This is a genomic window from Nocardia jiangxiensis NBRC 101359 (assembly GCF_000308615.1).
Taxonomy (GTDB): Bacteria; Actinomycetota; Actinomycetes; order Mycobacteriales; family Mycobacteriaceae; genus Nocardia; species Nocardia jiangxiensis.
In genome coordinates, this window is the sequence record NZ_BAGB01000076.1 from 51,070 (window position 1) to 101,253 (window position 50,184).

The following is a 50,184-nucleotide window of genomic DNA, read 5'->3' on the forward strand; positions in this document are numbered from 1 at the left end:
GGAGTGCGGCCGGTGATGTTATTTAGATGGCGTCCCCCTCGTTATTCGTTGTTTCCAGCGCAGGCGAAAGGCCCACGCCCAGCTGTGGAGAACCACGGGCACCATTGGCAGTCGTCGTCCGGCACGATCGGTATCTGCTTGAAGCCGCGCGGGTCGTGCATGACGTCCAGGTCCAGCATCTGCTGTTCGGTTTCGTCGATCCTGTCGAGGATTTCGTCTACCGCCGCGTCGCTGTATGGTTCCCGGTCGAGATGCGTTTGCCGCAGGCTGCCGGTGCGGGAGATGATGATGTTGCCGACGAATTTGACCGGGAACCCCTCATTTTTGTATCCCCGGCCGTACAATTGGCGCTGACCCTTATATCCCGCCGACGGACCGAATTTCACGATCTTGTCGTAGCTGGTCTTCCCGAGCACCTTCCAGTCGAGCACGCTGTGTGTATCCACGTCGTAGAGGTCGCAGGTGCCGGACAAACCCGGGCGCACTGTCACCTTCGTCTCCGGGATCCACCGCACCCGCCCGAGGCGATCATTCGCGGCCCGCACAGCCTCTTCCAGCCACGCGTGCATCGCGGTACCCATGATCGACGGTAGGGGGTCGCTGAATTTGTTCAGGCCGCGTGATTCCGGCGTCTCGTCTTCCCGACGTGAGGATGCCAGCGAATACGCCAACCGCCGCTTGCAGAGATAACCGACACCCGAAGGTCCGAGTTCTCGCTGCACTGATCGCGGTCTGGACTTTTCGGCGTCGACGATCAGGTCTCGAATACTACCCAAGAGGTCCGCGTCCGGAATTCCATCGATCTCTTCGGCGAGGATGTCATCGAAGATCATTTCGACTCCACCCTGCGCACACGCTGCTCGCCATAGATGTCGAGGTTCTTGCGATAGAAGTCGAACTTGTCCGGTGGATTTTCGACGGTCACCGAAGGCCACTCAGGATTCAGCACGTCGATGTATAAATCCCAGTCGTCATACGAAATCCTCAGCAGCTGATCGTCGTCGAACGAAATCGCAAAGCCGTTGATTTCCACGCTTTTCAGTTGTGCCATACAATCCCTTCGTGTCGCGGGGAGGAAGCATGGTCATCGGCACTTCGACGAACGAGAGAAATGAAATGAAAGATCGCTCATTCGAATCAGCTGCGCGTTGTTGCGCCGATAGTTCTCAACTTGATCGACCATGCTGTTGTTGGTCCTGAAATCCGCTGCTCACCCCGGCAATGCGTCACTCAACAGGCAGTGATGGTTTGAGTGTGATTTTGCATGAGTAGGTGCCCAGCAGCCCTGCACCATTCGGATTTTCAGCGTTACCGCGCTGCGGCGACCATTCCCCGTACTCAGAGCCTAACGGCGGTTGTCGGTTCCCGCATTCAGGTCGCAGTGCGGGCACCCCGGCTCGTCCGATCCGATCACATGACCGCACCACGAGCAGTACATCCCTAGCACTGATGCCGTCGATGAAACCCAGCTTTGTCGACAAGCACCAACGCGGCAGCCGCCCCGATCTGCTCCGGCGTCATGACCTCGCCCACCTTGCCGAGCGTCAGCGCCGTGAAGATCATCGTGGCCACCCCTACCGCCAGCACGTCGTGGTCGGACAGGTCATCGGTGCGGATCGCCGTCGCCAGCGCCTCGAGCATAGGACTCTCTGAGGGCAGCGGGCCGTAGTCGTAGGTGTCGATGGTGGTCAATCTTTCTGCCTCGCAGTCTTTTTCACGTGCTTCCGGTAGTCGGTGTTCGTCATCTCGACTTCCTCGCCGTCGATCTCCGCGTCCACCGTCGACAACGCGCCCCACTTGGCTTCGCCGATGCTCGAATTGGCTCGGCCGACGTGGTTCTCGAACGGCGCGTCGTCGAGCCGCTTGCCGAGGTCGAGCCCGTGCAGTTTGATGAACGGCAGCCGGGACTTGCGCGCTTCTTCCGCCTTCGCGAGGATGCCGACCGCCCAGTCATGGTCCGGGTGATGCGGCACCGCGCCCAGCGGAGAGAACACCTTGCACACCTCGCGGTACCGGTCGACGATCTCCTGCGCCAGTTGTTCGATCTCGTGCGGGACCGGCGGAATGTATTGCGGGGCTTCGTATTCCACTTCGACGGGGTTCGCGACATTCACCTTCACGACCGCGAACGTCCTGTCCGGCCGCTGAAGCCACACCGTTTGATGCAGCGGGCCCGGCGAGACGACATCACCCTCTGCGGGCAGCCCGTCGAGAGTCCTGTACTTCACCGGATCGCCTTCGGGTTGAACTCGACTTCGCGGATCGTCCATCGCCCGTTATTGCCGGAGAGTCCGGCGTCTTGCAGCTCCCACGTCACTCGCGGACGGCCATTGCAGGTCAGTAGGTGGTCCAGGTAATGGATGGCCGCGAATACCGACTCATACGCGCCAACCGCCTCGTCCAGCCGACCGTCCACCCACCCCTCGAGGACGTACACGAACTCCACTACTCGGCTCCCGCGACGAACGCAGCGCCGGACAGCACCACGAGCCACCACCCGAACCGCAGCACGCGCCCGCCGATCGGCTCCAAGCACTCCTCCACCGCCAGACCCGCCAGCACGAGCAGCGCACCCGCGACGGCACCGACGAATCCCGCTGTGACACATGCGGTGTGCATCAGTCGTCCCTCCACGAATCGGGAATGCGGTCGAGATACGTCACGGTGACAGCGAACGAGTCGGTCGTGACGTCGAGCCATACGCTCAGCAGGTCGATCGCCATGCCCGCGACGGTGTCCTTGTCGATGGCCTGGGTGTACTGCCGCTCGAAGGATCCGACGCTGACCCGGATGAGCCAGTATCCGCGCACAAAGCCGTGTTCGTCCGGGGAGCAATCCGGCGCGGCGGCTACTTCGTAGATGTTCATTCGCAGTCCTTCTCGGTGTCGCCGAGGCTGTACGGGTTGCTGGTGTATTCGCGACCTGGTGTGCCGTCCGCCCCCTGCCTGTGATTGGCGACAGCTGCGGCGTATCCCATCTCCCACGCGATGTACGGATGGGTCGGCAATTCCTGCTCACTCATTCAGAGTCCTCGAATCTAGGGTCGGCCTCGATCGGCGGCCACGTAAACTGCGCAAACGTCCACGCCGGGTCTTCGGTGTCGGCGTATTCGGCGGTGAACTCGTGCCGCATCGCGATCCGGTCGATTTCTTCGAGGTTGGCGGTGCGGATGGTGTGGCGCAGTATGAGGCGTGTCCGAAGGCCCCTCGCTGCGCCGAGGAGGTGTTCGATGTACCCGCATTCCCAGCCCTGCGAGAAAGTTCCCCCGCCGCTCGGGCTCACGAGTTCGAATTCGTTCACTCGCAATCCTTTTCTTCGATGTCGAAGTCGTCACCGGCTTGATCGGCGAGGAATTCGTAGAGTTCGTCCACCGGTTTCATCGTCGGCGATTCTTTTCTTCGCGTTGTTTCTCTGCTCCGGCGGCGTGAGATTCCATCTCTTTCCAGCTTTTGTAGGCGAAGGCTCTCGCCAGCATGTCCGCTTCGACAGGGCCGAGGGGAGTGCCGTCTTTATATCGCGGCATCATGGTCGCAGTCCTTCAATATCGTTGGCTCTGAAATACCTCTTCTTCCAGAAACGACTCCCGGACGGGCTCAGATTGAATGCACGGACCTTTTCACGCCTCACCAAGCGATAAACAGTCGACTGTACAACGCGGAGTCGGTACGCCGCTTCTTGGGCGTCGATATATTCAACACCTTCGTAGTGGCAAACCATGGGCCCGGCATTCAAATCGTCGAGCATTACGCTTTCCTGCCGCCGTCGACGCGCTCGTAGGTCAGGACGGTCTTCTCCACGGCCTTCAGCTCGAAGAAGCTGCCGCCGTCGTAGCTGACATCGCCGTCGTAGGAGCCGTAGGTGCCGTCTTTCTGATAGAAGCGAATCGAACCGTCGAGATACGTAACCTTGAAGACCAGACCGGCCGGAGCGGTAGACCCCTGTGCGTATTCGTCGCCGTAGTAATCGTCGCGATGTGCCTTGCGGCAGTCTTCGATGGTGCTGACGACCTCGACATTGCCGAACACCGGGATATTCGCCGTCTTATGGTATGCCCAGTCGCTCCACGGCCGAGCGTGCGCCAGCTGATAGAACGCACGGTACAGATCGTAGTTGTAGTATTTGTGGTCTTCGATGTTCATTACACTTCCTCGTATCGGGTGATGTTCTGCTTTACGGGCTTGACCTCGTGAAGATCCCCGTCCCAGCTCGTGCCGTCGTAGCTCGAGTAGTAGCCGCTTTTCTTGTAGTACCGGACGCGGTAATCAGAGAATTCCACTTCGAACACCAGGTGGCGGTGACTTCCCTCGTCCATTCCGCCGACAGATTCGACGAGCTTGACGTACCTGAATGGCGCAGACCGTTCTTCGCCTACGGTGTACCAGCTGCCCCACCCCGCTTCGCCGTATTCGTCCGCCAGGGATTTGATCGCCTTTTCGATGTCGTCGATATTCATTACTTCACCTTCTTGTATTTCGTCACGACTTCCTGCACCGGCTGCACTTCGAAGAAATCGCCGTACTCCCAATACGCGCCGTTGTAGCTGACCCACCGGCCGTTTTTCTTGTACAGCTTTTCGGTGCCGTCCGGGAATGTGATGCGGAGGATGAGATGCATGTGGTCACCCTCGCCTTCACCGCCGACAGATTCGATGGTTTCGACGGAGCCCAAACCTTCGAATTCGCGAGGCTTCCCGTTCTCCAGTAGTTCAATGACGCCCGGCCAACCCCGGTAGGTGTGCACACCCCGCTCGGTTATGCCGGTCTTCCAATGCGTGTATTCGTACGGCTCCCCGAGGGTGAAGTCTTCGAAGTAGTCTCGGATCTGATCGACGTTCATTTCGCGGGCATCTTTTCGTAGAACCGGACTACGCGATCGACCGGAAAGACTTCGAACAGATCGCCGTCCCAGTCGCCGCCATGGAACGAGGCGTAATACCCTTCCTTGCGGAAGACCTGTTCGGCACCATCCGGAGCGGTGATTCCGAATACCATCTCGGTGTATTCACCATGACCTTCGCCGCCGCCGTCGACGACCAGAGCGGTGAGCATGCCCAGGTCGGGAATCTCGAAGCTGCAGAGCTTGGTGCGGTAAGTCCCGTCCTCCCAGCCCCAATCTGTCAGCTTTTCCTCGAACGCATCCCAGTTGACGTATTCGCCATCATGGTCGTAATCCTCGTCATCCTCGGCGGCCTGCCACTTCGCGATAGCGTCTTCGACCTGCTTTGCGGTATAGGTCATGCGGTAATCTCCAATGGAATCAATAGATGTTTCTTCGACAAATGGTGTTGCACGTAATCGATATCCGGCGTGCGGAAGGTTTTGTAGTTCTCGGCGATGAACTGCGCGGACCGGCCTTTCGTCAGTGACGTGATCGTTCGGCGCAGCGCCCACGCGTATGCACCTCGAGCCGATCCGGTGTAGTCGTCCGGGATGACGATCCGCTCCAGCGCCGTGACGTACACCTCTTCGCGGAACAGCTGGACCTGTTTTTCGAACGGCATCGCCCAGACCTTTTGCATGTCCATCTGGACCGTCTTGCCGTCTTTCAAGCAGGATTCGTAGATCGGCCGGTCGCCGTAGGCCACACTGAGGTGAAGCGAATCGTGGTCGTATTTGCGTCGCACAGCATCGGAGAAGAACTCGTCGGACTCCTGGGTCAGATCGACCTTCTTCGTGCCGTGGCGGCGCTCCCAGGCCCCGTACAACATGTCGTGCAGCGGCTGGATTATCCGGCCTCCAGAGCCCTGCAGCCACACCAGATCCGACATGTGCTTGCCCCAGCTGCCGTTGCGCAACTCCCAATAGCTGTGGCTGAGCTTGATGGTGTACATCTCGTCGAGCGTCGCGACCCGGATCTCGCCGTCTACCAGCCAATCGGCGAACGCCGGATCCCAGAACGCATCCTCGCCGTCGCCGGGGTGGTCGGTGAACACGTCGACGTCTTTCGGCTCCCGCCGGTCGAACCCCAGCAGTCCCAGCGCGGTCGAGCCGATGATCAGTTTGTAAACCACCACGGTCCCCACGGGATATTGATGATGATCATGCCGCGCCACCTCCATCCGTTGTCGTTGAGGAAAGTCATCGCCTGCCCCTTTCCAGTTCGTACACTTGCTGTTCCAGCTTTTCGATCCGCTTCAGCAGCAATGACGAAATCTTCAGCATGTTGATATGGTCCTGCGCTGTCACTTCACAGCCGAAAAGGTTCATCGCTCATCCATTTCTAGGTACAGCTTCGCCCGTTCGAGCATCGCGCCTTTATCCGTTCCGAGGCGAGCATCCAGCTTGGCCCACTGCTGTTCGGGTGTCGGCCGCGATTCATCTCGGTCTTGTGTTTTCTCTGCCATGTCGATTCCTTCTACAACGACCGGATTGTGACCCAGTCCGAATAAACCCGGAAGCGATTCCTGCACTGAGCACATCTGATGTCGCGGGAAACGATCACCATGTCGAAACTGGTTTTATGCAATGCTTCGCAGTCTCGACAGATCAACACATGGTTGCAGCCATGGAAGTTCCCACGAAGGTGTGCCGGTTCTCCGCACCGATGACATTCAGGAACCTTGTCGAGATCCACATCCAGTTCGACGGGAGCCTCTACTGCTGCGGCCATCGCGACTCCACCCATTCCATCAGGTAGTAGGTTCCGTATCCGGCGGCGATTGCTAGGAAGATCAGCCCCGCAGCCGCCGCGACCCACGCTGCGATCATCGTTGTTGCCTTTCGTAGATCCAGTAGTCGACGCCGTTCGGGTAATCGACGTTTGGTGCGAGCCGGGCATCAGCGATGATTTCGTTGCGAAACAGCTGCCGCGACCAGGCGAGTTCGGATTCGGCGTCCTGCTCGGCTATGCGCTCGGCTTCGAATTCACTGGGGTACCAGCCGAGGATGCCTTCGTGATCGCCTTCGACCCTCTGCAGTTCGTAGATCAAGCGACCCCCGCTTCGACGTCGGCGACAAGCTTTTTAATTCCCTCCAGCGCCTGCGACGGAATCGGGTGCAGCCACGACATCGACGGATAATCCGGGCAGACGCCGACCCATTCCTGATCTTCAGCCGACCAGAATGCGTAGAACAATTTCATACGATGACCTCGTAGTGCTCGATGCCGGTTTTCTTCGGCCGATATTCGATGATCTTCTCGTTGGCCCACTGCGTGAACGGATACGTCAGGTTGTCGAACGCGGACTCTTTGTGGTCGTCGCGATAATCCGCATACGTCTTTTTCCACGTCTGCCGAATCGAACCATATTGCATCCACAAGTTCTGCTCGATTGAATCCTCCACGACCTCGGTCGCAATATTCAGCAGCCGGAGTTTGAGATATGGATCGCTATCCCATTCAATCAGAACCTCCCACGCATACCCATCCGGAGGTGGCTTCAGCTTCTTCGCCAATTCCTGAGCGGGGTGGTAGGGGTGGCCGTAGGTATCGCCGTTCGGATCCTTGTCCCACACCGCCGTGGCTTTTCGCGACTTCCGTTTGTCCAGCCAGTCCTGGATTTGATAGACGCCGAACCCGGCAAGCCATCCGACGAAGATGCCGATACTGAGTGCGATTGCCCAGGTCATCGGCTAGTCTTACTGCGCGCCAGCTGCTGCCTTCGAGTCATTTTTCTTTCTCCGATTCCTCAGCACGGCTTCCGTATTGGCGGCAGTGCAGGATATGCATCGACAGCCGAAGTTGGTGTATCCGTTGCACGTTCCGTGGATTTTCAATGTCGTGGACACCAGTCGGCCGTGGATCAGAACCCGGCTTTCCAGGTGGCGCTGTCGCCAGGTTTCCGCGTACTCGCGACCAGCTTCCACACACGGATCGCACTTGCAGCCTTTTTTGTTGTAGCCGTAATAGCTGCCGTGCTGCCATTGCTTTTTCGTCATTACCTCTCCGGGATCAGAGGTACCGAGCGGGATCCGGGTTGACGGGGAAGAGAAGCAGGCCGTGACCGTCTCGGGTCCACCATTCCTTTTCCATTCCCTCGCCTTCCAGAGTCCACTCGTCCTCGCCGACCGCTTGCTTCACTTCTTTGGGGTGGGTGACGATCGCGAGGGTTTCCTCGTCCTTGACCCACAGCCAGAGCTGGTTGACGCGGCGGATGTACCGGTATGGCCGGTTGTATCTGTACAAAGCGTTGTGCGGCGGCTCGTCATCCGGAAAGTCGTCGAAACGCTTCAGCACCGCGTCGGAGAGGTTCACTTGCCACCGTCGAGTTGGCGGATCATCGCGTTGACCAGACCGGCGGACACCATCGCTTCTCGGGCTTCGTCGTGATGCCCATCGATATGCAGGTCCGCGACGACGTCGAGAAGTGTGTTGCGCGCGGTGATCAGCGTGTTTTTATCGCGATTCGATTTGAACATCAGAGGTCATCCTTTTCGGCAGCCGAGCCGCATGCACCAATCGCGGGTGTGACTGAAGGTGTATTCGCATTTGAAGTCGTTCAGCAGGTCTATTCGCTTGCCGATCTTGCGACGCTTGGGTTCGTCGTTCATTGATTCGGCGATGTCGTGCAGTGCGTGCAGCTGATCTAAGGTCATTTTCGACAGATCGAAGTCCATCGGCTACGACCAGAGTTGAGGCATGATGTCGACAAAGTCGTGCCGCGCCTGCTGGATTCGCCGATGGTGTTCGGTCTCGCGCTCGCGGTAGGCGGCAAACACGGCTTTCTTTTCCGGAGGAGACGGTTTCAGTAATGCACCACCGCCAGGCAGCGGCTCGAGTTCGTCTTCCAGCGTCCACCCCGGCGGATGCAGGATCGCCATCTCTTCGTCGGTAAATCGGGGTCCGGGCTCACCCAGCCGGTCGATCAGGTCTTGGTATTTCGCGAATCGCTCGGGGTCGCAGTAGCACACCGAATATGATTGGTGGTATTTGAGTGATGCAATCGCGATGTCGTTGAAACTGGAATCGAACTCGTCGAGAATCCAACCCAGCGAATAGTCCGGGCAGCCGGTCAGTTCGACATACGACTTGCCGGGTGTGTCGATGTCGACGCTGAACTTCCAGATCCTGATCCGGAGGGAATGTCCTTCGATGCGGTTACGCGAGTATTTCCACCATTTGTCGAGCGTCCTGCCGTACTTGTCGATGCTGATCGAACCGAACCGGGTGTAGGCCGCGATGTAGTCCGAGCGCTTCTCGACGCTGATCCACTTCTTCATCCGGAATTTTTCCCCTGTCATGTGACGGAAAGGTAGGCGTCGAACAATTCGAAGGCGACATTCCTGGCGACCTCCGGCGTGAACCACAGCTCTGTAATCTCGCCCTGCTCGTCCGGCATGCTCACCGAAATCAACGTCTCGCTGGCACCGTCTGCCGACTTGAAGGTTTCGACATACTTGCTCATCAGATGTCCGCCTTGGTCTTGACGCTGAAGGTGATCACCGCGTCGAGAATCAGCGCGTACTGCGCCAGCTCGGTCAGCGACGGGTTGTAGTCGATGCTCTCGATCTGGCGGATGTACCACTCGCTGACACCCATCAACTCCGCCGCGTCCTGCTGAGACAACCCTCGCTGTTCGCGGACGCTGATGAGCCGAGCGCGGAGGTTGATCTGCTCTCCGGCGGAACGCTTCGCCAGCGCGGACTTGCGGCTGAACGCTTCCTGGACCTTCGACAGCATCACGCACCCACGCCTTCGTATGGATCCGCCATCTTGACCGCGCGGCCCCACGGGTAGCAGTCGTCCTGAAGGTTCTGCACCGTCTGGAACCACTCGATCTGCGGGGTTTTCTCGAAGCCGTGGTCCGCCAGCAGCGCGGTAATCGATGTGTCGCTGCCGACGTCCAGCTGTTCCGGATCGACGCCGAGGTTGATCAACGCGACGCCGAACAAGCACGACCCGCACAGGCCGCCGGACAATTTGCGTTTGACGTACACGCAACTGGCGTCCGGATAGACGTACTCCGGAGTTTCAGCGGCGAGCCGCCGGATTTCATCTTCCAGGTCGTCGAGATCGATGTCGGAGATGTTAGTGCTCATCGCAGATTGCCTCGTCGTCGCAGTTGTAGCAGAGTTGGACGTTTTTGATTCGGGCCACCGACAGGAAAGAGTGGTTGGCGCTGGTGGCGTGGATGCCGAGGTCGATTTCGGCGGCTTCGCGGGTTCGATGGGTGCTGAGGATCGCGGCGACTTCGATATCGGGGTTGTCGGCTACCACGGCCCACTCCGGGAACATCAACATGCTTCGGCCTGCACCTTCTTGTATTCTTCGCGGAATTCGCGCTTGCTGACGATGGTGAAATCGCGGTAGCCCTTGATGACGATGTAGTGGCCGACCCGGACTTCGATTTCATCCCAGAGTTCGGTGAAGATGAAAAGCCTCGGCAGGCCATACTCCTCTTTGCGATCGAATTCTTGCTCGTCGTCATTCCACCTGAAGCTGATTCCGTTCGCGGCGAGCCAGAGCGCGGTTTTCCTCATTCGCTCCCAGGTCGGTCCCCACATCTCCGCTTTGACGACCATTTCTCCGCGCAGGTAATCTTCCATCATTCGAAAACCTCCGGCATCCTCTTCGACTTCTTCTGCTCCAGCTTGGCGGCGATTTCCGGATAACCTTTGCGCAGCTCCGCGACCGATATCCGGCTCTCCTCGCGGGTCGTCCAGGACATGACCGGCTTACCGTCGATCACCAGCGCGTCCGCGTCATCGAAGCTCTGGCCGACGCGATCCTGGATCTCCTGCCAGTAGTCGTCCTTGATCCCTTTCCACTTCTTTTCCTGCGCCGCCGCGTGCTTCCACTCTTCGTAGGGGTGTTTCGCGTCGGAGATGTCGATGTGTTTCATGCTGCCCCCTTCGACAGTTCTTTCTGAGCGTCGGCGATTCCAGCTCGGGCCGCGATTCCGAGGAGTTGCGCGCGGTGTTGTTCGTTCCTCTGGAGCTTCACCGGGATTCCCGCCATTACCCATCCGACGATCCGGTATCGGTATGCATACCAAGCACATTCGGCGAACACCGGGCATTTCTGGCAGAGTTGTGCAGCGGCTTGCCGTCGATTGGCTACCAGGAGTGGTGACGGCAGATTGTCGATGTCGTAATCCTCGGTCGGCCGACCTTTGCATTTCGCTCGGTCCATCCATGGTTCGAGACCGATGCGGAATTCGTCGTCGAGTGGGATCATCCTGCGGCACCGGCGATTGCTCCCCCGGCTGTTGTTGTTCTGCGCCGTGTAAGAGGCATGCGGGTACCCACTTTCGTATTGCTGATTGTGTTGAAGTGGCTCGAGGTCGCTACGCCGCGCTGGCCTTCGACCCCGGCTTGTATGCGTCGATCAGATGTTCGATCGCGGTCACCAGGTTGGTGGTGGGCTTCCGCTTGAAACTTTCGAGCAAACGTTCGAGGGCCGCGACCAGATCGGCGACCGGCCGCTGCTCGAACGTGTCGATCAAATGTTCAATCGCGGCAGTGAGTTCAGGGCTCGGCTTCCGCTTCCCGTTTTCGATCATGGAAAGGTGTTCAGGCGTCCAAGTCCGACTGGCCGGTCCGAAAATTTGCTGTGAAAACTCTTCGAGGCTCAGCCCCATCCAGTTCTTGCGGATCTTCGTCAGCCTGACCCCGAGAGTGAGGGGGGCGGTGACCGGCCTGGCTGCGTCGCGTCGTGCCTGGCTGAGGTCCGGTGTGGTAGCCATGCGGTAAAATCTAGCAGGCTTCCCTTTACCGGTCAAAGCAAACGCGTGGTAAAGATTTTACCGGTAGCTGGACGTGCGCCAAGTTGATGTTGATCCTGGTCAGCGGCCTAAATGTGCCAGATTTGACGTCTCGACTGGTCAAGCGGTAGTTAACCAGGGTAGTCTGATTTTTATGACACCCGTTTACCACCCGAGAGCAACCGAGTTGGCTGCCCTTCTTGTGCGCCAGCGGGACGTGTTGGGCATCAGCGCGTCGTCGATCGTGGGTCGAGGTGGGCCCACGAAGCCGACCTGCTTGGCGTATGAGGCTGGAAGGATCCCCGTACGAATCAACGACGAAACGCTGGACAAGATCGACGTCGGCTACAGTCTCGATCCCGGAACGGCCCGCGCCATCCTGGAACCGGACACCTCCTTCCTGGCCGACCTCGAAACCATCGTCAGGAACCACCTCGAAGCGGGCGAGAGGGCGATCCAGCGTCTCAGCGAGACGAGCGAGAACGGCGAAGGCAAGGAGCGTGCGGACGACTGGCTCAGAGCCAACGCGATACTTCAGATGCTTCTCGACAGCAGGCGACATCAGACCGAACATCGAGAAACCCCCGCCGCGACCTCGCTACCGGGGGTTTCTCTCGTTAAGGGGAATAAACAGGATTAAGAGGAAGTTTCCGCCAGCGCCTGCAAGCACTCCCGCATCTCGAGCCGATCTATGCGCAGCCTTCGCACCAGTTCCGCGACTAGCGATTCGTTCGAAGCCGTGCACAGCGCCTCCTCCTCGCTTCCCCGGGGATAGAACAGATGTTCGATTGAGTACGAACCTACCAGGATCGAGTCGATGATGCCAGGGGGCCATTCGAGCGTGGATTCTAACGATCCGGAGACGGTACACGAAAGCCCCCCAAGACCTCGAAAGATCTTGGGGGGCTTGGTGTTTCGGTTAGGCGGGCCTGCGGATCTCCCCGTCTCGGACACCGGCCTCGAATGCATCCCACTCTTTCGGGGTGAAGACGAGAGCCGGGCCACCGGGGTTCTTGGAGTCGCGGACTCCGACATGGCCTTCGGCCAGCCACGCGACCTCGACGCACGCGCTTGTCTCGCGGCTCCTGCTAGATTTGAACCACTGCGCATCGGTCACGCTGATGCTCACCGGGCATACTCCTTCGCTACTTTCGCGACCAAGTCTCTGGTCTCTGATGGTGCCAACGCTACACGGGAGATGCGTTCGACGGCATTCCGGTACTGCGCCAGTTCCACTTCCCGCTCCAGGAAGAGATCGCCTGTGTACTCCTCCACGTAGACGACCGGCGGAACGCCCAACCGGGATTCGGCGAGCGTGGGGAACGTCAGGAGAACGAAGGGACCGCTCAGTAAGCCGACAGGGTTGGGCGTTCCGAATGGTACGACACGGATGCAGTTTCCAGGCAGTTCAGAGATCTCCGCGAGCCTGACGAGCTGTTTCTCCATGACAGCACCGCCTCCGAGTTGATTACGGAGAACCGCCTCGCCGATGATCACATCGAGCTGGAATTCAGGCTCCTCAAGGCGCTTCTGCCGTTGCTCGGCCAGACTTACTCGTTGTTCGACCTCTTCGTGGGTCCAGGTCGGGTTTTCTGCCCACGCGATCTCACGCCGATAGTCCCGCGTTTGGAGCAATCCAGGGACCAGGCTTGTGGCCCACATCGTCACCGAATCTGCTGCGTCCTCCAGGCTGATGTAGTGACTGAAGTCTCCTGAGATCGCATCCGCGTACGCACGCCACCAACTCCCGCCGGACTTCGAAGCCTCCAGTGACTCGGCCGTGAGTGCGAGCAGCATTCGACGCTCCTGGTCACTGCATTCGTATGCGTCTGCCAGCGCGTTGATCACCAGGTTTGTGACCTTGGTCTTCACGCCGTCTTCGAGACGCCTCATCGTCGGCGGTGAGTACTCAGCCACCTTCGCTGCAGCGGAGATTGTCATCTTTGCCCGTTTCCGCAGCTCTGCAAGCTCCCGGCCGAGCGTCCTGCTTGCCGATGTCGGTCCAGCCATGATCCTTAGCCTCGCTATCGAAGGGCCTGAAATTTGAAAGCGTTCACCATGAAAGTCTGACACATTCTAGGCGGATAGGCCAGTTTGACTCTTTCAAAATTCTCCAATCGGGTGTCTACTTAGAGCCACAACCACACACACCCCAATCCACTGGGAGTCACCATGACAGCCGCCGCGATGCTCGACCACCACGCCAGACGCTGGATGACGGATCCGCTGGCAAGGACCATCCTGACGGATCATGCCGACTGCCTGATGATCCCGGATTTGTGTGCTTGCACGCGCCAGGCGATCGACTACCTGAAGCGGCACGGCGTCGCGATCCCTGCCGTGAAGGGCTGAGATGACAACCGCGACGCTCGAACTCGACCACACGAACATTCCGAACATGACGACGGCGACCGCGTTCCGAGTCAGGCGGGAGCACGTCTACTGCTCTCGGTCGTGGTGCGCGCGGAAGCAGCAGGCGATGTCGCTCCTCGCAGACGAAGGGCGCATGAAATTCGACTTCGACCGGCGGTGGCGCTGACCATGACCGAGGATGTCGATCTTCTTCATCAGATGCCGACGCGCGAGATGTCTGCACACGACATGCACGTCGAACTCCACAAGAAGTGTCACCGGCAGTGCTTCCTGACGACGTGCCGCATGAAACAGCACTGCTGGCAGGGCCTTCGGGAGATGAAGCACAACCCGGACAACCCCAAGAAGTGCGAGGCGTGCTTGGTTGGCGACTACGGCCGTCACGACTACCTCGCAGCGGTGAGGATCGGCAAATGACCGCGCAAGAAAATCCCGTCTACTGCCAACTCCCCAAGCGGTACATGTCCCCGGCGGAGATGCACAAAGAGCTGACCTACCGTCACGGGAGCTGCACAACCCTCGTCTGCGAGATGAAGCTGCACTGCTGGGAGGAATTGAAGAGACAGGGTCACGCGCCAGGGCCTGTTCGTCATTGCATGAAGTGCCGGAACAACAGCGAAGGGGAGGAATGACTCCGGAACGACCTTGGTCTCAACACGTCGAGGGTATGATCAGCCGCGCGAGTAAAGCCGGTTACCTGCTGGAATACCGTGGTGAACCGGACTTCGGCTGGAACTTCAAGCGCGACGGCAAAATGATCCTCGCAAACGTCGATACGACAACTGTCGAGATCGAAATGCAAAAGCTCGGCATCTAAGCCACACCGAATTCGAAACACACCACAACTCTGCCCTTTTCACGGGGCACCAACAAAGGAACACGAGTGAAGAACAAGATTGTCGCCGGATCGCTGGCGCTGGGCATCATCGGCCTCGGCGCGGGGACGGCTCACGCTGGCACTCCCGAGCAGAACACCCAGGCCATGAATACTTTCAGTGCCACTGTCGGCGTAGCGACCACCACCGGAGCGCTCGTCGGGACCGGCCTCGGGGCAGTCGCTGGATGCATCATCGGCGGCGTAGTCACCAGTCCCACAGTCGTTTTCGTTCCGCTGGGGTGCCTGACCACCGGTGCCCTCGGAGCCAGCATCGGCGGCGTCGCCGGAACTCTGATCGTCGGCGGTCCGACTGCGGTGATCGCTGGCGTTCAGATGGTCGAGGTTTTGATCGCTCCTGCAACCCCGGCCCCGCCGATGAAGGCGGTCGGAGCCCCGCTCACCTAACCGCGAAAGGCTGAGGCGAATGCCGTTCATGGCAACCGAGGCGAAACTTCTTGCCGCACTGCTTCACGCGGGGATCGGGCAGACCATCCCTCAGCTCAGAACCAAGACCGGCATCTCTGCGAGCACGATCGGATTGAAACTTCGGCAACTCGCGTATCAGGACATGGTCTACAAAGACCTCGCAGGCTGGCAGCTCAGTTTGCGAGGACGGCGGGCTATTTCGGCCCCCCGGTATCACGACATCGTCGCCGGACTTCGGCCTGAGCGGCACAACCTCGAAAGGAATTGATCGAATGCTTGGAATCGCAGCGCCTGGGGAATCCGGTAACGCCGAGGACAACATCAACTACAACACCGACCCCCGGCTGGATAAAGGCGGCGACGACGGCCCCCGGCAGGGACTCCGCGTCGGCGTGAAGCTCTGACACTTCATTGAAAATCTTCCCTGGCCTACCCCTCATCGGGCCGGGGAACGCGACAGGGCTCCGAGGTATTTCTCCTTTCGGAAGTCGAGGAGCAAAAGAGTACCGGGGACAATCGGAGCCCTGTCGCACCCAATCGAAAAGCACACGAAATGGATTACGCTGATATGGAAGCCTGGCTGATTGTATTAGGCATTGGGTTCGTTGTTGCGACCGTGGGATGGATGTTGTTCTGGCTGGATGCCCGATATGAAGCTGAACTCGAACACGAATTCGAACTCGGGCTGTACTACTCCTCGAATGCCGCAGAACTGATGGACCTCGCCAAGGAGCTGCCGCAGGTCCCCGTCGAGCCCACCTACACAGATCAGTACGGCGATGTGCGATACGCGGGCGTGCTGCGGTGAGTACGGCTGAGCAAACCGAACCGCCCGCCGCGCTCCAGGCGTCAAATCCGTCGCAGTTCGTGGCAGCCGTCAGGCGCGATCCGTCATGGTATCTCGTTCACGGGGGTTCGACGGGTTCCAAGCTTCGCCCGCGCGTGATCGTTGCGTTCTGCGGGCTCAGGGGCGGTCCGTGCAGCGCGGCGATATTCGAAGGCGGCAAGGTCGAAGTCCGGGATTTCGAAGGCGACTGGCTCGGCCGTCTGAATTACGTCGATCACCGGATGAGACACGCAAAACTCTGACGCGTGCGACCGATCAGAGTTTTGCGTGTCTGGGTACCGCCCGGCATAAATCGCAGCTCGTTGCATACCTTGCCGAACATCCGCATCCTACCAAAGGTTGACCGAATTGAACAACGACCTCGTTCTCAGGCTGGCCCACTCCTACGACGGCAGCTCGCCTGAATTCACCCGTCTCGCAAACCTTTTCGCGACGAGCGCGTTAACCGCCGAAGAACTCCGCGCCGCTGAAGAACAAGGTTGCCGCGTGAACGCGTACTGGCGCGGGCAGTATATCGGCCAGTTCCCCCCGACCCAATCCCGGCAGAGTATCTGCAAGGAAGTCGCGGTCGCGCACGCTGGATGAAGACTTCCCGGCCGGTTGACAGGCGATTACCGGACCGGGAGACGAAAACCCTTGGGACCAGTTACCTCCCCCTGTACGAGGTCCCAAGGGTTTTCTTTCGTGTTCACATCTACAGGAATGGAATATGAGTTCTCGTCTCCTCTGCAACAAGCTCGAACGCGCGTGGATTTCCCAGACGATACAGCTGTACGTTTCCGGGACCGTCGCGTTCATCGCATGGCTGTTCTACACGTGGGCGTGCTTGGTTCAATCTCCGGCGTGGGCGGTATGGCGCTCCGTGCTGGGATGCCTTTTCGGACTGGGGACGCTGTGGCTCACCTTCGCCGTGCTGCGCCGGAAGCGTACAGAGCGCAAGATCCGGGGTTGGTGACGGCGTGGCACGGATGACTATCGAAATCAACGACCCTCGCCTGGATTTCGTCGACGGCGTTCAGCGGCTTCAGCAACTGGCGTCCACCTCGGGGCTGGATAAGCTGTCCGGCTGCCACATCTACGGCAGCGTCGACGGCCACGAGGTGTTCGAAAAGCACCCCACCGGACTCGCGCCGGTCATCCCCTTCCCGACCTATCTCTGCCCATAGAAACACGTCAAGGCCCGCTCTGGTCTAAGTTTTCGACACTTAGATAGAGCGGGCCTTGACGGTTTCCCGGAGAGCGATACGTCACGTGATGAAGGTCAGCTTTTGGGTTCGAACGCGCAGCCGCAGATGTCGCAGGTGATGCCGCCTTCGGTGAAGCGACCTGCCGCGATCCGGACCGGCCGGGAGGGCTTGCACTTACACCAGATCGTGATGTTGTTCTTGTCCGGCCTGGGCGGCTCGATGACCGGCTCCGCGTCCGGGTCGACGTCGGCACTGGCGCGCTTCAGGTAGTCGATGTACATCCTGCCCGCGTGACGCCACGCATACTCCACGTCTTTCACGATCTTGTCGACGCCGTCGATCTTGGCGAGGTCGGTTCTCAGCGCCTGGGCGTGCTTGTTCGGCAGGTCCGGAAAGTCGAATCTACGGTCGTAAATGCGATGCATCCGGTACACCAGCTCGCGATACAGCGGCTCCGGCAGTGTGTACGTCCACGCGAAGCCCCGGCCGGTGGATCTGCCGACAGGCGCTGGGAACCGCACACCCGTGGTCTCCTTACGGTGCGCGATCTCCAGCGCCTCTTTGGATTTCCCGCTGATCACCAGCTCGGGCATCAATCCTCCGGCTCCTCGAAGTCCGACTCCTCGAGATCTCGCACGCCGTCGCGCCTGCTCTGAGCGTCATCGATCACGCCGTCGTAGTGACCCATGACTTGGGCCTTGGCCTCGTCGAGTGTCAGCGGCTCGCCGTCGTGCTTGCCCCACCACGGCACGATCTCCGGCCCGGACCAATCGATGTAGAACTTCACTTTTCCTCCTTGTCGACCGCTGCCATGATCTCTTCCGCCAGCGAGTCCAATGCGGGTATGACGTCCCGGCGCTCCAGTCCATGCGTGGAATAGATTTCGAACAGCCGGGCGGCCTGGGTCAGAACAACGGCATCGCGGCGGGCGGCATCGCGGGCTTTTTTGCTGCGCAGACTGACCTTGATCACTTCGCGTCCTCGGCGTGGACCGGGCAGAAATCCTGACGGTCGGTGGGGAAGATTCCGACCTCGGCCTGCGACGGCGACGGGGGCCGCGTTCGGCTTGTCCACTCCTTCATCGCCTTGCTTCTGCGCATCTGACTCGGACTCTGGTTGACCTCGCCCATGATGTAGTTGGCGCACGGCGGCCGATGATCGCAGTGGATGAAGTAGTGCTTCGTCTCGCTCATGCTGTTCAGGTTAGGGCATTGACTCTTAAGAAGCAATGCCCTAACCTCGGTATCATGACCGACACACCCCGCAAGCTCAGCGAGACAATGCGGACCACTCTCGAAGCGCTGCACGGCTGGGAGAATATCCTGGGACGCGGCACATCGGCCGGGGAAATCGACGCTGCTGGCGGTTCGCGGAGTTGCCTTCGGCGCGCGATCGAAAACGGGTGGGCGATCAGCTACGGTAGCAACGAACTCAGGGATGCTCCCGTTTATCGCCGCACCAAAGCCGGGACCGAGCGCCTGCGGCAAGACGGCTGGGAAGAGGTTGATCCGGAGCCTACCGTGTATGTACGGATTCGCGTCGACGGCGAGTATGTTCGCGAAACGTTGCAGCTCGCGGAGGCATGCACGTCGGTGGAATTCTGCGTCAGGTCGGACCAGCACGAGGTGACCGTCGACGGCCGGAATGTGCACGTCCTCGACAAACAAAACGGCGCTGATTGTGACTACGAATTCCCGACCGAGGTGTACGTGCCCGAAATCGCGAAGGCAGTCGAATGAGGAACGTTGTTCATAAACGCAGCACGGTAGTGCATCTCCCCGTCGAGTCGAACGTCCATTATCCGTGGTGTAAGCGGGAGGCGTTGAAGACAGGGGTGAACCTCGGGCAGAGGCTGGCGCAATACGAGTGGACGAACAGCATGTGGATCCACTGCCCGATCTGCCGCAAAGAGAGCAACAAATAAATACATGCGCAGTATTGCATATCAAAGGAAACAGCGATGAACGCCGGGGAACTCAACGCCACGCACATCGGCCGGACCATTTCTTTCGGAGAGGTCTCCGAAGAACTGAGACAGATATATCATGAGGGCGACTACCCGCACGGGCTGACTTATGTGTGCGTCGGAGAGGCCGTCCGCGAGTTTCAGCTGTACCAAAACGATCCGATCAGAATGGAAGACGCGGTATGACGAACGTCGCCGACATGGCCGAATTCCATTACATCCTCACCTGGCAGTCCCCGGACGGCCGCTTCAACACAAAGGTGGGTACCGCGACCGCGACCGGCAGTACACGCGAGGAGATATTTCAATATATCGTAGACAGTGTCGGTATCGCACAAGGGGATCGGATTGCCATTATGTTCTTCAGTCTCGAGCCGAACGACCTTGGCGCGATAATGCACACAAAGGAGTAGTAATGGCGAATTCGGAAGCACGCTACGACGCGGACGGCAACCGGCTGGTGTGGTCGATCATGGACAATGCGTGGATAAAGCTCACGGACTGGAACGAGATAGAACGTGAACGGCTCGCGCTACGAGAAAAGGATGGCAAGCGATGAGGCGGCAAAAACTTTTTCCGGTGACGCTGTCGTGCAAGCATGAGATCCTGCTTATGGATGCACCTCGGCTCGGCGCAGTCGTTGCATGTTACGAGTGCAGTCGCGGAAGCAAGGTGGTGTTCGTCCGCAAATACACCGGCGATTGCCGCGACTGCACGTACCGCAACCACGAAGGCGACCTTACTCTAGCCAGCGGCAGGGCGCGGCAACACTGCGAGAAGCGCGGTCATCGTGTGCGGATGTGGTACCCGACGTTGGACGTACCGATCACTCTCATACCCGATCGAGAATTTGCGGCATTTCGCAACATTGACACCCGGTGGCGGGCGAGTTCGTGCTCAACGCCTCCAACTGAGCAACTGGGCGAACAGGACGAAAGCACCTCTAACCCCTGATCGGGTTGCCTTGGGCGCGGATGGCGGCGTCTTGTACGCCTGGGACGGCGCTGCCTGCATATCGCGGATGTATTTGCCCCACATGATCTTTCTCCCCTCAGTGGAGGTTTCAACCTCCGGAACCCTGGGTACGCTAAAGCTCCTCTTCAGGCAGCGTCAAGGGGTCTTTAGTCCCTACATGGAGAGATAACGCTTCGATGAAGATCCAGACAACCGTCAGCAACGGACGTAACGTCACGACACATCAGGCCGCTACGTCCGTAGACATCAGTACCGAGTCGAGAGATAGCGAACCGTGAAGCACATCATCGCCGCAGCCGCAGTCGCCGCAATCCCCCTGGTTCTCGCCGGTTGTGGCAGCAGCGGCTCCTCCCAGACCGTCACCATCAAACCGGCCGACGCCACCGCCGCACCGCTCAGCGACATCGCCGTCAGCCCTATCGGCGGCACGCTTACCGTCACTGTTCCGCAGGGCGCGGCCGAGTACACCGTCTCCAATCCCCGCGTCGTCGACGGCAAGACCCGGATCGACGTCACGGTGACGGATCGGCAAGGAGGACTGTCCCCCGGCGAGTTCGACGGCATGGACGGATCCGGCACCAAGGTCCAGCAATCCGACGACTACGGCTCCGGCGCGCTCGACGAATCCGGGTTCATGGTGCCACGCGAGGTGCGCAAAGGGTGGGTGGACATCCCGCTCACCGGAATCAAATCGCTATATCTGACGAACAACGAAGTCGCAAAGGTTGCAGCGCAATGGAATATCCCGTAGCCAAGAGGACGACCGCACTACACCGCGACCGCACCCCCGGCATTCTCCTGGACATCGTCTGGACCGCGTACGACAAAGTCAGGGCCGTGGATCCCAAGACCGGCGCGGTGGTCGCTATCGCGGGGGTCGTGAAGGAAGAGGGCTGGGGCGAGGATCGCGTCGTGACGTGGGGGTTGATGCTTCCGGACTACCGCAGAACCTACACCGAAGTCGATGGTGAGGACTTGATTCAATCCCTGCGCAAACTGGTGGGAACCTACGAGCGGGCGGCAGCCTAACTGAATGAAGAGTTAGCGATAGGAAATAGCAATGGCTAGCGTTACTGTAGGAATGAATGAAAAATGGGTTGCTGACCTGGCGAAGGCTGCTTGGGAGTGCGGCGCTGATTTCGATGGAATAGCCGACCCGATGTTCAGCTGGGATAGGCTGCCCGGCGACGTCAAGCTCGGGATGGTTACAGAAGTTTGCGCGGTATTGAAAGAGCTGGCGCGGCAGGGGCGTCTTCGAGAGCCGGTGGAAGCGTGAGTAGCCCCGACTTTCCGGGCGTCGCGTGGACGTTGCAAGACCGAATGGACGAGGGCGACTTCGAATTGTTCGCCGTCGAGTATCAAGGACAGACCCACATCTTCGACGACCCTGGTGCCAGGAAGTTATGGATCGACGAAGAGATCGAGAAGGGCGCAAAGCGAGAGGACTTCGAATCGTGGGAGGAGTAGTCGGCCTCCTGTAGCAAATCCATCTAAGTTTCGAAGACTTAGACCAAAAAGTGAACACCGAGTTAGGAGTTAGCAGTGAGCAAGGTATTTCCCGAGCGGTACCCGGACGAGGTCAGGCAGAAGGCCGTGGACCTGATGAAGAAGTCCGCCAAGGAGGGCATGACTATCACCGAAGCGTCGCAAACTGTGTCGGGAAAGTTCCCGGACGGCCCGGATTCGACAACGATACTCGGATGGGCGAAAAAGGCTGGCATCGGATTCGTGAGCGGGCAGCGCCGTTACTCCGAAGAGGATCGGGCGAAGTTCGTTGCCCGCGTGGATGAACTCCTCGCAGAAGGGGTGTCGGTCCGTTCGGCGTGTCGGCAAGCGGCGGAGTCCTCTGACGGCCCATCCACCGAATCGATCCACAATTGGTACAAGGAAGCGAAGGCTGTCGAGGCCGAGGACATCCCGGAGCCGCCGAAGAAGGTCGTCGACAAGCAGCCGAAGCGGCGGGATGATGGTCTCGAGCAGCGGGTCGCTGACCTTGAAATCAAGAACCTGGAGTCCATTCAGCGGATCGCCGACCTCGAAGCGGAGAACGCGGCAACTCTCCGAAAGTACGACGACGCGACGCACCAGATCGCCGACCTCGAAGCGAAGCACAAGCGCCTGAAAGAAAAGTACGACCTGCTCAAACCGATCGCCGCTCACATGTTCCTCGAAGAGAACTAGCTCGTCCACCACTACCGAAAGGATTGCCGATGGCTACGCAGTTCGAGATCGATCAGAAGAACGACAAGTGGCGGGCGTGGCTAGCGGACATGGATGCTGAGATCGACGTGCTGCTGCGGGAGGTGCCCGGCATGCCGGAGAATCCGTGGTCGCTGGAGGGGTTGCGGCACGTCGAACAATTCATCCTCAGGCGGTTCCCGTCGCTGGACGACGTCAGTAAGAACCCCGAGAACTGGCCGCTGGCGGATCGGCTGGCGCGGTTCATCGGCGAGGTATTCCACAGGCTGTTCGAAGGCAAGTGGGAAAACCATCCCGAGGAGTACACCACGATCGAGCGGTATCCAGATTTCGGACCGGCGATAACCAACGAGTGGACCGACGTGCCGCTAGATGTAGGAAATGACATCACGATAATCATTCACCGGCAACGCGGCGAGCATTTGTCGCTGATTTATCGCCATCGGGTTGAGGATTACGCTAAATGGGTGGAATCGGGTCGGCCACCTCGCATCGAATACCTGCTCACATAACAGAAAAATTCAGCCCCGGGGAAGACGATGGAATGGAACAACGAACTCGAAGCGCAGTATCAACGCTACGCTGACGGTAAGTGGCGCAAAGATGGTCATGCTCGCGCGATGTGGAGGCGGCGTGCGGATTGGCTCGAAGCGCGCCAAAGGTGGCAGAAATCCAAAGATGTCGGAGATCGGTTCCGCGATGGAATGTTGGCGATTCGCGGTCACACACCTGAACGGGGATACCGGAAAGAGCAGCACCTCCGGACCAACGAAGGTTCTCGATTTCACGACGTTAGACATGCCGAGACCGGTGACGCTTTCGAGTACAAGTCGGGTGCTCTCGATTCTCGAAAATCCATGCCGCAGCTGCAAAAAGATGAACGGCACCTGGCGGCCGATAGGTCGGTCGAGTGGGTCATCGTCGAAGGCGCTCGGATCGACAAAGATGTCAAGGCGAAAATCAAAGAGCTGAAAGAGCGTTACCCGGAGAATTTCCGCGTCGTGCAGGTCACGAAGGAACAGCTCCGAATGGCGCTCACCGTTGCAAAGCATCTGGAAAAGGCGAAGGAAAAGGCGGCACGGGCAGCACAGAAGGAGGCGCGGGAAGCCGCCGAGCGGGAACGCAAACGCCTTGCACCGAAGCGATTGGTCGAGAAGACGAAAGATCTGACGCGTGTAGTGGAGGTCAATCGCCAGGCAATCAAGCAGGCCGAGAAGGACGGAAAGGTCTTTCCGGCTCGCGAGCTGACCGAGTCGCACAAGGATGTTCGCCGGTCGCTGCGCAAGGTCAACAAAGAGGGGCGGAGGCAGGCGCACGAGCTTGTTGCCGGACTGGGGTTGAGCGAGAAGCAATCGCGGGAGATGGAGGCGTATCTCGCCGAACGCCGCGCCGCGAAGCTGGAGCCGACCGCCCAGGGTGTTCGGGAGATCGGCGCGGCAGCTCGCGCCCGTGAGGCGGAGGAACGAGAGATCGCGGCGGCGCAGAAGGAGGCTCGAGAGAAGGAGGCTCGGGATCGTCAATGGCGGGAGGAGCAGGCACGGGCGAAAGAGGCGCGAGAGCGGGCAGGGATCAATATCCCGGGGATGGAAGCCGTCCTGGGGGGTGGGAGCGTGGCACCATCGCAGGAACTAGCCCGAGGGTCGACCGAATTGCGCCCTCAGAGCCGGAGTCCGGAACGGGACAGTCGCGGCCTGAGCAGAGAACGGGACTGAAACGCAAAAAGACCCCCAGCTCCAGTTGGTAACTGAAACCGGGGGTCTTGCAGGGAAGGGCCCGTAGCAGCGGACCGGCTTCTTTCTGCGGTTTGCTTCGACCATCGCCAAGCTATCAAAGATGTTGCGGCGCGGTCAAATCAGCCGATTGACGCTTCGACGCTGTAGGTGAAGCTGGGCGTGGTGCCGCCGATGACGCTGCGGGTGCGGATGAACTCCGGGGTGACGAACGCGGCGCGGCTGGTGCCGGTGGTCGTGATGTTCGTCGGAGCGGTTGCCGTGGTGCCGACCGAGTAGCCGCCGGAGCCGATCACCCCGAGCTGGAACCAGTTGGTCTCGTCGTCCGAGCCTTCGACAACGATGGTCATGGTCGGGGTAGTGCCGGACGCGGCGGTGACCTTAACGACGATGCTCGTCATGCCGGGGCCGCCCGGGTGGGCAACGTTGTGGGTCGTGGAAGCGGTCTCGGCCGCCGACGCCTTGAATTCGAAGTGGTCGCCGCGCTGGACGCCGGTAGAGCCTGCAAAGGCCATGATTACCTCTTGTGGTTGAGAATGTGTTGGTGTGTGGCGTCCAGGCGCGAGCGCGCTTCAGCGGCCACGTACGGGTTCCGGACGACGGTGAGTGAGTTGTCCTGGGTCGTCTCGCCGGATGTGCTCCAGTTGGTCGAGCCGCCGATCACGTCCAGGCCGTCGACGACCACCATCTTGAGATGGACGATGTTGCCTCGCTCGCTTTTGCCGATCGCAATTGAGCTGGCGGGGAACACATCTCGCGCCAGGATGGTTTGTTCGTGCTTCCCGGCGGCTTGGCGGGAGTCGAGAGTCAGCTGAACGAACACGTGCTCGTCGTTGATCTTCTCGAGCAGCAGGTCCGCCAGCTCGTCGTCGTCGAACCCGAACATGCTGACCACCAGCGAATGACTCGCGGATTTGATCATCGATACCAGGACGCCGTGGATGTTGTCGACGGGCGCGTAGAAGGTCCGCTGGTCGGCGGGATAGCCTGCCGGGATCGGAGTCCGTTTGAAGCTGTCCAGCGCCGACAAGTCAGTCAGTGCCATTGGTTTTCTTTCGGTCAGGGGTGAAATCCGTTCCGTGCCAGCGGTATAGCGCGCGGATGTAGATGCAGGTGAGGGCCACCGACAAGGCGATCGTTCCGGGCTGGCCGGTGACAATCCCGTCGATGACCCACACCGATTGCGCGGCGATGCCGAACAGCCATCCTTTACGCGGGTTGTGCGACGATATCCAGCATTGAATGATGCTGACCGCAGCGGTGATCCACGACCAGGCGGCCAATGCGGTCATCCGATGAACAGTTCCGGCGGCGCGGGGAAATTCGGATCGACTTCGAGTGCGGCTTTGTGCGCCTTCAAATCCCACGACTGGTGGGGATACAGCGCCTTTTTGAATTCTCGGACGTCACTTTCGAGCTGGTCGCACCGCGCGGTCACACTCGATACCTGTGCCAGCGCATTTCGAGCCAGCTCGCTTGCCGTGTCGGCTTTGGTCTTTTTCCGATTAGCCCACGCCATGACGAGTGCTTGCAGCAAAGACCCTCCGGCGACAAGCGACAGAATAAGGTTTTCCAGGCCGACGCTCATGATTACTTCCTCGCGGTCAGCTTCGCGACAGGGGTAACCTGCGAACGAATCAGCTCGGTAGCCGGGACACCCAGCACGATAGCGATCAGAGCGTCGATAGCGGCGGTGTCGGAGATTCCGAACTTCGCGAATACCACCGCGACAATACCGACGATAATGGTGTACAGCACCGAACGAACCGGGTTCATCGCCCAGAGGTTCTTCAGGTAGCTGCCTATTGCTTTGAGCATTGCTGCCCTTTCTATTCAGTTGTTACAGCGCGGCGAGGTCACGCAGGAGGGCGGCCTTGTCGAAGTGCTCGGGGCTCTCGCCGTTGTGCAGGTATTCGTCACTGACGTAAGCGATTGCACGCATCGACTGCTGCACGTAGAACGCCCAGGTCATCTTCTGCAGCTTGCCCCACGTCACGACCACGAAATAACCGTTGCGCCGAGCGACGACCGGGACGTAATGGCCGCCCATGACATCGCCGCCGAGGCGGAAACTCCACGGCTTGCCTGCGGCGAACTGCTCCTGCGCGATGTCCGTCACAGTGATGCCGATGCCAACCGCACCGAAAAGGTAAGTGGCAGCGGCCAATTCGTTGAGGTTGCCGGGCTCCAGCTCGAGATACGCCGCGATCTTGTGACGGTTACCGGCCGCGTCGATCATGCCGGTGTTCTTCCGATACTCCGCCGCCGTCGCCATGTCGGTGCCCTGGTCGGAGGTCGGGTCCGCCGGGTTGAAGCCGGTGATCGCCGAGTAGTCCGCCAGCGCGGTTTCGGTAGTGAATTCCGGAATCGGGTTGCCCGCCGCTGCATTCCAGAGCATCGCTTCGTGGTCGCTACCCGCGATGACGCAGTCGCCGACCTCGTCGTTGCCCAGCATGCCCCAGTCGGCGATCAGCTGTTCGTGGCCGAAGCTGCCGGGGATCTTGGGGAGTGCGGAGGTCTTCAGATAGCTCCCCAGCTTCAGCGGAAACGCCTCGTCGGGGGAATCATTGAGACCGAGCTTGTATTCAGTTGTCACGTAAGGTCTTTCGAGTTAGGAGTGGGCCGGAGGAGTGGGCGGCTGGTATCCCGGCATTCCGAGCTTCTGGCCGATCTCGGCGAGCGCGTCGACGACCGTGCGTCCGTTCAGCTGCGGCCATCCGCCGTATTGGTGATTCGGGCCGCTGAGCTGGTCGCGGACCTCGCCAATAGCGTCGACCGGAGTCAGGCCGCCCAGCTGGGTCCAACCCGCGCCGTTGATGCCGCGCAGCTGATCCCAGATCTCTTGGAGCATCTGAGCCTGTGCAGGTGTCATATCTGTTTCTCCAATTCCGCAGGCGGCAGCGAAATCGCTGGGGGAAAGACCGTCTGCTGAGTTCATGTCGCAAAAGCCGAAAGGCGGGCACCACGTCGGCAGAGAACCGCCGAGCAAGGCTGCCAGTTTGTTGTCGGCGTGGTTGTGCAGTATTCGCTTATACGCGCTGGAATAGACGCCGTCCGTGAATTGGTGCGCGATCTGGCCGGGTAAATTCGGGTTCGTTCCGTATCCCGCGCCGACCATGCGAAGTCCATCCGGCCGGGTGCGCCACATCGAGTAGAAGTCGTTGGCGTTGGCGTAGCCGATTACTCTGCGAGTGCCGATATCATTGGTAGTGCCGAGCCAGTCCGTCCACTGCCAGTACATTTTGTTGACGCCATCCGATTGATCGCCGCCGGGATTTCCACCGGATTCGAGGTCGATCATCATCACCAACTTGGGATGTGGACCGCCCTGGGCTTCGATCATGTTTATCGCGGTCTGCCCGGTCGCCTGCCAGTTGGAGCGCCAGAACGAATACACGATGAAACAGCTGAGTTTCCCGGATTCGACGGCGTTGACGGCCCATCGGTAGTTCTGCGCGAAATTCGGATCTTCGTAGACGCCGTCGTTCGCACGGAAGCAGAAGATTTGATAGGGGTAGGTGTCGTCTACCGGGATTTGCCATGAGCTGACGTCGGCGTACAAAGAGTCCACAACGATGCCTCCTATTGTGTTAAAACGCCCAGCAGAGTCGTCGCCGCCAGAACTGCGGTGAGGACTCCGTAGGTTTCGATCACGACCCGCAGCCACGAACTACCGGGCGTATGACGAGCCCAGGTGATGCCAGCGGCGACGACCGCGACCATGACCAGCGCCAGCGCGATAGCTGGAATCCCGGTCAGGAACAGGTACGGGAATGCGGGGATGAGCGCGCCGACTCCGGAGGCAATTCCGATCGCCGCCGGAGTCGCGAAACTTCCACTGTCGGAAAGCCATTCGCCGCAGCCCATGCCGATCACTTCCGCGATAGCCAGGCCGATTGCGGCGAGCAGGATCGCGGAGGGATGGTTGTGCAGCGACATGAGAACGCCTGTGCCGCAGGTCAATCCGTCGACGAGACCGAAGATCACCGCACTTTTCAAGATTTTCATTTATGTTTCGAATCGTTCGATGCTAAAGCCGATATGATAAAATCGACATGTGCCTAAAATGTGTGAAATCGAAGGTTGTGCAAACTCGTCGTCATGCCGGAAAATGTGTCCAGCCCACTACGCTCGGTGGCGAAGGACCGGAGATCCGCAGCCTGAGATTCCCATAGCCACAAAGAAGCCCAGCAACGGGTCGTGCGATGTTCCAGAATGCGGACGACCGCGATCGACTGACGGTCTGTGCTCGACACACAATGAACGACTCAAACGCTATGGCGATCCTGAATTCACAGGCCCCATACGTGGGCGACGCCGGAAAGGTCTGGCACTAGCCGAGGTATTCGCTCTTTACATGCCCGGCGAACTCCCTGCCGATGAAACGCCCTGGATATGGCAGGGGCGTGTAGACAAAGACGGATACGGGCAGCTGACTCACGAAAACGTCGTATGGGCAGCCCACCGTGCCGCGTACACGATTTTTGTAGGACTCATCCCTGCTGGTTTGATGATTCGGCATAAAAATGACACTCCGCTTGACGTTAACCCCCTCAATCTCGAACTCGGCACTCATGCAGATAATCAACAAGACAAGATGGAGCGTGGCAGACAGCCTCTAGGCTCCGCGCATGGTCAGTCTAAACTGACCGAGGACTCCGTTCGGGAGGCTCGGGAGCTTTACGCCACGGGGAACTATACGCAACTGGAACTAGCGCGGTTTTACGGCATTGACGATAGTACGATGTGTGTACTGCTTCAGCGTAAAACATGGAAACATGTTGCCTAGGTGGGCAACCCCTCCAGGCTATCCGGGTCGTAGTCCAGGCCGTCCTGCAGCGGTTTGTCGCCGTAGCCTTCGATCGCGTACCCGCATGCCGCCAGCGCCCAGGTGAAGCAGCCGTCCATGTGGTGCTGCGCGGCGTGCGGGTCTCCCAGAGGGGTGAACGATCCAGCTCGGCGGCGAAGCGAAGTCTCTGCGGGCTGGCCGAGCCGATTGGCGTGAAAGACAAGCACTTCGGCGTTGGCGTGCTCCCGCTCGGGATGTACCACAATGGTCAGGAACCCGAAGGCGAAGCCGTTGTCGAAAATGGGTGGAGTGACTTCATAGCACCGCGCATAGCCGCCGTATCCGAGAACGTTCTCGAGGTGCAGCCGCGCGGTTTTCGTTGTAGGCATTGATGTTTCCTTTACGGCGTGGAGATGACCCAGACCATTCCGGCGTTTCCGCCGCCGCCTCCGCCGGGAGTTTCGCCGGGAATGCAGCCGCCACCTCCGCCACCCGCGCCTCCGGGGTAGCCTCCTGAGCCGCCCTGGCCGCCTTCGCCGGATGCCGAACCAGCGCCTCCACCCCCGCCCGCTGCGGGCCCGTAGGAGCCTGTGGGGAGGTTCGTGCCGTCCGAGCCGCTGAGGCCGTCTGTGGTGGCCCCGGCTCCGCCGGTCGCGTTAGCGCCGTTGCCGCCTGCTGTGCCTGGTATGGACGTCGGTGAGCCGCCGGTGCCTCCGCCTGCGTTGTAGGTCGAGGTGTTGCCGGTGCCGGGGCTTGCCGGGCCGCCTGCGTTGTAGACGCTTCCCGGGGGGCCACCGCCTGCGACAACCGAAGTGCCGTCTGTGCCGGTGAAGCTGCTTGCGGTGCCTGCGGTGCCGTCGAGGTTTATCGCGGTAATCGTGTCGATCGCAGGGCTGTGGAAATCGTTTTGAAATACCGGATAATTGCCCTCGGTGATGAAGCCGAAATGGCGGTTACCCGCGCCGGTCGGGACGGTGCTTCCGGTGTCGGTCCAGGTGCAGACGGTGACTCCGTTGATTTTCCCGGTGAACACATTTCCGCGCCGGGTGAGCGAGATCGTCTGGCCGTGCGCCACGCTGGTGGACGATTGAGCGACGACCGTCTGACCCGACAGCGTGCCCTCGGCCGAATACGGGCTGACCGGTGCATTGACCTGCGTCATCATTCCCGATCCCGAGCCGGTAGATGCTCCGAACACCACGATTTTCGAGCTGGAGGAGTACGTCGTCGGCGCGGGGAAATATACGCAGGTGACGTTGTCGGTGGCTTCGGGGATCGACGGTGCGACGACAACAGCTTCGATAGTGACGTCGTCGCACAACATTTCGCCGCCGACGTAGGTTGCCCACTGCCCGTTCTCGCCCGCGCCACCGGAATCGGTTCTGGCTTCGGCGGTGTTGCTGATGATCTGCGGCGAGTTGCTGCCCGAGTCGATTCGCCAGTTGGCGCCGAGGCTGGTCGAGTTCGCGCGGCCGAAGTCGTCGTAGTAGTAGGCGTACGCGCCAATCCCTTGGATGCCGATTGTGACGGCGTAGCTGGACAGGGACAGGTCGGAGTCGTTGAATGTCGTTTCCTGCCACCCGCCCATTCCGCCGCCCTGACCGCCGTATTCGGGCCCGGAATCCTCTCCGCCCATTCCGCCGCCACTGCCAGCGATGCAGATCACTTTGTGCGTCGAATAGCCGGTCGGTTTGTGCCAGACATCGTTGACGTAATAGACCGCGATCAACTGCCCGTTTTCGAGCTTGGTGATCCTGTTTTCGTGATTGGCGAGGGTGAGCGATGACGAGGTCAGGTGTGTGGCGTTATCGGCGATCGGCTGGAGAACATTCGATTGGTGCACGTTCTGCGCGTTGGTGAACGACGCGATCGGCGTGCCTTTCAGCATGTTCTGAATCGTGGTTGTCGTCCAGTCGCTTTGAACGCCTTTCACGCCCGCTGTCTGGCCGTTCGAGGATTGCGTGCCGTAGTTGGCTTCCGGGCCGTAAGCGAAAATGTAGTCGCCGAGCGGCGCGCCTTGATCAGGAGCTGTCACGCGTCACCGCCCAGGACTTCTTCGGCCGTGGTGCCTCGCTGGATCTTGACTTGCAATTCGTCCCAGGTGGTTGCTGCGGCGACGGGGCCACGGTCCGGCGGAGGGTCGGTGATATGCCCGACGTTGCGAAGTTCCTGGTGGATCCATTCGCGTTCCTGCGTGGTCATCCCGCGCACATTCGGCAGCACCAGCGGTTCGACTTCTTCCGCGTCCATCGGCACCCACCGCGCCAGACCGTTCAGGAAGCTGGGGTTGCCCCGGGGCGGGAGACGCAATTTCTTCGTCTGGAGCTTGCTGTGGTGCCGGAAGCCGAGTTCGAAAAGGTGCTTCGAGATGACCTTCGCGGTATTCAGCTGGATGGGCATGGTTTCGGTGTCGCCCATCTGAATCTGCGTGAGCGCCCACAGGAAATGCTCGGTCGGGTCCTTCGGGTCACACTCGTCGTACTGGGGGAATCGTTTGTTCGTCGATGCCATCGTTGCGGGCCTGCAATTCGGAAATCAGAGTGTCGAGCTTGGTGTTCAGTTCGTCGACGGCGCGCATGGTGTGGACCGCGACTTCTTGGTTTCGTGTGTCTTGTCTTCGACCGGCGAGAAGGATCAGCGGCGCGGCGAAGGCGGCTTGGGTGGACAGCGCGAGATTCAGCAAGACGTACGGATAGTGATCCCAGTGCGGGAATCCGGCTACGACGTTCACGGTCATCCAGATCGCCATGAATACGGCTTGGACCAGGATGAACGTCCAGCTGCCCATTCCCTTGACGGACGTATCCGCTACGCGTTCGCCGATGCTGAGTTCGTGACCGGCTCGGACTGCTGGATGCTGAGGCACGCGCTGCCCCCTTCTTTATCGTTAGCTTTGCTAAATAATTAGATGACCCCGAGATCATGGATCGCGCCCATAATTGCTTGAATGCGCTCGAAAGCACGCGCCACCGGATCGACCGGAATGCGTTGACCGATAGTGATGTTCCACGTCGGCGCGGTTTTGCGATCCCAGGTCAGCGTAATTTCCGAGACACGGTCCACGTAAATAGACCCGGGAGGTGTGCCTCGAACGGTAGAGCCGATTCTGTCGCCGACATAAAAGTGACCGAAACCGTTTTGACCGACCAGCCATGGCAAGCCGTCAGCGACCGAGAATTTATGCGTGAATATCTCGCGCGTCGCCCACATCGATGCCCGGAGTCCAAGCAGTGCGGAAATGGTGTAGGCGTTGTCTCCTCCAGCCGCGAATCGCTCTCTGTAATGACTGAATCCAAGGCTTTGCGCGCGACTCGGATCCTTCCATGCCATAAAACTCAGAAAAACGTCGGTATATAGCGGCTTGAGCAGGGAATCCAACATTCCGCCAATAGGTGGAACGCCGATCATCATTGCGATCATGTCTCCGGCCATATTCACGGTCGCGGAGATCAATTCATTGACACCGGGCATCGAGTGTCCGCCCGTTACGTGCTGAACGTCTTTCGCTGGAGAACCGGTGAACAATGACGTCTGAATACCCGAGTGGGCTTCTTCGCGGTAGATGATTCCGGGGCACTGCGGCAGCGTTCCGATCCATCCCGGCTGGTAGTACTCCTCGGGGAAGTTCGGGTCGGGAATCGGCAGCGTGCCGTCGTCGAAACCATCGGTGGCGAACTGCTGCACGGCATAGAGGAGACCGGTGAACAAATCGCCGCCGAAACTGGTCCCGGTGGTGTACCCCGATTTGTCGAGGATATCGATGATCAGGCAGCCGTTGCGGAGCTTAGCGCCTTCCCAGGGGGGTGGATCTCCGGTGAGATATCTTCGGAATGTCGGCGTGAGCTGAGCGTCCTGAAGAATCGGCTTCGCGACGGTGAAGAAATCTTTGAACCGCGCCAGAAGAATAGCGAAGACAGAATTGTCCTGCCCGACCGGATCAGGCGCGACGACCATTGACCACGACGACTGATCCAGGTCGAACCACTGATTAGCATCGAGGGGGTCGTCCGGCAGCATCCACAAAGACGATTCGAGCCGGAGAATATTACAGAAAAGCGTCGTTTTCAGACACCACTTAGCAGGTCCGAAAAGCAGCCACCATTTTGGAAACTGGATCTCGGCGGGCAAAAAAGGATTGGAGCATATTTACCTTGCCAGGTCCACCCCCCGCCTAGTCTTCCGGGTAATCCAGAATTTCAGCGGGGGGCGGACCCAGCACAGGATGTGCTTCAATTCTTCGAAATCATGCTTGAACAGCACCCGGCAAATCATCGTGCCGTCTTGCTGTTTCTCGATTTCGTAGTGATCCATGCGGCCCGACCAGCGGACCCCATCCTTATCGACGGTTACATGGATATTCTTGGTCGTACGACCATCATGGTTGATAACCCATTGACTGAGGTAATAGTCGACAGGCATCTCGATCTTGCCCGAGCCGGTCTCGCCGTCGATCTCCTGGAAACTCGCGGTATAGGCGTGCGCGACCCTCCCTCGCAGGATCCAGTTGCCGTCGAATAGTTTGACGGTCGGCATCCTGAGGCGGTTGTCGCGCTGTTGTTTGATGTTGTTGACGATCGACCAGTATTCGGCGTCGCAATCGATCGGAGTTACTTCGGAATCAGGCTCGCCGGGGCCGCGATGAAACGGCTTTCGCAGCGTTACGGTCTGAGCCTCTTGCCGATATCGGCGGGCGTCTGTTGGCCCGAGGTTGTGAATCATGCAGAGCCTTTGCTCACTCTAGTCCCCAAGGTCTCGACCAGCTGCGGGGGCATCTGAGTTGAATGGAATTGCCGACTCCTGCGCCGGACACCGCGATCGGAACCGGGGTAGGCTGCGTATACGCGGGAATCGGGTACAGGAATTCGACGCCGTTCATCCGCTGGTAAATCGCGGTGTCGAGGCTGGAGACGACCTGTCCGGCCATTGTCATTTCATCGGTGTCGACGACGACGTTTTCACCTGCGATCAGCGAGGGCATGGTGATCATGCGGCTGGCGTCGACGGTGGCGCGGTTGAAGCGGCTGTCGCCGTAGGAGTAATCGGGCAGGTGCCAGGTGATACCGGCGTTACCGGCTTGCAGGACCCATTTCGCCCACTGTTCGTTGTTGGTGGGGTTCCACTCGGTCAGCGTCGTTGTTTCGAGGCCGCCGTGCGTGGTGTCCGTCTTTGTAATGTAAGTCTGTGTCCAGTCGTCTTCGACCCATCGCGGATATGCGGCGACGAACGTGACGAGAAGTAGGCCATACCGGCGCTCGTTCGGGTCGGATTGGACTTTGAGTTTCGGCGTGCCCTTCATGCGGACCGTCAAATACCTCGTGGATTCGCCGACGATCTTGCAGTAGATCCGGCCGTCCTGCGTATAGCTCAGGCTCTTGCGGAACCGCGAATCGTTGACACGCCACGGAACGTCTTGTGTCGATTTGACGTTGAACGCGAACGCGAATTCGAACATATTCTCGCGCAGGCCGGTGTATCTGCCGCCGATCTCGAACGCCGTGGACTGGTAGATGGTGTCGATCGGCGATTCGTAGACGTCCTCGAAAGCTGTGCCGAGGCTTTGCGCGGTGAGGGTGATGCCTTCGTTGCCGTGAAAGTCGCCGCCAGACCAGTGATAGACGTTGTTGTCGGGGCCGACGTAATAGATTTCAAGCTTCTCGGGAGGGGCGGCCAATGCGGGACCTTTCGAGCAGAAGAAAAGGCCCTCCATCCATCACTGAACGAAGGGCCTTTTCTGGTGTATGTCAGCTGCCGAAGATTCCGAGCGGGTCGAAACCCAGGGTCGCTTCGCGCTGAGTTTGCTTCCACTTCCCCATCGCCTCGTCGACGTCGCTCACGTGGAAATGAACTTCGGTCGGGTGGAGGAATTGAGAAAGCGGATTCTGATTTTGCTGTTGCTGCGGCTGTGCGCCAGGAGGAGGCGTTCCCGGTTGCGTCGTGACACCCTCTTGTCCGGGGTCGAGCGGATTCGCCGGAGGCTTGGACAAGTCGCCTTGAATCTGATTGGACAGGGTTTGGTACGCGGGTTTGCCGAGCTTTCCCGACTTCTGATACGCGTCCAGCGCCAGCAGATAACTCGGAACCTGCGTGAATGCCGCTTCTGCAAGGCCGTCACCGCTCGTAGATCCGCCGAGGTCTCCGACGAATTGATCGAAGTTGGCTTTCGCGAACGCCTGACCCGCCGACTGCGCCTTCAGTCCGAGACCGTTGGCTTGCGCTGCGGCGTTCCAGTTGTCGTTGAGATTGCCGAGCATGTTGTTCGGAATGACGGTTTCGCCGCCGCCGAACAGCACCAGTTCCGGGCCGAGTTCGCCGACCAGGGACCACCCCTTCTTCGCGTTCGTCGTTCCGGTCGCGTAACCCTTCGGAGGCATATTCGCGTTCGCTTGCTGCACCCGATCAATCCCGCCGTATTTCGACTTGATGTAATTGATGCTCGCTGCGAGGTTGTCGACACCTTCGAAGATGTTTTTGTGGCCTGGTGCGGCGAATGCCGCGAACGTGGTCCCCGTCGTTTGAGCCAAACCCTTCGATGGATTACCGGCTTTCGCGTTGTCGTCCCAGTCGTTGATCGCGCCGGTATTCCACCCGGATTCGCGCTCGACGAGGGTGTTCATCCCGGCTTCCCACTGCTCTTTCGTGCCGGGAGGCGGAGTGTGGGTCAGTGCCAGCGCGGCATCGATCACCGCCAGCCGGTCACCGGTCGGGATTGCTCCGCCGATGGTGTTCGTCGATTCGTGGCCGCGAATGAGGTTGGCGATGTCGTCACGGCTCTTGGTCGCGATCTGCTTCGGGAAGCTACCGAGGAAGCCCTTCTGGCCGCCGATCATCGGGTCGGGAATCGCGTTCAGCACCGGGTCGGTCAGCTTCTGGAACAAATCCGAAATGCCGGACCGGACGCCGCCGACCACTGCCTGGAACGCGCTGCCGATCATGCCGAAGAAGCCGCCACCAGATCCCTTGTCCCCATCAGCTCCAGCGCCCGAATATGCGGGGTTGAAGAACTTCCCGGGCAGGTAGTAGTGGTCAGCGAACTGCGAGTCGTCAGCGCCGATTGCAGGGCCGTCTACGCGGATGTCATCGTGAACGCCGCCCGACTCCAGCTTGTGTCCGGCGAGAGTGGTCGCCATGTGTCCGTAATTGCCGGGCAGCGGTGTGACGCCGATCTCCATGATTCCGCCACGTCCTGGAACGAACCCGAGCGCGGTGAAGTCGGAGGTCGTAGTGAATTCCCGCTTCGGAGTACGACCCAGGAGCGAGTCGTAGATACCGGAAGCCAAACCCGAACAGTCCAGCCAGCCTTGGTCGTTGTATGGCCTGCCTTGATAGCCAGCAGCCCACTGCAGAGCACGGGCGATTGCCGGGTTGGTCGAACCGTCTGTCGGGCCGCCGTCAGCGAATCTCAGTCCGGCCGCTTTGCGCATATGCCGGAACGCGATGCCGCCGAGGGAGAATCCCGGAACTTCGGCCTCGGCGTGTGCGGGTGTGCCGCCGAGTGCGAACCCTGGAATCATCGCGCGTTCGCCGCCGAAATTCATGGCATCCAATACCGCGCGGTTGCGGCTGGTCGCTTCGGCGTTGACGATGTATTCCCGGTTGGAAACGGCTACGACATGTTTGTCCTCGCGCGAACCGCCGGTGCCGTTGATATATCCGGGTGAACCGTCCGGCTGACCACCGCTTGCGTATCCCGGAATAGTATCAATTTTGCCCAGGCCGGGAATCTTGCCGACGATGTCGTTGTTCCAGATGCCGATAACCCAGTTGATCGGGGTAGCGAACACCTTTTTGATTCCGTCCCAGATATCGCCGATATCCTTCAGCAGCCCGGAGAAGGTGCCTTTGATTCCGTCGACGAAGCTGCCGATGCCGGTGTCGTTCTTCAGCGCATCCCACGCCTTCGAAGCGATATCCTTGACGTCGCCCCACAATTTCGTGAACGCGTCGGCGATTTTCTTTCCGAGATCTTCGACGAGCTTGATCAGTTTATCGGGCAGCGATTCGAACCATTTGATGACGTCGTTGACCAAGTCCGGGATAATCGAGTGACCGACCATTTCGTCGTACAGCCATTCGAACCAGTGGATAATTCCGTTGACAATTCCGAGAACGATTCCTTCGACGGTTTTCCAGGCACCCTTCAGGATGTCGATGACCTCGCCGAACAGCGACGTAACCAGGTGCCATACTCCGGCAAAGAATGTGCCCAGTCCGGACAGCATATCTTTAAATCCGTTGCCTATTCCGTCGAGTCCGCTCTTGAACGTCGAGAAATCGCCGGTGAATACACCCTTCAGGAGGCCGAATATGGTCTTGAAGAAATTGAAGCAGATTTCGAAGACGCCCTTCACGGTCTCGAAGAATCCGCTGATCATCATAATCAGGCCGCGGACCGCGTTGACGATATTCTTGATCGTGTCGACAAAAACGCCGATAATCGGCCCTATGACCCCGGAAATTACGCTCATCACGACTTTTCCGATAGCGACGAACGCGCCGCCGATAAAGTCGAGAATAGGCTTCGAGTTATTCCACAGAACCTTCAGCGAAGACCACAAAGAATCGAACGCCGGTTTCAGGTCTTTATCCCATTCGGCTTTCAGGCTCGACCATATTCCGCCGAACGTAGCCTTCATATCCTGGAGTTCAGGAGCGAATGTTTTGCCGAGCGACTTTCCGGCGGAGACTACCGCGCCACCGACGCTGGACCCGGCGTGCATGATCGCGCTTCCGGTTTTCTGCAGGCCGGTCTGACCGTTGGAATCCTTCTTCGTCGCGAAGCTCGCTACAGCGCCGCCAGCCTTCTTCGTGTCGTTGACGACGGCCGCGCCGAACTCCTGGACCCCCTTGGGCATCTTGTTCCAGATGTCTTGGAAGACCTTGGTTTGCGTTGCGAGGTAACCGATTCCGGCTGCGACGCCTGCGATAGCGCCCGCAATCAACACGAACGGGTTCAGGTCCAGTGCCGCGTCGAGCAGGAACCACCCGGCGGCTAGGGGAGCCAGGATCGGCAGCATCGGCTGGAGCCAATTCATCACTGCGGCAAAGCCGGTCGCGAGATCCTTGATGATCGGGGCGATGGCGATGATCGCGGGGAACGAACTCTGCACGAGAATGCCGATGATCTGGCCGACGTCCTTCATCACGCTCGCGATGGCGCTGGCGATGACGGGCAGATCCTTCATCCCGGGACCGAGGCCGTTCAGAAACCCCGCAGCCAGGTCATTGACGCCTTGCAGCAGCGTCGACAGCGCCTGAGAAGCGGGTCCGGCGTACTGGCCGATGAATGTGCCGATCTGAATGAGGAACTTACCGACCTGATCACCCAGCGAGCGCCACAGATCACCGAAACCGGCCGACCCTGCAGACATCTGCGAGAACATCGTGCCGATATCGGTTCCGAGTGAGCGCATCCCGTCGCGGAAGCCCGTAACAGCTGGTTGCGAATTCTGCAGCGCCGTAACGACTCCCGGCACGGGCCCGAGCATCAACCCGGTCAGTGCGTCGGTGAACGGCTGAACGTAATCGGCCGCGCTCTGGAAGCCCTGCTGAATAACCGGCTTCATGTCCATGAACTGCTGTTTCAGCGACTGCATCGCGTTGTGCAACGGGCCCTGAAGTGGCGCAGCGAGATCCGCGAACATCGCAGACATCTGAGACATCGCGCTATTAGCGTCCTTGGTCGCTTTCGCGAGTTCGCTATTGGCGCGGGCCTGTTCCTGAAGCGCGACCTTGACAGACTCGGCGGCTTTGAGCTGAGCTTCGGCGGTCTCGCGCTGAGTGTTGACGAGATCCTGTTGCGAGACCTTCTGCTGATAATCTGCGTCAGCCAGAGCCTCTTTACCCTTGATGACCTTGTCGTTGCCTTCGACACCCTTTTTGGCTGCGACAGCCGCGTTGTCCTGAAGCTGCTGATTCTTCACGCGAACTTCGTCTTGGTGGGCTTTCGCTTCATCGATTTGATTGAAAGCGTCTTCGTAATCAAGCGGCGTAACGTCTTGCCGCTTACCGAGTTGGGTGAGGTTTTGGTATGCGCGCGCTACACCAATGTCGGCGGAACGCTGATTGATCGGAGCCTGCTCGAGCTGCAGCTGCAGATCCTCGAGTTCCTGGCGAGCGTCGCGGTATGCCTCGGTGAGTGACCGGCGGGCATCTTCCTCGTTGCGGTCGGCCATCTGTACTTCGTGCTGCGCTGCCGCGATCCTCTGGCTGGATTCGATCGCCGTATCGGCGACATCTCGGTACGCCTGGGCGAGGTCACGCTTGGCGGTCTCGGCTTGCAGCTGCGCGGCGTCCATCGCCTCTTTGTGGCTGGCGGCGAGCCGCTTGTTGACCGCGATAGCCGCTCCACCGGCTGCGATGACACCAGCGGCAAGACCGGTCGTCATCACCGCGCCCAGAGCCGCAGAGCCGAGGCTGACCAGCGCCATAGCCGACGCAAGATCCTTGACCGACTTCGTAGCCTTATCAGCAGCGCTCTTGATGCCGTCCAGGCCGCTGGAGTCGGTATCGACCCTTGCAGTCCGCGCCTTTGCGACTTCGTCGAGTTGGGCTCTCGCTTCGGCGGTGTCGGCCTTCGCGGTGATCACTGCCTCGCGCTGTTGTGCGGAGTGCTCGAACTGCGCATTCGATATACCGGTCGCAGCTGTGTTCTTGATCGTCGAGATAGTGCGGCTGGCGTCGGCGTCGACTTGGTCGCGATTTTCGCCCCGGTAGACGGCCACCTGACGCGTCGCGACGGCTCGGTCGATGTCGCGTTTAGCTCCTGCGCTCCGTTGGTCGATGTCGAGCTTTTTGTTTCGTGCCGCGAAATCGAGGTTGTCCTTCGCGCTGGTGATCATCGTCTGGATTTCCATCGGCCGCTTGCCGGGGAAAGCCTTGTCGAGTTCGTCCTTCGCGTTCTTCAGATCAAGATCAATTTGAAGTTTGCGGCGCTTGGCTACGTCATCGATCGCGGCCTTCGCATCACCGGCTTGCGCCTGGACCCTGATCGTCGCTGTACGATCCTCGGCGGTCTTGTCGATCTTCGCTTTGGCCGTTGCCGCCGATTCCATCGCTTTCTGAGCCTGGGACTGCTTGCGTGCGTGAGCTTTTTCCGCAGCGCTCTGGTCGCGAGCGTCCTGGACGATTCCGGCTTTGGTTTTCTTCGTGGTGGCGCGTTCGTCGATCCCTTGCTGATCCGCCCACTGCTGGACTACGTTCTTTTGCCGCAGCTCATCCATCCGCGCGGAGTTCTTGGCGTTCTTCGCCTCGGATTCGAGCCCGCTCTTTTCATTGAACGCCGCACGCGCCGATTGCGGATTTCGCCTTCGATCGGGATATCGTTCATTGACGTCGCGTTTCGCCTGCCCGAGCCCTTCATCGATCTCGACGTAGCGCTTGCGGCGCACCTCTTCGATCGCGTAATTCATCCTGTTTTTCTGGGCGATCAGGTCGCTCATGCGCTTTTGCGAGGCGGCGTCGGCTTCGATTTTCGCTACGATCGGCGAGACGCGGGGTTTCGCGAGTTCGTTGAGTTCGGCATTGGCTTCGGAGACGTTCTCGGGGGTTGCGACGAACTCCGCTGCGCGTTTCTGGTTCAGCCCGTCGAAAGCGGCTGCTGCTTCGGAGACGCCTTGGACTTCCGTGCCGATGACGTTGGTGCGGTCGCGCATAGCGTCATCGGCAGCAGTGGCGGCTTCGCGAGCATTCTCGGGCCGATACCGGATGATCACCGTGCGGTCGTGCGCAGCCTGGTCGAGATCCCGCACCGCGTCCGCTGTCTCGGCTACAGCCTTCATCGTCACCGGACGGAAGCGGGCGGTTTCGTTGAGCTGCCCCTCGGCGGTCTTGGTGTCGGCAACGCCGTGGAGATGAACGTCCTGGGGCGTGCTCGTCAGAGCCTTGATTTCCGCTATATCATCGTCGAGGCCGGACAGCTTGACGCGGATGTTGATCGCCTCGTCGGCCAATTTTTGGAGTTCGGTGCGCGTCTCCAAAAAGTCCTTGCGAGCGGCTTCCATCGCCGGTTTACCGAGATATGCGGCGGTGATGGAGAATTCCAGCGAGGACCTTACTGTTGCCATGACGTACGTCCTTCGCTGATATTCAGTTGACTAGATATGCCGCCACGGTGTAGGTGATCGCGTTAGCGTTGCTGTGGGTGACGACGATTCGCGTGAAAGGCGGCAGGAAATCCGAAGCAGCGAGATTCGCCGTCGTGGTGATGCCGGGGTGGATTTTCAATGCCGTCGTGCCGACTGCGGTGATAGCGGGCGAAGTGAGGATCGTCCATGTATTGCCCGACAAGCGGTCTACGCCTTGAATCGACACGGTAATCGATGGCGTGGAAACAACCGCGCTGACATCGCAGACCACGACAAGGCCGCTGTAGCGATCGATGCCTTGAATTTCATATGTATCAGGGCTGGCGGTGCGCGAAGCGGAGGTGAGGATATTGACGGCAGGACCGGCCTGGGTCGCCTCGAGTATGTGATTCGCCATTTAAAGCTTTCCTTTTGAAGCTGGCAGGCCGGTTCTAGCCGCCGAATTGAGCGTCGAGTTCGCCGATGTCTTCGCTGATCCCCTCGTCCTCGTCGGGTGCGAAAATCTCGTTGGGGCGCGGAACTCGATACCTCGGCGGGACGGGGTTTTCGCCCTCTCCGGACCACGCGCCGCCAGTGAGATACAGTAAATCTTGGAGCTTTTCGTGGATGTGGGCGAGCATGTCGTCCGAATAAGCGCGGTCGAGGGGGCCGGATGCTTGTTCGTATGCTCGCCACTCCGCGAGTTCATGAGATGAGATGGTTTCGAGTAGTTCCTCGACCGTTCTCCCGAGCGCGAGAGCTAGTCGGAAATAGAATCCGCGTCGGGAGTCTCGTCGAAAGATTCGGTCAGCTCCTCGACATCCTCATCCGTCATTCCGTTCAGCCGCTGGGCCGCGTTGAATACACGCTGAAGTGCCGCGACGCTTTTGTTGCCGAGCATGTCGATCTCAGCGCGGGTTTTGAACATCCGCTCGCCGGATTCGTCGACCATGCACAGCCCGACCAGCCGGGCCCGGAAGTTGACGAAGTTCTCTTCACGCTTACCGCCGCGCGTACGGACGGTCGAGGACTCGAATTCGTCGCGCTCGCGGCCGGACAGGGTACGAACCAAGACCGAACCACCCCACTCGGGGACGTCGACTTCCTCGGTCTTGCGGTCTTCAGCGGCGAGAATCTGATCACGATTAAGCAGAGCCATTTTGCGGGGCCTTTCAAAACTGTTGCGGGGCTTGATAAAACGCGGGCATGGGGAATTAAGGGATGGGTGCAGGGGCCCGCAAAAAACCTGCACCCTCCCGTCTATGAGAGGTGTTGAGCCTCACGCTTTTGTTTCGCCAGCCGAGCCGATCTCTTCCGCTGCGCGGTCTCCGATGGCCTGCATCTTCGGCTCGAGTTCTTCGTCGACCTTGCTCGGCTCCATGACGTCGACCCACCAGGAGTATTTGCCGTCCTGGTGGTACCACTTCCAGTTCTTGCGCAGTTCGTCCTTTTTGGCGAACAACGGATGCCAGAAGCCGCCGTACGTGGTGTCGAAGCCGCGAGGGAGGTTTTCTTCGTTCTCTTCCGGCATCGACGTGATGATGTGCATGCCATCGCCGCCGTCTTCGGAGAACTTCTCGACCTGGATGCCTTCCGCGATCTCGCCGAGGATGTCCTTCTTCGCCTTCGATTCGCCGCGCTGGCCTTTGATCGACTTTTGGGCCTCGCGCTGGAGTTGCTTGGCCTCTTTTTCGATCTCGGCTTGGATCCACTTCGGGAAGTTGCGGTCGACTCGGCCGATAATGCGAGCGACGTCGCCGAACTTTTCGTAGCCTTCGAGCTTGACGTTGATCCGGGCGTCGTGTTCGGACATTAGGAAGTGGCGCGGGTGATGCCGGTGCGCTGGGTCGGGAACTTCACCTTGGTCGTCGAGAGGTCACCAACCTTGCCGGTCAACGGGGTGTACTCGAGCAGAATGCAGGTGCCGGTGAAGGACGGGTTGGTCGCCGAGACTGCGGATGCGACAGGCTTGACCACGACGGGGAACTCGGACTCGAGGTCGTACAGCGGGAACAGCGTCGCGTCGACTTCGGCGGCATTGAAATCCTGCTGAAAGTCGATGGTGAACTCGTCTTCCTTCAGGCCCGCCTGAGCTTCCTTTCCCCCACCCGCGAAATTGGTAGTATCGATTGACGCCTTCTTCAGGGCGATCTCGACGCTGGAAACGTGGTCGGAGAAGTCGACGCCATTGACGGTGATCGAGCAGTTCCGCAGGATAAACTTGTGAGCCATGGGTTATTTGCCCCTTCGGGTTCTAGGGGCAGACGGCCCCTTCTGGGCAGGTGTTTCTTCTGCCTCTGGAGTGGTTTCTGTGAATGGCACCGGAGGACCGGCTTCGGGGTTCAGACCGAGAAAATCAGGCTCCGAATAGTCGGCCGGAAATTCGCCGGGGGTTTCGAACGGGATTTCCATGATGTGACCCGCGAGAATCAATGCGTCGGCCTGATCTCTGGTGACTTCCAGTTCGACCGTCTCGCCCGTACATTTCCCCGCGACCGTGTGCGGACCGACCACCCGGAAAAGCCGTTTCGCCAGTCCTTGATCGCGGTTGGCGCGACGGATTTCCTCCCACCTCTGCGCATGAGGGCTAACCAACCTGGACCACCGCCACAGTGACACTTGTCGCTGCATCGAGCGCCAGATGGGCAATGCCGGTGCCGTCGTCGTACGCCTTGCGCAGCGGAACCCACACCTCGCCGGTAGTCGCGGCAATGGTGACCGTCTTCTGCGGAAGCGCCACGCCGTACGTAGTTGTTCCGGCGACGGTAATGGTCAGGGTGTGTGTGCTGGTATCAGCATTCTTATAAACGACGAATGTGTTGGTGCCGTTGCCGATCGCGGTTGTATCGGCGGTTGTCGCAGCGGAAAAGGTGGGCTTGGTGCCAGCGTCGGAAAGCAGCTGAATAGTAAGAGCAGCCATTTGTCGGCTCGCCTTTCAGAAAAGAAGAATTCAGGAGTGCACGGTGATCATCAACACGGCACCGATGTGATTGATGGCTGCCGAAGAAAACGAGCCGCCATAGTCCTTCATCCCGTAGCAGTGCGCGAACACCGAGTCGTCCAGCCCGAGATTGGGGGTGTCTTCGATCGCCTGAGGGATGCTTGTCGAGCCTTTGCCGGTGATGTATCCATCGAGCTTCTGGTATGCATAGAAAGGCTCGGTGCGACTGACCATGATGTAGCAGTAGAAATGCCAGACGTGGTCACCGCCCTGCATAGCGCCATCAAAGTCGGCGAATCGGGGCTCGAGGATCGCGCAGGGAACTTCGGTCATTTCCTCGACCGACCTGTAGACGATCAGTCCGGGAATCGAGTTGCGGATCGTGGTCGTCATCGCGGTCCGGATCTGGGTGAGGGAATATGTCATTCCGGTCACCCGACCATTGGATGATCAGCGCAGTACGGATCGAGCATTTCGGCCGCCTGCGGCATATCGTGAACGCGCACCGTGGGCAAACCTCGACCACCGCTGAGCTGCGTACCTGATACGCCGAGCGGTGCGGTGCCCATTTTGTAGTTCTGCGCGGCCACGGCCAGGCATGCTTGTTTGACAGCGTCGGGAACCGCAGCCCAACCCCAATGCGCGGTTATTTCGAGCCGGGAGATATCCCACAAATAGCGCCAGAACGGCAGAACCATGCGTCGATACGGCCACCCGGCCACGCCATTGACGACGCCATTGAACGGCTCGAGTTCGTAATCGGTGTTCACATTGAACGTCGTCAGCGCCGTCGAGGTGATCGTGCGGTGCTGAATGACCAGGTCGGCGGTGGTGTACAAGTCGTCGATCAGTACCAACCGCACCGCCGAAGGCCGGAACACTCGCGTAGTCGCAGGCTGTCGGACGCCATTGACGTCGTAGTCATTGTTGAACTGCCTGGCGCAATAATTCTCGATCTCGCGGCTTGCGGCATTGATCGCGGCCGTCAACGACGTATCGAAGTTGGTTTCGGTCGGATCGAGATGCATATACGCTTTGATGTCGGCCAGGGTGCAGTAGTTGTCGCCGTACATGTCACGCCATCTCTCGGGTTATTCGGCAGCCTTCGGGGGGCGACCCGGGCGCTTGACCGGCGCGGGCTTTTCAGCCGGGGCTTCGAGGGCGTCGTTGACCACAACCCGTCCGTTGTCCATGCGCTCAGGCTCGAGAACGTCATCCGGTTTGAATAGCGACATCCGGCCGTCGAGGATCTTGTGCCCTTCGCGGACGCGGGTGCCGACAGCACAGAACTGGTGATCGCCGTTGTCGTCGTGGTACCAGAAACTGGTCTTGGCGAGGTAGATTTCGCCTGCCATATCAATCCTTTCGAAATAAACGAGGTCAATTCCGCAACGATTTAAAGCCTCCGTATGCGGAATTCGTTACCGGCTTCATCGACCTCGTTTAAATCAATCGATTACGCCTGGCCCTGAAGGACCTTGAAAGCGTTCGGAACCAGAACGACCGAGTTGTTCATCCAGATCGCATAAATACCGCGCTGGCCGGTCGGACGCTGGTTCGAACCGAATACCTGGGGGATCAGCTCGACACTCATGCCGATACGGTCCACAATCAGGAACTGCTGGAAATCACCAAAGATCAGGAACAGGTCGCCGGTAGCGTGGGTCGACGCCATGACCGAGGACTCCAGAGCTGGGTAACCCAGCAGCTCCGAAGGCATTCCCGCGCCAATGCGCTGCCACAGCTGAGCGCCACCGTACTGATCGAACTGGCGAATCTTATTGTAATTCGCGCGGTGAGCGATAAACTTGGCGTTCGCATTACGCCAGCGCGGATCGAGGCTTTCCTCGAGGTGGTAAACATCAGCGGCAGTGAATGCCTGACCCGGAGTCGCGGCCACGTAGGAACCGCCCGGCAGAGTGCCGATGACGCCGCCCGCGTTGGTGCCGGTGCCATCCCCCAGCATGAACGAGTTCGCCTCTTCGCGACCCTTGGCGTCAACCAGAGCGCGGGTGATCTCGGAACGCACCTGCGACCAAGACTCAGCCAATTCGTACGAGAACGGAATGAAGCCAGCGACACGGTTGGTCTTCACGGTCGGCTGGGTCAGGGAGAAGCTGTTGTCCGACGCTTCCGACGCCTCAGCAGAACGGGTGACGCTGGTGCCCGCAGACACGACGCCCATCCATTCCTTGCCGACGATCTGCTCGACGCGGGAAACGCTCCGCAGCGGATCGATGACGCCAGCACTCGTAAGGATTACAGTAGGATCGAGTTCGAACGGCACAGCATACCCGCCGCTACCGTCAGTTCCCAAAGACAGAGCACGATATTCCTCGCCGGACAGCATCTGCGGCGTACCCGCAGCAACCGTCTTCGACCAGGCGCGCTCATACAAGCTCGAGCCGGTCCGCAGCATCCGATGAGCCAGGGTGGCGTTCTCGTCGTCGACGGTGTCCAGCAGCGCCTGTGCGCTCGTCTGAGCGTCCTCCTTGGCAACCATGCGGGTGTAGTTGGCGCGCTCGATTGCACGGGCGGCGTTGTCCCGGACCAGCTGCAGGTAGTCGTCCTCGTTGTGCGACGCCTGGCGGATCTCGTTCAGGTCGTAGATGTTCTCCGGCTTGCGGCTACCGGTCGGAGCAGACGAGAACGAACGCTCGGTGCGGCCCTCCCGCTCGCCCTCGGCCAGCTCGTCCATCCGCTTCAGAATCGCGGCGATACGAGCCTCCACCTTCGGCCGCTCATCGCGGAGTTCGGTGTTCTCGGTCTCGACGTCGGCAGGCAGCTCAGCGTCACGGAATTCGACATTGATCTCGGCAACGCGGGCATCGATCTCCGCCAGGCGCTGCCGCAACTCGGTAAGAGTCACAGGGGTTTTCCTCTTTACGGGAGCCTCATCGGCTCGGGTTTCTTTCTTTTCGGACTCCCGTGCGCGCAAGGTGCCTTCATCGGCGGCGTTGTCGTCTTCGGGGTTAATGGCGTCGGTCAGGGTGTCGCGTTGTTCGACGGCGCTGTCCTCAGCGGATTTGGATTCGATGTCAGCGCCGAACTTCTTCGCTGCGGCCCTGATCTTCGATTTGATTGCCTGCAATTCATCGGGGCTGTAGCCCTTCTGGTTTTTCGGCATGTTTATGTACGACCACGCGGCCCTGACGTGAGCCTTCGTGTCGATCGGGTATTTGCCGTTCTTCGGATCTGCGTAAGCGACGTCGCCGTAAGGCTTTTTGTCATCGCTGGCGCGGCCGTCCGGCATAGTCGGGGAATGCGTCATACAGACGCCGTTGGAAAAGGAATGCTCTACGCCGTCTTCATCGACATACGTATCGACCTCGGCGTCGACATCCTTTGTGTCGTCATCGCCATCGGTGTCGCCGTCGAGTGCGGTTTCCGGCGGATCGGTCGGGCCGTCGCGGAGTTCTTTCGCCGTCTCGATCGCCTTGTCGACATCCGCCATATGAATGTGGATCTCGGTCTTCGGAGGTTCGCTGCGGACGGTTTCATCGGCCTTCGGAGCGGCTTCCAGCTCGGCCATCGTTCGGCGGTATTCATCGACAATCGCCTGGCGCTGTTCGTCGGTGATCTCGTCCATCGAACGGACGCCAACCGAAGTGCCTTCGTAAGCCGGATAAATCACAGGCCCGGCTTCCATCAGCTTGACCTCGCGGATAGTCCGCTGCAATGGGCCGCGATCTCCGGCATCCCACAGGAGCCTGTTCAGCTCATTGCCGCCAACGCTCCGCCCCTGAGAGTCGGACCAGTCCTGGCGAGTGACAGTGAAAGTGAACGACATTCCGCTGATGGCCTGCGCTTCAATGGCCTGGCGGATCGGCTCGACGAGGTCGTTTTCAAAAAGCCGTGCCTCTACATACAAGCCGTGGTCGTCTTCGCGCATCTCGGTGAAGACGCCGATCGGGACGCCACCAGTGCGGGAATCACGGCCGTGCGCGAACTGGCAAATAGGAAGCTTGCCCTCTTGGAGGGTCTTTTTGAAGCAGCCAGGAGCCAAGCGCTCGGTAAACGCGCCTTCGAAACTATTGATTTGCGTGTCTTGTCCAAAAACAGCCGCGTAGCCGCACAACGTTCTCTTATCACTGGGAGCATCACCGGTTGCGGCTAGCGTGAAATCGACGTCGCGAGTTATGATTCTATTGGCTGGAGGCATCTATCTAGCTCCTCGATAAACTCCTCAGCAGTCTTCGCATTCTTCCGAAGGTTGCACTGCTGGCAGGAACGAACGAGGTTCCACCAATGATCGGTGCCGCCTCGAGATAATGGATTCATGTGATCGACATGCATCGACTCAGCGGATTTCCCGCAGTAATAGCAGGGGTCGTTGGCTATACGTTTGCGCCATTCAACCGAGTCGATCTTGTCTTGGGCCGTCATGCCGACTGCGCCTTGGTGACGCCTTCTGGCGCTGTGGGCGCGGAAATATTCAGGATGGCCGTCTCGCCACTCTTTGTTCATGGCGAGGATGTGCTCTTTATTCGCTAGGTAACGATCCCGGAAGTAGCCAGGATTGGCCTCGCACCAGTTCTTGAATCGCTCCTGCGAGGCTTCTTTGTTGCGCCAGTAGTAGTCACGCATGTCCGCCAGGTTCTTGTCGCGGTTCTCGTAATATCGGGCGCGCTTATTGGCTAGCAGCTTTTCGCGATTTTCCGCTTCGTAAGCTTTTCTGTAGTGCGGTCTGCACTTCTTTTTGCAATAGACTGGATCGTTGCAATTTTCGATCTCGCAAACAGGCTTACTCAAGGGCTTTAGTCCTTATTGCTGCTTTGATTGCCCTTGCTGCGGGCTTTTCTTTGCGGGCTTTACGGGCTTGACCGGTTCTGGACCGTCTGCTTTGTTCGGGTCCGCAGCCAATTGCTGATCGCGAGGAGGCAGCGTTTCGGTCGGGGCGTCGCCGGAGTAGTCGGTCATATGGCCGAGGCCGGGAGCCATCAACTGGACCGAGAAAAGGCCGCTGTGCTCGAGCAGAGTCCAGTCCTTTTCGATCAGCGCCTTCACGACCGACTCTGGCGTGTAGCCTTCTTGGACGAGCCGCGCGATAGTCATTGCCTCTGTCTGCTGCAGCTGAGCGACGATTTCGCGGTCCTCTTGCAAGAACGAGATATCGCGGTCGTCGTACCAGAGGCGGCAGTTCGCAGGGACGGTGATCAGCGGCGCGTACGCGGCACACAAATCACGCCACAGCGGCCGGATCGTGCCGTTCGCGAACTGATCAGCGGCTGCCTGGTAGTTGCCCTCATTGAGAGCGGAACCGCGCATGCCTTCCGTCAGGCCGACAACGGTCGGAGGAACCCGCGCGGCGGCGGCGATGCGCAATTCGGCGATGGAAGTCAGCTTCGAGAAGTCGATTTCCTGGATTTTCGACCCGAGCGGGGAAACCGTAGCGCCGCCACCGAGATACAGCGTCTCGCCAGCGTGTGACAAACCGTGCTTGGATTGGTTCATCATCGTCATGAACTCGTGGAATTGCTCGGAGGTCACGGTCGGATCGAACGACACCAGCAAATTCGGCTGCGCGGAGTTGTTGAAGTAGTTGACTTTGTAGGTCGATGCGGCTTCATCGGAGATGACTTCTTTGATGATCGGAGTCATCCACGACATGCCGCGATACTGCGCGAGAGGATCCGGAATGGGAGCCCAGTGCGCGACAATGCCGTTCGAGCCGTCAGCGGGGAACAATTCCCACTTCGTTTTGTCGTCAGTATTGCCGGGCTTGTAGATGTACCCCTGGATATCGGAGTGAAGCGCTTCCTCGGGGTTCTTCGTCAGAACGATCGACACCCAATCCGGGCGCAACCTGCGCAATCGAGGACCGTCAGGGCCGTCTTCGCGCAGCACGTAATGGTTGCCGCAGAGGTCGACATCTTGTATCGCGTGCGCGAGGAGCTGAGAAGTGGTGCCGTTGGGCCATGGTGTGCGCAGCAGCCTGATCGACCGTTCGTTTTCGTCGGTGAAGTCTCCGGGGCGGCCTTTGCTCATTTTCTGGAACGCGAACCGGACTTCGGTGAAAACCATTTGCCGGGCGAGGCAGCACGCGAACACGACGCCGCTGGACTTGTATCCGGCGTTGACGTACCCGGCGAAGTCGTTGGGGATTGTTTCGTGGCGCTTATTACTGGAGGCATCGTAGGTTACGAACGGAAAAGCACCGCCGAAGCCGCC

General features: G+C 59.5%; 88 protein-coding genes and 1 pseudogene (1 of these 89 only partly in view). 24 read left to right on the forward strand and 65 right to left on the reverse strand.

What is annotated here, in order from left to right; all coding sequences use genetic code 11:
* Positions 1-41: 41 nt before the first annotated feature.
* The 32 genes from ON40_RS32570 to ON40_RS52330 form a co-directional block, all read right to left on the reverse strand.
* Positions 42-833: a hypothetical protein gene (locus tag ON40_RS32570; RefSeq protein WP_051193873.1), complete on the reverse strand. Its 792-nt coding sequence runs from the start codon at positions 831-833 to the stop codon at positions 42-44.
* A complete protein-coding gene (locus tag ON40_RS32575; RefSeq protein ID WP_040828941.1) occupies positions 830-1,051 on the reverse strand; it encodes a hypothetical protein in 222 nt (73 codons plus the stop codon). Before ON40_RS32575 ends, ON40_RS32570 begins: the two co-directional genes overlap by 4 nt.
* 389 nt (positions 1,052-1,440) lie before the next feature.
* Positions 1,441-1,692, reverse strand: a complete 252-nt coding sequence (locus ON40_RS32580; protein WP_040828943.1) for a hypothetical protein — start codon at positions 1,690-1,692, stop codon at positions 1,441-1,443.
* Positions 1,689-2,228 carry a hypothetical protein gene (locus tag ON40_RS32585; RefSeq protein WP_040828945.1) on the reverse strand — a complete coding sequence of 180 codons (540 nt, stop codon included), beginning with the start codon at positions 2,226-2,228 and terminating at the stop codon, positions 1,689-1,691. Before ON40_RS32585 ends, ON40_RS32580 begins: the two co-directional genes overlap by 4 nt.
* Positions 2,225-2,446, reverse strand: coding sequence for a hypothetical protein (locus ON40_RS32590; RefSeq protein WP_040828946.1), 222 nt, complete (start codon positions 2,444-2,446; stop codon positions 2,225-2,227). The genes ON40_RS32585 and ON40_RS32590 overlap by 4 nt, the downstream gene beginning before the upstream one ends.
* Positions 2,446-2,619 (reverse strand): hypothetical protein, encoded by a 174-nt coding sequence (locus tag ON40_RS52300; RefSeq protein WP_157186521.1) that lies wholly within the window; start codon positions 2,617-2,619, stop codon positions 2,446-2,448. Before ON40_RS52300 ends, ON40_RS32590 begins: the two co-directional genes overlap by 1 nt.
* Positions 2,619-2,867 carry a hypothetical protein gene (locus tag ON40_RS32595; RefSeq protein WP_040828948.1) on the reverse strand — a complete coding sequence of 83 codons (249 nt, stop codon included), beginning with the start codon at positions 2,865-2,867 and terminating at the stop codon, positions 2,619-2,621. The genes ON40_RS52300 and ON40_RS32595 overlap by 1 nt, the downstream gene beginning before the upstream one ends.
* On the reverse strand, positions 2,864-3,022 hold the full coding sequence (locus tag ON40_RS52305; protein WP_157186522.1) for a hypothetical protein: 159 nt from the start codon (positions 3,020-3,022) through the stop codon (positions 2,864-2,866). The genes ON40_RS32595 and ON40_RS52305 overlap by 4 nt, the downstream gene beginning before the upstream one ends.
* Positions 3,019-3,300 carry a hypothetical protein gene (locus ON40_RS32600; protein ID WP_040828950.1) on the reverse strand — a complete coding sequence of 94 codons (282 nt, stop codon included), beginning with the start codon at positions 3,298-3,300 and terminating at the stop codon, positions 3,019-3,021. The genes ON40_RS52305 and ON40_RS32600 overlap by 4 nt, the downstream gene beginning before the upstream one ends.
* A 443-nt stretch (positions 3,301-3,743) precedes the next feature.
* Complete coding sequence (locus tag ON40_RS32605) at positions 3,744-4,139, reverse strand: hypothetical protein (protein ID WP_040828951.1); 396 nt, start codon at positions 4,137-4,139, stop codon at positions 3,744-3,746.
* Complete coding sequence (locus tag ON40_RS32610) at positions 4,139-4,453, reverse strand: hypothetical protein (RefSeq protein WP_040828953.1); 315 nt, start codon at positions 4,451-4,453, stop codon at positions 4,139-4,141. The genes ON40_RS32605 and ON40_RS32610 overlap by 1 nt, the downstream gene beginning before the upstream one ends.
* Positions 4,453-4,836: a hypothetical protein gene (locus ON40_RS32615; RefSeq protein ID WP_040828955.1), complete on the reverse strand. Its 384-nt coding sequence runs from the start codon at positions 4,834-4,836 to the stop codon at positions 4,453-4,455. The genes ON40_RS32610 and ON40_RS32615 overlap by 1 nt, the downstream gene beginning before the upstream one ends.
* Positions 4,833-5,237 (reverse strand): hypothetical protein, encoded by a 405-nt coding sequence (locus ON40_RS32620; protein ID WP_040828957.1) that lies wholly within the window; start codon positions 5,235-5,237, stop codon positions 4,833-4,835. Before ON40_RS32620 ends, ON40_RS32615 begins: the two co-directional genes overlap by 4 nt.
* Positions 5,234-6,058 (reverse strand): DUF7275 domain-containing protein, encoded by an 825-nt coding sequence (locus ON40_RS32625; protein WP_040828959.1) that lies wholly within the window; start codon positions 6,056-6,058, stop codon positions 5,234-5,236. Before ON40_RS32625 ends, ON40_RS32620 begins: the two co-directional genes overlap by 4 nt.
* A gap of 19 nt (positions 6,059-6,077) precedes the next feature.
* Positions 6,078-6,206 (reverse strand): hypothetical protein, encoded by a 129-nt coding sequence (locus ON40_RS55540; protein ID WP_281033085.1) that lies wholly within the window; start codon positions 6,204-6,206, stop codon positions 6,078-6,080.
* Complete coding sequence (locus tag ON40_RS52310) at positions 6,203-6,343, reverse strand: hypothetical protein (protein ID WP_157186524.1); 141 nt, start codon at positions 6,341-6,343, stop codon at positions 6,203-6,205. Before ON40_RS52310 ends, ON40_RS55540 begins: the two co-directional genes overlap by 4 nt.
* 360 nt (positions 6,344-6,703) lie before the next feature.
* Positions 6,704-6,928, reverse strand: a complete 225-nt coding sequence (locus ON40_RS32630) for a hypothetical protein (protein ID WP_040828960.1) — start codon at positions 6,926-6,928, stop codon at positions 6,704-6,706.
* Positions 6,925-7,080, reverse strand: a complete 156-nt coding sequence (locus ON40_RS53410) for a hypothetical protein (RefSeq protein ID WP_169541934.1) — start codon at positions 7,078-7,080, stop codon at positions 6,925-6,927. The genes ON40_RS32630 and ON40_RS53410 overlap by 4 nt, the downstream gene beginning before the upstream one ends.
* The gene (locus ON40_RS32635; RefSeq protein ID WP_040828961.1) at positions 7,077-7,568 is read right to left on the reverse strand and encodes a hypothetical protein; all 492 of its coding nucleotides are present in this window, start codon (positions 7,566-7,568) and stop codon (positions 7,077-7,079) included. Before ON40_RS32635 ends, ON40_RS53410 begins: the two co-directional genes overlap by 4 nt.
* A 9-nt stretch (positions 7,569-7,577) precedes the next feature.
* Positions 7,578-7,877, reverse strand: coding sequence for a hypothetical protein (locus ON40_RS52315; protein WP_157186525.1), 300 nt, complete (start codon positions 7,875-7,877; stop codon positions 7,578-7,580).
* Positions 7,878-7,890: 13 nt separating this feature from the next.
* Positions 7,891-8,193: a hypothetical protein gene (locus ON40_RS32640; RefSeq protein WP_040828962.1), complete on the reverse strand. Its 303-nt coding sequence runs from the start codon at positions 8,191-8,193 to the stop codon at positions 7,891-7,893.
* Entirely contained in the window at positions 8,190-8,357 is a 168-nt protein-coding gene (locus ON40_RS52320; RefSeq protein ID WP_157186526.1) for a hypothetical protein, read from the reverse strand. Before ON40_RS52320 ends, ON40_RS32640 begins: the two co-directional genes overlap by 4 nt.
* A 6-nt stretch (positions 8,358-8,363) precedes the next feature.
* Positions 8,364-8,555 carry a hypothetical protein gene (locus ON40_RS32645; protein WP_040828963.1) on the reverse strand — a complete coding sequence of 64 codons (192 nt, stop codon included), beginning with the start codon at positions 8,553-8,555 and terminating at the stop codon, positions 8,364-8,366.
* A gap of 3 nt (positions 8,556-8,558) precedes the next feature.
* Entirely contained in the window at positions 8,559-9,179 is a 621-nt protein-coding gene (locus tag ON40_RS32650; RefSeq protein WP_040828965.1) for a hypothetical protein, read from the reverse strand.
* Entirely contained in the window at positions 9,176-9,343 is a 168-nt protein-coding gene (locus ON40_RS52325; RefSeq protein ID WP_157186528.1) for a hypothetical protein, read from the reverse strand. Before ON40_RS52325 ends, ON40_RS32650 begins: the two co-directional genes overlap by 4 nt.
* The gene (locus ON40_RS32655) at positions 9,343-9,618 is read right to left on the reverse strand and encodes a helix-turn-helix transcriptional regulator (protein ID WP_040828967.1); all 276 of its coding nucleotides are present in this window, start codon (positions 9,616-9,618) and stop codon (positions 9,343-9,345) included. The genes ON40_RS52325 and ON40_RS32655 overlap by 1 nt, the downstream gene beginning before the upstream one ends.
* Positions 9,618-9,977 (reverse strand): hypothetical protein, encoded by a 360-nt coding sequence (locus ON40_RS32660; protein ID WP_040828969.1) that lies wholly within the window; start codon positions 9,975-9,977, stop codon positions 9,618-9,620. The genes ON40_RS32655 and ON40_RS32660 overlap by 1 nt, the downstream gene beginning before the upstream one ends.
* Entirely contained in the window at positions 9,967-10,179 is a 213-nt protein-coding gene (locus ON40_RS32665; protein WP_157186530.1) for a hypothetical protein, read from the reverse strand. Before ON40_RS32665 ends, ON40_RS32660 begins: the two co-directional genes overlap by 11 nt.
* Complete coding sequence (locus tag ON40_RS32670; RefSeq protein ID WP_157186531.1) at positions 10,173-10,487, reverse strand: hypothetical protein; 315 nt, start codon at positions 10,485-10,487, stop codon at positions 10,173-10,175. Before ON40_RS32670 ends, ON40_RS32665 begins: the two co-directional genes overlap by 7 nt.
* Complete coding sequence (locus ON40_RS32675; RefSeq protein WP_040828975.1) at positions 10,484-10,780, reverse strand: hypothetical protein; 297 nt, start codon at positions 10,778-10,780, stop codon at positions 10,484-10,486. The genes ON40_RS32670 and ON40_RS32675 overlap by 4 nt, the downstream gene beginning before the upstream one ends.
* Positions 10,777-11,115 (reverse strand): WhiB family transcriptional regulator, encoded by a 339-nt coding sequence (locus ON40_RS32680; protein ID WP_040828977.1) that lies wholly within the window; start codon positions 11,113-11,115, stop codon positions 10,777-10,779. Before ON40_RS32680 ends, ON40_RS32675 begins: the two co-directional genes overlap by 4 nt.
* Before the next feature lie 109 nt (positions 11,116-11,224).
* Positions 11,225-11,623 carry a helix-turn-helix domain-containing protein gene (locus ON40_RS52330; protein WP_157186532.1) on the reverse strand — a complete coding sequence of 133 codons (399 nt, stop codon included), beginning with the start codon at positions 11,621-11,623 and terminating at the stop codon, positions 11,225-11,227.
* Positions 11,624-11,795: 172 nt separating this feature from the next.
* Here ON40_RS52330 and ON40_RS32690 point away from each other — a divergent pair, with 172 nt between their 5' ends.
* Positions 11,796-12,281, forward strand: a complete 486-nt coding sequence (locus tag ON40_RS32690) for a hypothetical protein (RefSeq protein WP_169541935.1) — start codon at positions 11,796-11,798, stop codon at positions 12,279-12,281.
* Positions 12,282-12,560: 279 nt separating this feature from the next.
* On the opposite strand, the gene ON40_RS32695 is transcribed toward ON40_RS32690, so the two are convergent.
* A complete protein-coding gene (locus tag ON40_RS32695; protein ID WP_040828980.1) occupies positions 12,561-12,770 on the reverse strand; it encodes a DUF397 domain-containing protein in 210 nt (69 codons plus the stop codon).
* On the reverse strand, positions 12,767-13,651 hold the full coding sequence (locus ON40_RS32700) for a helix-turn-helix domain-containing protein (protein WP_040828981.1): 885 nt from the start codon (positions 13,649-13,651) through the stop codon (positions 12,767-12,769). The genes ON40_RS32695 and ON40_RS32700 overlap by 4 nt, the downstream gene beginning before the upstream one ends.
* A 162-nt stretch (positions 13,652-13,813) precedes the next feature.
* On the opposite strand from ON40_RS32700, the gene ON40_RS52335 reads away from it, so the two are divergent.
* The 11 genes from ON40_RS52335 to ON40_RS32745 all read left to right on the forward strand — a co-directional run bounded on the left by ON40_RS52335 (position 13,814) and on the right by ON40_RS32745 (position 17,330).
* Positions 13,814-13,993, forward strand: coding sequence for a hypothetical protein (locus tag ON40_RS52335; protein WP_157186534.1), 180 nt, complete (start codon positions 13,814-13,816; stop codon positions 13,991-13,993).
* Between the two features lie 189 nt (positions 13,994-14,182).
* Positions 14,183-14,431, forward strand: a complete 249-nt coding sequence (locus ON40_RS32710; RefSeq protein WP_157186535.1) for a hypothetical protein — start codon at positions 14,183-14,185, stop codon at positions 14,429-14,431.
* A 250-nt stretch (positions 14,432-14,681) separates the two neighbouring features.
* Positions 14,682-14,831, forward strand: a complete 150-nt coding sequence (locus ON40_RS52340; RefSeq protein WP_157186536.1) for a hypothetical protein — start codon at positions 14,682-14,684, stop codon at positions 14,829-14,831.
* 66 nt (positions 14,832-14,897) lie between these two features.
* Complete coding sequence (locus ON40_RS32720) at positions 14,898-15,296, forward strand: hypothetical protein (protein WP_051193875.1); 399 nt, start codon at positions 14,898-14,900, stop codon at positions 15,294-15,296.
* Positions 15,297-15,315: 19 nt separating this feature from the next.
* Entirely contained in the window at positions 15,316-15,585 is a 270-nt protein-coding gene (locus tag ON40_RS32725; protein ID WP_040828987.1) for a hypothetical protein, read from the forward strand.
* A 4-nt stretch (positions 15,586-15,589) separates the two neighbouring features.
* On the forward strand, positions 15,590-15,721 hold the full coding sequence (locus tag ON40_RS55545; RefSeq protein ID WP_281033086.1) for a hypothetical protein: 132 nt from the start codon (positions 15,590-15,592) through the stop codon (positions 15,719-15,721).
* A 221-nt stretch (positions 15,722-15,942) separates the two neighbouring features.
* Positions 15,943-16,125, forward strand: a complete 183-nt coding sequence (locus ON40_RS32730; protein ID WP_169541937.1) for a hypothetical protein — start codon at positions 15,943-15,945, stop codon at positions 16,123-16,125.
* Positions 16,122-16,406, forward strand: a complete 285-nt coding sequence (locus ON40_RS52345; RefSeq protein ID WP_157186537.1) for a hypothetical protein — start codon at positions 16,122-16,124, stop codon at positions 16,404-16,406. Before ON40_RS32730 ends, ON40_RS52345 begins: the two co-directional genes overlap by 4 nt.
* 97 nt (positions 16,407-16,503) lie before the next feature.
* Entirely contained in the window at positions 16,504-16,749 is a 246-nt protein-coding gene (locus tag ON40_RS32735) for a hypothetical protein (protein ID WP_169541938.1), read from the forward strand.
* 124 nt (positions 16,750-16,873) lie between these two features.
* Positions 16,874-17,119: a hypothetical protein gene (locus ON40_RS32740; protein WP_040828990.1), complete on the forward strand. Its 246-nt coding sequence runs from the start codon at positions 16,874-16,876 to the stop codon at positions 17,117-17,119.
* Positions 17,120-17,132: 13 nt separating this feature from the next.
* On the forward strand, positions 17,133-17,330 hold the full coding sequence (locus tag ON40_RS32745; RefSeq protein WP_040828991.1) for a hypothetical protein: 198 nt from the start codon (positions 17,133-17,135) through the stop codon (positions 17,328-17,330).
* Positions 17,331-17,425: 95 nt separating this feature from the next.
* On the opposite strand, the gene ON40_RS32750 is transcribed toward ON40_RS32745, so the two are convergent.
* The 4 genes from ON40_RS32750 to ON40_RS32765 are packed head-to-tail and all read right to left on the reverse strand — an operon-like array spanning position 17,426 to position 18,544.
* Positions 17,426-17,944: a hypothetical protein gene (locus ON40_RS32750; RefSeq protein ID WP_040828993.1), complete on the reverse strand. Its 519-nt coding sequence runs from the start codon at positions 17,942-17,944 to the stop codon at positions 17,426-17,428.
* Positions 17,944-18,138, reverse strand: coding sequence for a hypothetical protein (locus tag ON40_RS32755; RefSeq protein ID WP_040828995.1), 195 nt, complete (start codon positions 18,136-18,138; stop codon positions 17,944-17,946). Before ON40_RS32755 ends, ON40_RS32750 begins: the two co-directional genes overlap by 1 nt.
* Complete coding sequence (locus tag ON40_RS32760) at positions 18,135-18,323, reverse strand: hypothetical protein (RefSeq protein WP_040828996.1); 189 nt, start codon at positions 18,321-18,323, stop codon at positions 18,135-18,137. The genes ON40_RS32755 and ON40_RS32760 overlap by 4 nt, the downstream gene beginning before the upstream one ends.
* Positions 18,320-18,544 carry a hypothetical protein gene (locus ON40_RS32765; RefSeq protein WP_040828998.1) on the reverse strand — a complete coding sequence of 75 codons (225 nt, stop codon included), beginning with the start codon at positions 18,542-18,544 and terminating at the stop codon, positions 18,320-18,322. Before ON40_RS32765 ends, ON40_RS32760 begins: the two co-directional genes overlap by 4 nt.
* Positions 18,545-18,598: 54 nt before the next feature.
* Here ON40_RS32765 and ON40_RS32770 point away from each other — a divergent pair, with 54 nt between their 5' ends.
* From ON40_RS32770 to ON40_RS32815, 11 genes are all read left to right on the forward strand, one after another.
* Positions 18,599-19,090, forward strand: a complete 492-nt coding sequence (locus ON40_RS32770; protein WP_040829000.1) for a hypothetical protein — start codon at positions 18,599-18,601, stop codon at positions 19,088-19,090.
* Between the two features lie 221 nt (positions 19,091-19,311).
* Positions 19,312-19,503: a hypothetical protein gene (locus ON40_RS32775; RefSeq protein ID WP_040829001.1), complete on the forward strand. Its 192-nt coding sequence runs from the start codon at positions 19,312-19,314 to the stop codon at positions 19,501-19,503.
* Positions 19,500-19,730: a hypothetical protein gene (locus ON40_RS32780; RefSeq protein WP_040829002.1), complete on the forward strand. Its 231-nt coding sequence runs from the start codon at positions 19,500-19,502 to the stop codon at positions 19,728-19,730. Before ON40_RS32775 ends, ON40_RS32780 begins: the two co-directional genes overlap by 4 nt.
* 2 nt (positions 19,731-19,732) lie before the next feature.
* Entirely contained in the window at positions 19,733-19,876 is a 144-nt protein-coding gene (locus ON40_RS52350; RefSeq protein ID WP_157186538.1) for a hypothetical protein, read from the forward strand.
* Between the two features lie 690 nt (positions 19,877-20,566).
* Positions 20,567-21,043 carry a hypothetical protein gene (locus ON40_RS32790; RefSeq protein ID WP_040829005.1) on the forward strand — a complete coding sequence of 159 codons (477 nt, stop codon included), beginning with the start codon at positions 20,567-20,569 and terminating at the stop codon, positions 21,041-21,043.
* Entirely contained in the window at positions 21,028-21,321 is a 294-nt protein-coding gene (locus tag ON40_RS32795; protein ID WP_040829007.1) for a hypothetical protein, read from the forward strand. The genes ON40_RS32790 and ON40_RS32795 overlap by 16 nt, the downstream gene beginning before the upstream one ends.
* A gap of 52 nt (positions 21,322-21,373) precedes the next feature.
* Complete coding sequence (locus ON40_RS52355; RefSeq protein WP_169541939.1) at positions 21,374-21,568, forward strand: hypothetical protein; 195 nt, start codon at positions 21,374-21,376, stop codon at positions 21,566-21,568.
* Positions 21,565-21,759: a hypothetical protein gene (locus ON40_RS32800; RefSeq protein ID WP_040829009.1), complete on the forward strand. Its 195-nt coding sequence runs from the start codon at positions 21,565-21,567 to the stop codon at positions 21,757-21,759. The genes ON40_RS52355 and ON40_RS32800 overlap by 4 nt, the downstream gene beginning before the upstream one ends.
* A gap of 75 nt (positions 21,760-21,834) precedes the next feature.
* Positions 21,835-22,473, forward strand: a complete 639-nt coding sequence (locus tag ON40_RS32805; RefSeq protein ID WP_040829011.1) for a hypothetical protein — start codon at positions 21,835-21,837, stop codon at positions 22,471-22,473.
* A 29-nt stretch (positions 22,474-22,502) separates the two neighbouring features.
* Positions 22,503-23,003 (forward strand): hypothetical protein, encoded by a 501-nt coding sequence (locus tag ON40_RS32810; protein ID WP_040829012.1) that lies wholly within the window; start codon positions 22,503-22,505, stop codon positions 23,001-23,003.
* A gap of 27 nt (positions 23,004-23,030) precedes the next feature.
* Positions 23,031-24,203, forward strand: a complete 1,173-nt coding sequence (locus ON40_RS32815) for a hypothetical protein (RefSeq protein ID WP_157186540.1) — start codon at positions 23,031-23,033, stop codon at positions 24,201-24,203.
* Positions 24,204-24,343: 140 nt separating this feature from the next.
* On the opposite strand, the gene ON40_RS32820 is transcribed toward ON40_RS32815, so the two are convergent.
* From ON40_RS32820 to ON40_RS32850, 8 genes are all read right to left on the reverse strand, one after another.
* Positions 24,344-24,736, reverse strand: a complete 393-nt coding sequence (locus ON40_RS32820; RefSeq protein WP_040829014.1) for a hypothetical protein — start codon at positions 24,734-24,736, stop codon at positions 24,344-24,346.
* Positions 24,737-24,738: 2 nt separating this feature from the next.
* A complete protein-coding gene (locus tag ON40_RS32825) occupies positions 24,739-25,266 on the reverse strand; it encodes a phospholipase D-like domain-containing protein (protein ID WP_040829016.1) in 528 nt (175 codons plus the stop codon).
* Positions 25,253-25,513 (reverse strand): hypothetical protein, encoded by a 261-nt coding sequence (locus ON40_RS32830; RefSeq protein WP_040829018.1) that lies wholly within the window; start codon positions 25,511-25,513, stop codon positions 25,253-25,255. The genes ON40_RS32825 and ON40_RS32830 overlap by 14 nt, the downstream gene beginning before the upstream one ends.
* On the reverse strand, positions 25,510-25,809 hold the full coding sequence (locus ON40_RS52360) for a hypothetical protein (RefSeq protein ID WP_157186541.1): 300 nt from the start codon (positions 25,807-25,809) through the stop codon (positions 25,510-25,512). The genes ON40_RS32830 and ON40_RS52360 overlap by 4 nt, the downstream gene beginning before the upstream one ends.
* A 2-nt stretch (positions 25,810-25,811) precedes the next feature.
* On the reverse strand, positions 25,812-25,997 hold the full coding sequence (locus tag ON40_RS32835) for a hypothetical protein (protein ID WP_157186542.1): 186 nt from the start codon (positions 25,995-25,997) through the stop codon (positions 25,812-25,814).
* A gap of 64 nt (positions 25,998-26,061) precedes the next feature.
* Complete coding sequence (locus ON40_RS32840; RefSeq protein ID WP_051193877.1) at positions 26,062-26,817, reverse strand: hypothetical protein; 756 nt, start codon at positions 26,815-26,817, stop codon at positions 26,062-26,064.
* A 15-nt stretch (positions 26,818-26,832) separates the two neighbouring features.
* Complete coding sequence (locus tag ON40_RS32845) at positions 26,833-27,792, reverse strand: glycoside hydrolase family 25 domain-containing protein (RefSeq protein ID WP_245568088.1); 960 nt, start codon at positions 27,790-27,792, stop codon at positions 26,833-26,835.
* An 11-nt stretch (positions 27,793-27,803) separates the two neighbouring features.
* Positions 27,804-28,229: a VIT1/CCC1 transporter family protein gene (locus ON40_RS32850; RefSeq protein WP_040829021.1), complete on the reverse strand. Its 426-nt coding sequence runs from the start codon at positions 28,227-28,229 to the stop codon at positions 27,804-27,806.
* A gap of 349 nt (positions 28,230-28,578) precedes the next feature.
* Here ON40_RS32850 and ON40_RS52365 point away from each other — a divergent pair, with 349 nt between their 5' ends.
* Complete coding sequence (locus ON40_RS52365; protein ID WP_157186543.1) at positions 28,579-29,010, forward strand: HNH endonuclease; 432 nt, start codon at positions 28,579-28,581, stop codon at positions 29,008-29,010.
* On the opposite strand, the gene ON40_RS32865 is transcribed toward ON40_RS52365, so the two are convergent.
* The 19 genes and pseudogenes from ON40_RS32865 to ON40_RS32955 all read right to left on the reverse strand — a co-directional run.
* The gene (locus ON40_RS32865) at positions 29,007-29,399 is read right to left on the reverse strand and encodes a hypothetical protein (RefSeq protein WP_040829022.1); all 393 of its coding nucleotides are present in this window, start codon (positions 29,397-29,399) and stop codon (positions 29,007-29,009) included. The genes ON40_RS52365 and ON40_RS32865 overlap by 4 nt on opposite strands.
* An 11-nt stretch (positions 29,400-29,410) precedes the next feature.
* Positions 29,411-31,045 carry a hypothetical protein gene (locus ON40_RS52370; protein WP_051193881.1) on the reverse strand — a complete coding sequence of 545 codons (1,635 nt, stop codon included), beginning with the start codon at positions 31,043-31,045 and terminating at the stop codon, positions 29,411-29,413.
* Positions 31,042-31,521: a phage gene 29 protein family protein gene (locus ON40_RS32875; RefSeq protein WP_040829023.1), complete on the reverse strand. Its 480-nt coding sequence runs from the start codon at positions 31,519-31,521 to the stop codon at positions 31,042-31,044. The genes ON40_RS52370 and ON40_RS32875 overlap by 4 nt, the downstream gene beginning before the upstream one ends.
* A complete protein-coding gene (locus ON40_RS48505) occupies positions 31,478-31,759 on the reverse strand; it encodes a DUF1003 domain-containing protein (protein ID WP_373282013.1) in 282 nt (93 codons plus the stop codon). The genes ON40_RS32875 and ON40_RS48505 overlap by 44 nt, the downstream gene beginning before the upstream one ends.
* 155 nt (positions 31,760-31,914) lie before the next feature.
* Positions 31,915-33,729 (reverse strand): annotated as a pseudogene (locus tag ON40_RS32885) (Gp37-like protein).
* Between the two features lie 13 nt (positions 33,730-33,742).
* Complete coding sequence (locus tag ON40_RS48510) at positions 33,743-34,681, reverse strand: hypothetical protein (RefSeq protein ID WP_051193885.1); 939 nt, start codon at positions 34,679-34,681, stop codon at positions 33,743-33,745.
* 70 nt (positions 34,682-34,751) lie between these two features.
* The gene (locus ON40_RS32895) at positions 34,752-41,072 is read right to left on the reverse strand and encodes a hypothetical protein (RefSeq protein ID WP_157186545.1); all 6,321 of its coding nucleotides are present in this window, start codon (positions 41,070-41,072) and stop codon (positions 34,752-34,754) included.
* Between the two features lie 22 nt (positions 41,073-41,094).
* On the reverse strand, positions 41,095-41,490 hold the full coding sequence (locus ON40_RS52375; RefSeq protein ID WP_157186546.1) for a hypothetical protein: 396 nt from the start codon (positions 41,488-41,490) through the stop codon (positions 41,095-41,097).
* 34 nt (positions 41,491-41,524) lie between these two features.
* Positions 41,525-41,713 carry a hypothetical protein gene (locus ON40_RS53415; RefSeq protein WP_051193887.1) on the reverse strand — a complete coding sequence of 63 codons (189 nt, stop codon included), beginning with the start codon at positions 41,711-41,713 and terminating at the stop codon, positions 41,525-41,527.
* A 119-nt stretch (positions 41,714-41,832) separates the two neighbouring features.
* A complete protein-coding gene (locus ON40_RS32910; RefSeq protein WP_218008896.1) occupies positions 41,833-42,324 on the reverse strand; it encodes a hypothetical protein in 492 nt (163 codons plus the stop codon).
* 27 nt (positions 42,325-42,351) lie between these two features.
* The gene (locus ON40_RS32915; RefSeq protein WP_040829028.1) at positions 42,352-42,885 is read right to left on the reverse strand and encodes a hypothetical protein; all 534 of its coding nucleotides are present in this window, start codon (positions 42,883-42,885) and stop codon (positions 42,352-42,354) included.
* The gene (locus tag ON40_RS32920) at positions 42,885-43,304 is read right to left on the reverse strand and encodes a hypothetical protein (RefSeq protein ID WP_040829029.1); all 420 of its coding nucleotides are present in this window, start codon (positions 43,302-43,304) and stop codon (positions 42,885-42,887) included. The genes ON40_RS32915 and ON40_RS32920 overlap by 1 nt, the downstream gene beginning before the upstream one ends.
* A gap of 355 nt (positions 43,305-43,659) precedes the next feature.
* The gene (locus ON40_RS32925; RefSeq protein WP_040829030.1) at positions 43,660-43,992 is read right to left on the reverse strand and encodes a hypothetical protein; all 333 of its coding nucleotides are present in this window, start codon (positions 43,990-43,992) and stop codon (positions 43,660-43,662) included.
* Between the two features lie 30 nt (positions 43,993-44,022).
* Complete coding sequence (locus tag ON40_RS32930; RefSeq protein ID WP_051193889.1) at positions 44,023-44,448, reverse strand: hypothetical protein; 426 nt, start codon at positions 44,446-44,448, stop codon at positions 44,023-44,025.
* Positions 44,445-45,086, reverse strand: a complete 642-nt coding sequence (locus tag ON40_RS32935) for a head-tail connector protein (RefSeq protein WP_040829031.1) — start codon at positions 45,084-45,086, stop codon at positions 44,445-44,447. Before ON40_RS32935 ends, ON40_RS32930 begins: the two co-directional genes overlap by 4 nt.
* Positions 45,087-45,104: 18 nt before the next feature.
* On the reverse strand, positions 45,105-45,368 hold the full coding sequence (locus ON40_RS32940; protein ID WP_040829032.1) for a hypothetical protein: 264 nt from the start codon (positions 45,366-45,368) through the stop codon (positions 45,105-45,107).
* Positions 45,369-45,469: 101 nt separating this feature from the next.
* The gene (locus ON40_RS32945) at positions 45,470-48,175 is read right to left on the reverse strand and encodes a phage major capsid protein (protein WP_083896092.1); all 2,706 of its coding nucleotides are present in this window, start codon (positions 48,173-48,175) and stop codon (positions 45,470-45,472) included.
* Positions 48,151-48,765 (reverse strand): HNH endonuclease, encoded by a 615-nt coding sequence (locus ON40_RS50305; protein WP_157186547.1) that lies wholly within the window; start codon positions 48,763-48,765, stop codon positions 48,151-48,153. The genes ON40_RS32945 and ON40_RS50305 overlap by 25 nt, the downstream gene beginning before the upstream one ends.
* Positions 48,766-48,777: 12 nt before the next feature.
* Positions 48,778-50,184 carry the 3' portion of a phage portal protein gene (locus ON40_RS32955; RefSeq protein ID WP_051193893.1) on the reverse strand. It continues 120 nt past the right edge of the window, so 1,407 of the gene's 1,527 nt are visible here — the last part of the coding sequence; its start codon lies off the right edge, out of view — the gene reads right to left on this strand; the stop codon is at positions 48,778-48,780.

Coding starts and splice junctions, on each gene's coding strand:
- ON40_RS32570 (WP_051193873.1), bottom strand. CDS start 833: ATGATCTTCGATGACATCCTCGCCGAAGAGATCGATGGAATTCCGGAC.
- ON40_RS32575 (WP_040828941.1), bottom strand. CDS start 1,051: ATGGCACAACTGAAAAGCGTGGAAATCAACGGCTTTGCGATTTCGTTC.
- ON40_RS52300 (WP_157186521.1), bottom strand. CDS start 2,619: ATGCACACCGCATGTGTCACAGCGGGATTCGTCGGTGCCGTCGCGGGT.
- ON40_RS32595 (WP_040828948.1), bottom strand. CDS start 2,867: ATGAACATCTACGAAGTAGCCGCCGCGCCGGATTGCTCCCCGGACGAA.
- ON40_RS52305 (WP_157186522.1), bottom strand. CDS start 3,022: ATGAGTGAGCAGGAATTGCCGACCCATCCGTACATCGCGTGGGAGATG.
- ON40_RS32605 (WP_040828951.1), bottom strand. CDS start 4,139: ATGAACATCGAAGACCACAAATACTACAACTACGATCTGTACCGTGCG.
- ON40_RS32610 (WP_040828953.1), bottom strand. CDS start 4,453: ATGAATATCGACGACATCGAAAAGGCGATCAAATCCCTGGCGGACGAA.
- ON40_RS32615 (WP_040828955.1), bottom strand. CDS start 4,836: ATGAACGTCGATCAGATCCGAGACTACTTCGAAGACTTCACCCTCGGG.
- ON40_RS32620 (WP_040828957.1), bottom strand. CDS start 5,237: ATGACCTATACCGCAAAGCAGGTCGAAGACGCTATCGCGAAGTGGCAG.
- ON40_RS32625 (WP_040828959.1), bottom strand. CDS start 6,058: ATGGAGGTGGCGCGGCATGATCATCATCAATATCCCGTGGGGACCGTG.
- ON40_RS55540 (WP_281033085.1), bottom strand. CDS start 6,206: ATGAACCTTTTCGGCTGTGAAGTGACAGCGCAGGACCATATCAACATG.
- ON40_RS52310 (WP_157186524.1), bottom strand. CDS start 6,343: ATGGCAGAGAAAACACAAGACCGAGATGAATCGCGGCCGACACCCGAA.
- ON40_RS53410 (WP_169541934.1), bottom strand. CDS start 7,080: ATGAAATTGTTCTACGCATTCTGGTCGGCTGAAGATCAGGAATGGGTC.
- ON40_RS32635 (WP_040828961.1), bottom strand. CDS start 7,568: ATGACCTGGGCAATCGCACTCAGTATCGGCATCTTCGTCGGATGGCTT.
- ON40_RS52315 (WP_157186525.1), bottom strand. CDS start 7,877: ATGACGAAAAAGCAATGGCAGCACGGCAGCTATTACGGCTACAACAAA.
- ON40_RS52320 (WP_157186526.1), bottom strand. CDS start 8,357: ATGTTCAAATCGAATCGCGATAAAAACACGCTGATCACCGCGCGCAAC.
- ON40_RS32645 (WP_040828963.1), bottom strand. CDS start 8,555: ATGGACTTCGATCTGTCGAAAATGACCTTAGATCAGCTGCACGCACTG.
- ON40_RS32650 (WP_040828965.1), bottom strand. CDS start 9,179: ATGACAGGGGAAAAATTCCGGATGAAGAAGTGGATCAGCGTCGAGAAG.
- ON40_RS52325 (WP_157186528.1), bottom strand. CDS start 9,343: ATGAGCAAGTATGTCGAAACCTTCAAGTCGGCAGACGGTGCCAGCGAG.
- ON40_RS32655 (WP_040828967.1), bottom strand. CDS start 9,618: ATGCTGTCGAAGGTCCAGGAAGCGTTCAGCCGCAAGTCCGCGCTGGCG.
- ON40_RS32660 (WP_040828969.1), bottom strand. CDS start 9,977: ATGAGCACTAACATCTCCGACATCGATCTCGACGACCTGGAAGATGAA.
- ON40_RS32665 (WP_157186530.1), bottom strand. CDS start 10,179: ATGTTGATGTTCCCGGAGTGGGCCGTGGTAGCCGACAACCCCGATATC.
- ON40_RS32670 (WP_157186531.1), bottom strand. CDS start 10,487: ATGATGGAAGATTACCTGCGCGGAGAAATGGTCGTCAAAGCGGAGATG.
- ON40_RS32675 (WP_040828975.1), bottom strand. CDS start 10,780: ATGAAACACATCGACATCTCCGACGCGAAACACCCCTACGAAGAGTGG.
- ON40_RS32680 (WP_040828977.1), bottom strand. CDS start 11,115: ATGATCCCACTCGACGACGAATTCCGCATCGGTCTCGAACCATGGATG.
- ON40_RS52330 (WP_157186532.1), bottom strand. CDS start 11,623: ATGGCTACCACACCGGACCTCAGCCAGGCACGACGCGACGCAGCCAGG.
- ON40_RS32690 (WP_169541935.1), top strand. CDS start 11,796: ATGACACCCGTTTACCACCCGAGAGCAACCGAGTTGGCTGCCCTTCTT.
- ON40_RS32700 (WP_040828981.1), bottom strand. CDS start 13,651: ATGGCTGGACCGACATCGGCAAGCAGGACGCTCGGCCGGGAGCTTGCA.
- ON40_RS52335 (WP_157186534.1), top strand. CDS start 13,814: ATGACAGCCGCCGCGATGCTCGACCACCACGCCAGACGCTGGATGACG.
- ON40_RS32710 (WP_157186535.1), top strand. CDS start 14,183: ATGACCGAGGATGTCGATCTTCTTCATCAGATGCCGACGCGCGAGATG.
- ON40_RS52340 (WP_157186536.1), top strand. CDS start 14,682: ATGATCAGCCGCGCGAGTAAAGCCGGTTACCTGCTGGAATACCGTGGT.
- ON40_RS32725 (WP_040828987.1), top strand. CDS start 15,316: ATGCCGTTCATGGCAACCGAGGCGAAACTTCTTGCCGCACTGCTTCAC.
- ON40_RS55545 (WP_281033086.1), top strand. CDS start 15,590: ATGCTTGGAATCGCAGCGCCTGGGGAATCCGGTAACGCCGAGGACAAC.
- ON40_RS32730 (WP_169541937.1), top strand. CDS start 15,943: ATGTTGTTCTGGCTGGATGCCCGATATGAAGCTGAACTCGAACACGAA.
- ON40_RS32740 (WP_040828990.1), top strand. CDS start 16,874: ATGAGTTCTCGTCTCCTCTGCAACAAGCTCGAACGCGCGTGGATTTCC.
- ON40_RS32745 (WP_040828991.1), top strand. CDS start 17,133: ATGACTATCGAAATCAACGACCCTCGCCTGGATTTCGTCGACGGCGTT.
- ON40_RS32750 (WP_040828993.1), bottom strand. CDS start 17,944: ATGCCCGAGCTGGTGATCAGCGGGAAATCCAAAGAGGCGCTGGAGATC.
- ON40_RS32765 (WP_040828998.1), bottom strand. CDS start 18,544: ATGAGCGAGACGAAGCACTACTTCATCCACTGCGATCATCGGCCGCCG.
- ON40_RS32770 (WP_040829000.1), top strand. CDS start 18,599: ATGACCGACACACCCCGCAAGCTCAGCGAGACAATGCGGACCACTCTC.
- ON40_RS32775 (WP_040829001.1), top strand. CDS start 19,312: ATGAACGCCGGGGAACTCAACGCCACGCACATCGGCCGGACCATTTCT.
- ON40_RS32780 (WP_040829002.1), top strand. CDS start 19,500: ATGACGAACGTCGCCGACATGGCCGAATTCCATTACATCCTCACCTGG.
- ON40_RS52350 (WP_157186538.1), top strand. CDS start 19,733: ATGGCGAATTCGGAAGCACGCTACGACGCGGACGGCAACCGGCTGGTG.
- ON40_RS32795 (WP_040829007.1), top strand. CDS start 21,028: ATGGAATATCCCGTAGCCAAGAGGACGACCGCACTACACCGCGACCGC.
- ON40_RS52355 (WP_169541939.1), top strand. CDS start 21,374: ATGAATGAAAAATGGGTTGCTGACCTGGCGAAGGCTGCTTGGGAGTGC.
- ON40_RS32810 (WP_040829012.1), top strand. CDS start 22,503: ATGGCTACGCAGTTCGAGATCGATCAGAAGAACGACAAGTGGCGGGCG.
- ON40_RS32815 (WP_157186540.1), top strand. CDS start 23,031: ATGGAATGGAACAACGAACTCGAAGCGCAGTATCAACGCTACGCTGAC.
- ON40_RS32820 (WP_040829014.1), bottom strand. CDS start 24,736: ATGGCCTTTGCAGGCTCTACCGGCGTCCAGCGCGGCGACCACTTCGAA.
- ON40_RS32825 (WP_040829016.1), bottom strand. CDS start 25,266: ATGGCACTGACTGACTTGTCGGCGCTGGACAGCTTCAAACGGACTCCG.
- ON40_RS32830 (WP_040829018.1), bottom strand. CDS start 25,513: ATGACCGCATTGGCCGCCTGGTCGTGGATCACCGCTGCGGTCAGCATC.
- ON40_RS52360 (WP_157186541.1), bottom strand. CDS start 25,809: ATGAGCGTCGGCCTGGAAAACCTTATTCTGTCGCTTGTCGCCGGAGGG.
- ON40_RS32835 (WP_157186542.1), bottom strand. CDS start 25,997: ATGAACCCGGTTCGTTCGGTGCTGTACACCATTATCGTCGGTATTGTC.
- ON40_RS32850 (WP_040829021.1), bottom strand. CDS start 28,229: ATGAAAATCTTGAAAAGTGCGGTGATCTTCGGTCTCGTCGACGGATTG.
- ON40_RS52365 (WP_157186543.1), top strand. CDS start 28,579: ATGCCCGGCGAACTCCCTGCCGATGAAACGCCCTGGATATGGCAGGGG.
- ON40_RS32865 (WP_040829022.1), bottom strand. CDS start 29,399: ATGCCTACAACGAAAACCGCGCGGCTGCACCTCGAGAACGTTCTCGGA.
- ON40_RS32875 (WP_040829023.1), bottom strand. CDS start 31,521: ATGGCATCGACGAACAAACGATTCCCCCAGTACGACGAGTGTGACCCG.
- ON40_RS48505 (WP_373282013.1), bottom strand. CDS start 31,759: ATGGCGATCTGGATGACCGTGAACGTCGTAGCCGGATTCCCGCACTGG.
- ON40_RS32895 (WP_157186545.1), bottom strand. CDS start 41,072: ATGGCAACAGTAAGGTCCTCGCTGGAATTCTCCATCACCGCCGCATAT.
- ON40_RS52375 (WP_157186546.1), bottom strand. CDS start 41,490: ATGGCGAATCACATACTCGAGGCGACCCAGGCCGGTCCTGCCGTCAAT.
- ON40_RS53415 (WP_051193887.1), bottom strand. CDS start 41,713: ATGCTCGCCCACATCCACGAAAAGCTCCAAGATTTACTGTATCTCACT.
- ON40_RS32915 (WP_040829028.1), bottom strand. CDS start 42,885: ATGTCCGAACACGACGCCCGGATCAACGTCAAGCTCGAAGGCTACGAA.
- ON40_RS32920 (WP_040829029.1), bottom strand. CDS start 43,304: ATGGCTCACAAGTTTATCCTGCGGAACTGCTCGATCACCGTCAATGGC.
- ON40_RS32925 (WP_040829030.1), bottom strand. CDS start 43,992: ATGGCTGCTCTTACTATTCAGCTGCTTTCCGACGCTGGCACCAAGCCC.
- ON40_RS32935 (WP_040829031.1), bottom strand. CDS start 45,086: ATGTACGGCGACAACTACTGCACCCTGGCCGACATCAAAGCGTATATG.
- ON40_RS32940 (WP_040829032.1), bottom strand. CDS start 45,368: ATGGCAGGCGAAATCTACCTCGCCAAGACCAGTTTCTGGTACCACGAC.
- ON40_RS32945 (WP_083896092.1), bottom strand. CDS start 48,175: ATGCCTCCAGCCAATAGAATCATAACTCGCGACGTCGATTTCACGCTA.